Origin of the sequence: Streptomyces sp. NPDC056224, from assembly GCF_042267665.1 — a bacterium.
GTDB lineage: Bacteria > Actinomycetota > Actinomycetes > Streptomycetales > Streptomycetaceae > Streptomyces.
The window spans coordinates 1-47,322 of record NZ_JBHJTK010000052.1; the positions used below are offsets into that span (position 1 = coordinate 1).

The 47,322-nt window shown below is 71.9% G+C and carries 33 protein-coding genes; 18 read left to right on the plus strand and 15 right to left on the minus strand.

Annotated elements, in window-relative coordinates:
* Window positions 1-56: 56 nt before the first annotated feature.
* Entirely contained in the window at window positions 57-1,094 is a 1,038-nt protein-coding gene (locus ACFCZ1_RS34055) for an alkylhydroperoxidase (RefSeq protein WP_376682180.1), read from the minus strand.
* A gap of 2 nt (window positions 1,095-1,096) precedes the next feature.
* On the minus strand, window positions 1,097-2,590 hold the full coding sequence (locus ACFCZ1_RS34060; protein ID WP_376682150.1) for a multicopper oxidase family protein: 1,494 nt from the start codon (window positions 2,588-2,590) through the stop codon (window positions 1,097-1,099).
* Window positions 2,591-2,846: 256 nt separating this feature from the next.
* Here ACFCZ1_RS34060 and ACFCZ1_RS34065 point away from each other — a divergent pair, with 256 nt between their 5' ends.
* The gene (locus tag ACFCZ1_RS34065; protein WP_376682151.1) at window positions 2,847-3,674 is read left to right on the plus strand and encodes an SAM-dependent methyltransferase; all 828 of its coding nucleotides are present in this window, start codon (window positions 2,847-2,849) and stop codon (window positions 3,672-3,674) included.
* Window positions 3,675-3,780: 106 nt separating this feature from the next.
* Here the strand turns inward: ACFCZ1_RS34065 and ACFCZ1_RS34070 are convergent, their stop codons facing one another.
* The gene (locus ACFCZ1_RS34070; protein WP_376682152.1) at window positions 3,781-4,401 is read right to left on the minus strand and encodes a DUF2306 domain-containing protein; all 621 of its coding nucleotides are present in this window, start codon (window positions 4,399-4,401) and stop codon (window positions 3,781-3,783) included.
* A gap of 481 nt (window positions 4,402-4,882) precedes the next feature.
* On the opposite strand from ACFCZ1_RS34070, the gene ACFCZ1_RS34075 reads away from it, so the two are divergent.
* The gene (locus ACFCZ1_RS34075; RefSeq protein ID WP_376682153.1) at window positions 4,883-6,529 is read left to right on the plus strand and encodes an MFS transporter; all 1,647 of its coding nucleotides are present in this window, start codon (window positions 4,883-4,885) and stop codon (window positions 6,527-6,529) included.
* A gap of 94 nt (window positions 6,530-6,623) precedes the next feature.
* Window positions 6,624-8,249, plus strand: coding sequence for an MFS transporter (locus ACFCZ1_RS34080; RefSeq protein ID WP_376682154.1), 1,626 nt, complete (start codon window positions 6,624-6,626; stop codon window positions 8,247-8,249).
* A 74-nt stretch (window positions 8,250-8,323) separates the two neighbouring features.
* On the opposite strand, the gene ACFCZ1_RS34085 is transcribed toward ACFCZ1_RS34080, so the two are convergent.
* A complete protein-coding gene (locus ACFCZ1_RS34085) occupies window positions 8,324-9,448 on the minus strand; it encodes an acyltransferase family protein (protein ID WP_376682155.1) in 1,125 nt (374 codons plus the stop codon).
* Between the two features lie 293 nt (window positions 9,449-9,741).
* Between ACFCZ1_RS34085 and ACFCZ1_RS34090 the strand changes: the two genes are divergently transcribed.
* Window positions 9,742-10,812: a DUF2855 family protein gene (locus tag ACFCZ1_RS34090; RefSeq protein WP_376682156.1), complete on the plus strand. Its 1,071-nt coding sequence runs from the start codon at window positions 9,742-9,744 to the stop codon at window positions 10,810-10,812.
* 88 nt (window positions 10,813-10,900) lie between these two features.
* Here the strand turns inward: ACFCZ1_RS34090 and ACFCZ1_RS34095 are convergent, their stop codons facing one another.
* The 6 genes from ACFCZ1_RS34095 to ACFCZ1_RS34120 all read right to left on the minus strand — a co-directional run bounded on the left by ACFCZ1_RS34095 (window position 10,901) and on the right by ACFCZ1_RS34120 (window position 17,122).
* Window positions 10,901-12,286, minus strand: coding sequence for an FAD-binding oxidoreductase (locus tag ACFCZ1_RS34095; RefSeq protein WP_376682157.1), 1,386 nt, complete (start codon window positions 12,284-12,286; stop codon window positions 10,901-10,903).
* A gap of 185 nt (window positions 12,287-12,471) precedes the next feature.
* Window positions 12,472-14,028 carry a class I SAM-dependent methyltransferase gene (locus ACFCZ1_RS34100; RefSeq protein ID WP_376682158.1) on the minus strand — a complete coding sequence of 519 codons (1,557 nt, stop codon included), beginning with the start codon at window positions 14,026-14,028 and terminating at the stop codon, window positions 12,472-12,474.
* Between the two features lie 12 nt (window positions 14,029-14,040).
* Window positions 14,041-14,811 carry a thioesterase II family protein gene (locus ACFCZ1_RS34105; RefSeq protein ID WP_376682159.1) on the minus strand — a complete coding sequence of 257 codons (771 nt, stop codon included), beginning with the start codon at window positions 14,809-14,811 and terminating at the stop codon, window positions 14,041-14,043.
* Window positions 14,808-16,031, minus strand: a complete 1,224-nt coding sequence (locus tag ACFCZ1_RS34110; RefSeq protein WP_376682160.1) for an acyltransferase family protein — start codon at window positions 16,029-16,031, stop codon at window positions 14,808-14,810. Before ACFCZ1_RS34110 ends, ACFCZ1_RS34105 begins: the two co-directional genes overlap by 4 nt.
* Before the next feature lie 227 nt (window positions 16,032-16,258).
* Complete coding sequence (locus tag ACFCZ1_RS34115) at window positions 16,259-16,735, minus strand: SRPBCC domain-containing protein (RefSeq protein WP_376682161.1); 477 nt, start codon at window positions 16,733-16,735, stop codon at window positions 16,259-16,261.
* A 45-nt stretch (window positions 16,736-16,780) separates the two neighbouring features.
* Window positions 16,781-17,122 carry a YciI family protein gene (locus ACFCZ1_RS34120; RefSeq protein ID WP_376682162.1) on the minus strand — a complete coding sequence of 114 codons (342 nt, stop codon included), beginning with the start codon at window positions 17,120-17,122 and terminating at the stop codon, window positions 16,781-16,783.
* A gap of 213 nt (window positions 17,123-17,335) precedes the next feature.
* Between ACFCZ1_RS34120 and ACFCZ1_RS34125 the strand changes: the two genes are divergently transcribed.
* Complete coding sequence (locus ACFCZ1_RS34125) at window positions 17,336-18,088, plus strand: SDR family NAD(P)-dependent oxidoreductase (protein WP_376682163.1); 753 nt, start codon at window positions 17,336-17,338, stop codon at window positions 18,086-18,088.
* A gap of 94 nt (window positions 18,089-18,182) precedes the next feature.
* Window positions 18,183-19,346, plus strand: a complete 1,164-nt coding sequence (locus tag ACFCZ1_RS34130) for an acyl-CoA dehydrogenase family protein (protein ID WP_376682164.1) — start codon at window positions 18,183-18,185, stop codon at window positions 19,344-19,346.
* Between the two features lie 97 nt (window positions 19,347-19,443).
* Here ACFCZ1_RS34130 and ACFCZ1_RS34135 read toward each other — a convergent pair whose 3' ends face one another.
* On the minus strand, window positions 19,444-21,123 hold the full coding sequence (locus ACFCZ1_RS34135; RefSeq protein WP_376682165.1) for an AMP-binding protein: 1,680 nt from the start codon (window positions 21,121-21,123) through the stop codon (window positions 19,444-19,446).
* Window positions 21,124-21,340: 217 nt separating this feature from the next.
* Here ACFCZ1_RS34135 and ACFCZ1_RS34140 point away from each other — a divergent pair, with 217 nt between their 5' ends.
* Window positions 21,341-22,213, plus strand: coding sequence for an LLM class F420-dependent oxidoreductase (locus ACFCZ1_RS34140; RefSeq protein ID WP_376682166.1), 873 nt, complete (start codon window positions 21,341-21,343; stop codon window positions 22,211-22,213).
* An 84-nt stretch (window positions 22,214-22,297) separates the two neighbouring features.
* Here the strand turns inward: ACFCZ1_RS34140 and ACFCZ1_RS34145 are convergent, their stop codons facing one another.
* Window positions 22,298-23,818: an FAD-binding protein gene (locus ACFCZ1_RS34145; protein ID WP_376682167.1), complete on the minus strand. Its 1,521-nt coding sequence runs from the start codon at window positions 23,816-23,818 to the stop codon at window positions 22,298-22,300.
* 316 nt (window positions 23,819-24,134) lie between these two features.
* Between ACFCZ1_RS34145 and asnB the strand changes: the two genes are divergently transcribed.
* The 4 genes from asnB to ACFCZ1_RS34165 are packed head-to-tail and all read left to right on the plus strand — an operon-like array spanning window position 24,135 to window position 30,737.
* Window positions 24,135-25,994 (plus strand): asparagine synthase (glutamine-hydrolyzing), encoded by a 1,860-nt coding sequence (gene asnB, locus ACFCZ1_RS34150; RefSeq protein WP_376682168.1) that lies wholly within the window; start codon window positions 24,135-24,137, stop codon window positions 25,992-25,994.
* A 14-nt stretch (window positions 25,995-26,008) separates the two neighbouring features.
* Window positions 26,009-27,850 carry an amino acid adenylation domain-containing protein gene (locus ACFCZ1_RS34155; RefSeq protein ID WP_376682169.1) on the plus strand — a complete coding sequence of 614 codons (1,842 nt, stop codon included), beginning with the start codon at window positions 26,009-26,011 and terminating at the stop codon, window positions 27,848-27,850.
* Between the two features lie 8 nt (window positions 27,851-27,858).
* Window positions 27,859-30,000 carry a condensation domain-containing protein gene (locus tag ACFCZ1_RS34160; RefSeq protein WP_376682170.1) on the plus strand — a complete coding sequence of 714 codons (2,142 nt, stop codon included), beginning with the start codon at window positions 27,859-27,861 and terminating at the stop codon, window positions 29,998-30,000.
* On the plus strand, window positions 29,997-30,737 hold the full coding sequence (locus tag ACFCZ1_RS34165; protein WP_376682171.1) for an aspartate/glutamate racemase family protein: 741 nt from the start codon (window positions 29,997-29,999) through the stop codon (window positions 30,735-30,737). The genes ACFCZ1_RS34160 and ACFCZ1_RS34165 overlap by 4 nt, the downstream gene beginning before the upstream one ends.
* A gap of 106 nt (window positions 30,738-30,843) precedes the next feature.
* Here ACFCZ1_RS34165 and ACFCZ1_RS34170 read toward each other — a convergent pair whose 3' ends face one another.
* Window positions 30,844-32,187: an extracellular solute-binding protein gene (locus tag ACFCZ1_RS34170; RefSeq protein ID WP_376682172.1), complete on the minus strand. Its 1,344-nt coding sequence runs from the start codon at window positions 32,185-32,187 to the stop codon at window positions 30,844-30,846.
* Between the two features lie 271 nt (window positions 32,188-32,458).
* Complete coding sequence (locus ACFCZ1_RS34175; protein ID WP_376682173.1) at window positions 32,459-34,690, minus strand: molybdopterin-dependent oxidoreductase; 2,232 nt, start codon at window positions 34,688-34,690, stop codon at window positions 32,459-32,461.
* 293 nt (window positions 34,691-34,983) lie between these two features.
* On the opposite strand from ACFCZ1_RS34175, the gene ACFCZ1_RS34180 reads away from it, so the two are divergent.
* The 5 genes from ACFCZ1_RS34180 (at window position 34,984) to ACFCZ1_RS34200 (ending at window position 43,681) form a co-directional block, all read left to right on the plus strand.
* A complete protein-coding gene (locus ACFCZ1_RS34180) occupies window positions 34,984-36,231 on the plus strand; it encodes an acyl-CoA dehydrogenase family protein (protein WP_376682174.1) in 1,248 nt (415 codons plus the stop codon).
* A gap of 161 nt (window positions 36,232-36,392) precedes the next feature.
* Window positions 36,393-37,841 carry an FAD-dependent oxidoreductase gene (locus ACFCZ1_RS34185; RefSeq protein ID WP_376682175.1) on the plus strand — a complete coding sequence of 483 codons (1,449 nt, stop codon included), beginning with the start codon at window positions 36,393-36,395 and terminating at the stop codon, window positions 37,839-37,841.
* A 38-nt stretch (window positions 37,842-37,879) separates the two neighbouring features.
* Window positions 37,880-40,543, plus strand: a complete 2,664-nt coding sequence (locus tag ACFCZ1_RS34190) for an AMP-binding protein (protein ID WP_376682176.1) — start codon at window positions 37,880-37,882, stop codon at window positions 40,541-40,543.
* An 82-nt stretch (window positions 40,544-40,625) separates the two neighbouring features.
* Window positions 40,626-42,245 carry a tyrosine 2,3-aminomutase gene (gene cmdF, locus ACFCZ1_RS34195; RefSeq protein ID WP_376682181.1) on the plus strand — a complete coding sequence of 540 codons (1,620 nt, stop codon included), beginning with the start codon at window positions 40,626-40,628 and terminating at the stop codon, window positions 42,243-42,245.
* A 98-nt stretch (window positions 42,246-42,343) separates the two neighbouring features.
* Entirely contained in the window at window positions 42,344-43,681 is a 1,338-nt protein-coding gene (locus ACFCZ1_RS34200; RefSeq protein ID WP_376682177.1) for a condensation domain-containing protein, read from the plus strand.
* Window positions 43,682-43,774: 93 nt separating this feature from the next.
* On the opposite strand, the gene ACFCZ1_RS34205 is transcribed toward ACFCZ1_RS34200, so the two are convergent.
* On the minus strand, window positions 43,775-45,361 hold the full coding sequence (locus ACFCZ1_RS34205; protein ID WP_376682178.1) for a 4-hydroxyphenylacetate 3-hydroxylase family protein: 1,587 nt from the start codon (window positions 45,359-45,361) through the stop codon (window positions 43,775-43,777).
* A 270-nt stretch (window positions 45,362-45,631) separates the two neighbouring features.
* On the opposite strand from ACFCZ1_RS34205, the gene ACFCZ1_RS34210 reads away from it, so the two are divergent.
* Together ACFCZ1_RS34210 and ACFCZ1_RS34215 are read left to right on the plus strand one after the other, a co-directional pair.
* Window positions 45,632-46,816, plus strand: a complete 1,185-nt coding sequence (locus ACFCZ1_RS34210) for an acyl-CoA dehydrogenase family protein (protein ID WP_376682182.1) — start codon at window positions 45,632-45,634, stop codon at window positions 46,814-46,816.
* A gap of 25 nt (window positions 46,817-46,841) precedes the next feature.
* The gene (locus ACFCZ1_RS34215) at window positions 46,842-47,270 is read left to right on the plus strand and encodes an SgcJ/EcaC family oxidoreductase (protein WP_376682179.1); all 429 of its coding nucleotides are present in this window, start codon (window positions 46,842-46,844) and stop codon (window positions 47,268-47,270) included.
* Window positions 47,271-47,322: the final 52 nt, after the last annotated feature.

A 47,322-nucleotide genomic window follows, 5' to 3' on the forward strand; every position in this document is an offset into this window, starting at 1 on the left:
TTTGTGTATAAGCGACCGGCCGGGGCCGGCCCCCGCGGGGGCCGGCCCGGACGTTCTCAGGGGTGCAGCCGAGCGGTGGGGCGGGCGCCCAGCCGGGTGCCGAGACGGACCGCGGTCGTCATGGCCGCCCACGAGGTGAGCTCGACGATCTCCTGGTCGCGGGCGTACCGTTCGCGCACGGCGGCGATGTCCCCGTCCGTGACGCGGTGGGCGGCGAAGGCGGTCAGGAGCGCGAGGCGGCCGGCCGGCCGGTCCCGCGGGGGGAGGCCGGCGAGGGCTTCGGTGAGCCAGGCGGAGCCGATGCCCGGCGCGGCGCCGTCCCAGGCGTCGAGCCGCGCCGCCAAGAGGTCGCGTACGGGGTCCGGCACCCAGCGTGCCGCGTGCTCCACCGCGGCGGCCGAACGGCCCAGGGCCCCGGCCACGGCCGGGGCCGGACGGGCCCATTCCAGGCCCGCGGGCAGCGGCGCGTCGGGCAGCAGGTCCAGTCCCGCTCCGGCGGACAGCGGGCCGTCCACCGGTCGCATGGTCCGGGCGACGGTGCGCAGGATCGTGCCGCGGGCGCCGGCCGGTGTCCGGGCGGGCAGCGGCGAGTCCTCCAGGAAGATCCCGACCATGCGGTTGAGGTAGTGGAAGGTGAGGGCGACGCCGAGGATCTCGGGCGCCTCGGCCTCGGTGAAGGGTGCCTGCCCGGCGGTCCGCCCGTCGGCTCCCTGCCTGAACCACCGCGCGACGGCGGCGGTGTCCTCGGGGTCGGCAGCCGGCTCCGCGGGCAGGGATTCCACGGTCGCCTGGTGGACGTCGACGCAGTACGGGCACGAGTTGGCCTTGGACACCTCGGTGGCGACGGTCTCCTTCACGGCCCGGTCCACCCGGCCTTCGACCAGGAGCGTCTCACGCAGCATCAGCCAGCTCGCGGCCAGCGGCGCCGGGGCGGCGGAGTGCAGGGCGAGCGGCGGCGCGAGGACGCCGAAGTCGCGCTGGGCCTGCTCGTAGACGCGCGCCACCTGGCCCCGGGCACGGCCCGGGGGGACGGCTTCGACGTGGCGGATGTCGCGCAGCGAGCCGCGCAGTACCGCTCGCACGATCGTCCTCATCGTCACGGCACGATCTCCAGCTGGGCCATCATTCCGGCCACGTTGTGCTCCTGCATGTGGCAGTGGTAGACGTACTTGCCCGGCCAGCCCTTGAAGGTGGCCTGGACCCGCATCGTCTCGCCGGGCCGCACCAGCACCGTGTCCTTGAACCCGGCCTCGCCGGGCAGCGGCGGCTTGCCGTCGCGGTCGAGCACCCTGAACTGCACCATGTGCAGGTGGAAGGTGTGGTCGATGCCGCCGAACTCCGAGTCGACGGTGTCCCCGTTGTATATCTCCCAGACCTCGGTCGTGCCGTTCTGGATGACCGAGTCGATCCGCTCCGGGTCCCAGCTCAGGTCGTTGATGGCGTAGGCCATCTTCGAGGGCGCGACGGCGAGCTTCATCCGCCGGGTGCGGGCGGGGGCGGGCAGCGGCGGCATCGAGCGCAGGCGCGCCGGCACGCGGCTGTCGTCGGGGGCCGTGCGCGTGACGTCGAAGCGCATCACGGGACCGCCGGCGTCGGAGAGCACCAGCTTGCTGCCGACGGCGTGGCGGGAGAAGTCGACGACGACCTCCACCCGCTCGGCGGGGGCGAGCGTCAGCTTGGTCCGGGTCACCGGCTCCGGCAGCAGACCGCCGTCGGAGGCTATCTGGGTCATCTCCACGCCGCCGAGGTCCAGCTCGAAGATCTTGTGTATGGAGGAGTTGAGCAGGCGGAAGCGGTACTTGCGGGCGGCGACCGGGAAGTAGGGCAGCGGACGGCCGTTGGCGAGCAGGGTGGAGCGCGCCTCGGGGTGCTCCACGTCCAGGATCAGGCTGCCCGCCGCGTCGAAGTGGGCGTCGCGGAGCATGATCGGCACGTCGTACTGGCCGCTGGGCAGCCGCAGCTGCCGCTCCGAGTCGCACTCGATGAGGTAGAAGCCGTGCATGCCGCGGTAGACGTGTTCGGCTTCCATGTGGTGGGTGTGGTCGTGGTACCAGAGGGTCGCGGCGCCCTGCCCGTTGGGATAGTCGAACGTACGCGACTGGCCCGCGGCGAACAGGTCCATCGGGTAGCCGTCGCTCTCCGGCGGCACGTGCCCGCCGTGCAGGTGCACGTTGACGGGCAGTCCGAGGTTGTTGACGTACTTGACGCGCACCTTGCGGCCGGACTTGGCCTTGATGGTGGGGCCGATGAAGCTTCCGCCGTAGGTCAGCACCGGGGTGGTCAGGCCCGGGAGGATCTCGGCCTGGGCGGGCTGGAGGGCGAGTTCGTAGACGTCTGTGTCGCCCCAGGTGCTCACCGGTCTGGCCACGCGGGGTACGGGCATCTCCACCGTGAACGGCTCGGCGGCCTGTACCGGGGAGGACTTCGCGACCATCCCGATGCGCATGATGTGCTGCTCGGCCTCGGAGCGACCGAGCTGCGCCGTGGCGGAGCTCCCCCGTCCGGACATCCATGTCATGGGCAGGGCGAGCGATGCTCCGGTCGCCACCACCCCGCCGGCGGCCAGCATGACGCCACGTCTGTTGAGCATGTGATCCCCTCATCGATCCACAGGGCGCCCCCGCGACGCCTTCGGCCCCGGACCGCCCGGGGTCCCGGAACGTCGCAACAGCCCTTAGATCCTGGCACCGCCGGTCCCGGCGACTCTTATTCGATCTTGCTGACTTCGCGGCGGCCCCCGGCGGGGCAGGGCAGCAACGGCGGAGATGCGCCCTTGCCGTGCGCCGCCCAGGATCAGCGGCGGAGCTGCTCGAATGCGGCGTGGAGTGCGACGGGAGAAGCGGTTCATGACAGAGGTACAGAACGGCCTTGCCGAGATCGGAAGGCACTACGACGAGCGCACCCCCATCGGTGAGGAGTTCCGCGACGGGCAGTTGCACATGTGGTACTGGTACGACCGCGAGGACGGGGCGACCCTTCCGGAGGCCGTGCACCGCATCACCCGCAAGGTCACCGACACCCTCGGACTGCGTCGGGGCGAGCACGTGCTGGACGCGGGCTGCGGTCCGGGCGAGGCGGCGCTGTTCCTGGCCCGCCGCCACGGGGTCAAGGTCACCGGCGTGACGGTGAGCGGCTTCGAGCTGGAGCGCGCCCGCGGGCGGGCGGAGGACTCCGGCCTGTCGGACCAGGTGGACTTCCGCTACGGCGACTTCATGGAGCTGCCTTTCCCGGACGGCTCCTTCGACGCCGTACTCGCGCTGGAGTCCCTGCAGAACGCCCCCGACCTCGGACAGGTGCTGCGGGAGCTGTACCGGGTGCTCCGTCCCGGCGGGCGCATCGCCTTCTCCGACTTCAGCCTCGGGGAGCCGGGCGAGCCGGAGCGGGTCGAGCAGTTCATGACGACGCTCAAGCTCCCGGTTCTGCCCACACTGGACGAGTGGCTGGGACACGCGCGCGCCGCCGGCTTCACGGTCGAGGAGTTCACCCAGTGCGGTCCCAGGGTGTTCGGGATGAAGGGGAAGTACCTGCAGGCCGCGATGGGTCAGCGGGACCAGGTGGCCGAGAAGTTCGGCGAGGAGCGGCTCGCCGAGTTCTCGCGCCTGCACCGGGGGTTCTTCGTGCCGCGCAAGGACCAGATCGGCTACGCGATCGTCTGCGCGCGCAAGCCGCGCTGAGCGCCGGCGGGGGCGTGACGGGCCGGAGGGGGCGTGACGGGCCGGAGGGGGCGTGACGGGCCGGAGGGGCGATGCGGGCCGTGCGGTCCCGCACCGCCCCGTACGATCAGCGCACCGGCCGGCCGGTCGTGCGGTTGAGCCACCACTGCACCATCAGCAGGTTCGTCACCCAGCCGACCCAGCGTGCGGCTTCCAGGAAGACGTTGGGATCGACCTGTATCGCCAGCATGCCGATGACCAGCATGATCGTCGTACCCCAGAGGTTGTTCATCACCATGGCGAAGGCGTAGAGCATCAGCCGGCGGTGTTCCGCGTAGCGCCGCTGGCGGATCCTGACGAAGCCCATGACGGAGAACGCGACCCACAGGATCGTCGCGATCGCGACGCCGAGCCTGCCCACGGGCGGGGCGAAGGGGACGATCACCAGGCCGAGCGCGCCGGCGACGAGGGTGGTGAGCACGTACAGACGCCCGCCCCACCGGTGGACGGCCGGGTGCCGGCGGCGCAGCCAGGGCCAGATCTGCAGGATCGAGGTCAGCAGGGCGACCGTGGCGAACACGATGTGCGCGATCAGCGCCGGGTAGTACAGCGCGAAGCCGTCGTGCGGCATCAGCGGGGCTGTCTCCCGGTCGAGGTACGGCAGCGCGGTGAAGGCGATGTAACCGGTGGAGACCACGAACAGCGGTGCGATCCAGGGGCGATGCCACCACCGGCGCGATCGGGCCACGGCGGCCGCGTCCGGGTCGGGGTGCGCCCTGTCTGTTCTGACAGGCGTGTCGTCGGTTCTTACGAGGCTCTGGGCCACGGTCGTTCCTTCGTGTCAGGCGGGCCGTCGGGTCTCGCCTGCGCGGATCCCGCAACCGGTTCCGGCGGGTCCACCGGGGGCCGTGGGCACACATCGGTGCCCGGGGGCAGCGTCACAGCATCAGAATTCGGCCAGCAACTTCCAGATTGCCGTCTCGGGGCGGTACGTCCCTGTGCTGCGGCGAAGCGCGATTTCCGCGCCAAGTGAGCAATACGGAAGGGGACACGGCCCCTTGTGCGATGGAAGGATCTTTCACGCGGCACAAGGGCGGAATGAATAGTTCCGGTTGGCCGGGAGCATCGGGCTGCCGTCCCGTCCGTCATGGAACGTCCTTCCAGGTATCGCCACACGGGTTCTCCCCCCGACCCCCGAGCGGCAGCCCCGTGAACGAAAGGACCACACGGTGACGACAGACGCCGCACCCAAAGCAGGACGCAGGCAATGGCTGGGCCTCGCCGTCCTCGCCCTCCCCGCGACCCTCGTGTCGTTCGACATGTTCGTCCTGCTGCTGGCGCTGCCGCAGCTGAGCGCGGATCTGGGAGCGAGCAGCACCCAGCAGCTGTGGATCATGGACATGTACGGCTTCATGGTGGGCGGCTTCCTGGTCACCATGGGCACCCTCGGCGACCGCATCGGACGCCGCAAACTCCTGCTCATCGGAGCCGCCGTCTTCGGCGCCGCCTCCCTCATGGCCGCCTTCTCCACCAGCCCCGAGATGCTCATCGCCGCCCGCGCCCTGCTCGGCATCTCCGGCGCCACCCTGGCCCCCTCCACCCTCGCCCTCATCAGCAACATGTTCCGCGACCCCAAGCAGATGAGCATGGCCATCGGCATCTGGGCCGGCTGCTTCTCCATCGGCGCCATCGTCGGCCCGATCGCCGGCGGCGCGATGCTCAGCACCTTCTGGTGGGGCTCCGTCTTCCTCCTCGGCGTACCGGTGATGCTGGTCCTGCTGCTGGTGGGCGGCAGGGTGCTGCCCGAGTACAAGGCGCCCCAGGCCGGACGCCTGGACCTGCCCAGCGTCGCCCTCTCCCTCGCGGCGGTCCTCCCCTTCATCTACGGCCTCAAGGAGATCGCCCGGCAGGGGTTCTCCGCGCTGCCGGTCGCGGCCCTCGTCGCCGGGCTGGTCATCGGCGGGCTGTTCGTACGGCGCCAGCGCTCCCTGAAGGACCCGCTGCTCGACCTCTCCCTCTTCAAGAACAAGAGCCTGAGCGGCGCCCTCGTCAGCCTGCTGGTCTTCAGCATGCTCGGCGGCGCGAGCCTGCTGTTCCTCGGTCAGTTCTTCCAGCTGATCACCGATCTGACGCCGCTTCAGGCGGGCCTGGCCCTCGTACCCGGTCTGGTCGTCTCGATCGCGGGCATGTCCTTCGCCCCGGTGCTCGCCCGCAAGCTCCGCCCGGCCCACCTCATCGCCGGCGGCCTGCTGGTCTCGCTCAGCGGCTACCTGCTCTTCTTCCTGGTCGGTGCGGACTCCGGTCCCGCCGTCCTGATGACGGGCTTCGCCCTCGCGAGCCTGGGCGGCGGCCCGCTCGTGGCCCTCGGCACCGGCCTGGTGGTCGGTTCGGCCGCACCGGAGAAGGCGGGCGCCGCGGCCTCCCTCTCGCAGACCAGCAACGAGTTCGGAGCAGGCCTGGGCATCGCGGTCGTCGGCACCATCGGCGCCGCCGTGTACCGCGACGAGATCTCCGAGAACCTTCCCGCGGGCCTCGCCCCCGGGTCCGCCGACACCGTCCGGGAGGGGCTGGCGAGCGCGCTCACCGAGGCGGCCGGCCTTCCGGGAGCCGTGGGCGACTCGCTGGCGTCCGCCGCCCGCGAGGCGTTCGTCGGCGGTGTCAACGCCGTCGGCGCCACCGCGATGGTCCTGATGGCCCTCGTCACCGTCACCGTTCTGGTGCTCCTGCGCCACGTCCCCGCCTTCGGCGCCGCCCAGCAGGGTGGCGAGGGTGCGGGACAGGCCCCCGAAGAAGGGCAGGACCCGGGCCTGCCGGGGGCGGCGACGCAGGAGCCGGCGCAGGAGACGGGCAGCCCGGTCACGACCGCGGCCGGCTGAGCCGGCACCGGCACGACGACGCGTGGAGGCCGTGGCGAACGAACGTCACGGCCTCCGCGGCTTCCCCACCGACCACCACCGGAAGGACCGAAGAGTGAGCACCACCGGAGCCCCACCGCGCGCAGGGAGGAAGCAGTGGCTGGGCCTCGCGGTCCTCGCCCTGCCCACCCTGCTCGTATCGTTCGACGTGTTCGCCATGCTGCTGGCGCTGCCGCAGCTGAGCGCGGATCTGGGAGCGAGCAGCACCCAGCAGTTGTGGATCATGGACATGTACGGCTTCATGGTGGGCGGCTTCCTGGTCACCATGGGCACCCTCGGCGACCGCATCGGACGCCGCAAACTCCTGCTCATCGGAGCCGCCGTCTTCGGCGCCGCCTCCCTCATGGCCGCCTTCTCCACCAGCCCCGAGATGCTCATCGCCGCCCGCGCCCTGCTCGGCATCTCCGGCGCCACCCTGGCCCCCTCCACCCTCGCCCTCATCAGCAACATGTTCCGCGACCCCAAGCAGATGAGCATGGCCATCGGCATCTGGGCCGGCTGCTTCTCCATCGGCGCCATCGTCGGCCCGATCGCCGGCGGCGCGATGCTCAGCACCTTCTGGTGGGGCTCCGTCTTCCTCCTCGGCGTACCCGCCATGGCCCTGCTGCTCCTGCTGGGCCCCGTAGTGCTGCCCGAGTACAAGGCGCCCCAGGCCGGACGCCTGGACCTGCCCAGCGTCGCCCTCTCCCTCGCGGCGGTCCTCCCCTTCATCTACGGCCTCAAGACGGTGGCCAAGGAGGGCTGGGAGCCGCTGCCGACCGGCGCCGCGGTCCTGGGCCTGCTCCTCGGAGCCGTCTTCGTCCGCCGTCAGCGCCGGCTCGCGTCCCCGCTGCTCGACCTGCGCCTCTTCGGCAACGCCCCCCTGAGCGCGGCCCTGGTGAGCATGCTCTTCTACAGCGCGCTCACCGGAACCACGATGCTGTTCATCACGCAGTACTTCCAGTCCGTCGACAGCATGTCGCCCCTGGCCGCGGGCCTCGGGCTGCTGCCCGGCATGGCCGCGTCCATCCTCAGCATCACCGTCTCCCCGATGCTGGCCCGCAGGATCCGGCCGGCCTTCCTCATCGCGGGCGGACTGGCCCTGGTGGTCGCCGGCTTCGTGGTGCTGCTCCGGGCGGAGGCTGACTCGGGCACCGCGTACCTGGTCGTGGGCTGGGCGCTGAACGGCCTGGGCGGGGGCCCGCTCATGGCCCTGGGCACCAACCTCGTCGTCGGCTCCGCCCCGCCGGAGCGGGCCGGCTCGGCGGCCTCCCTGTCCCAGACCAGCAACGAGTTCGGCTACGGGCTGGGCATCGCGGTCGTCGGCACCGTCGGCACCGCCATCTACCGCGACCGGGTCTCCGGCGCCCTGCCCGCGGATCTGCCGGCCGCGGCGGCCGAGGCCGCACGGGAGAGCGTGGCGGGGGCGGTGTCGGCGAGCAGCGGCCTGACCGGGCCGCTCGCCACGGACCTGCTCGCCGCCGCCCGGGAGGCCTTCACCGCCGGGATGCTGACCGTGGTGGGCATCAGCGTGGTGCTGCTCGCCGCGGTGGCCCTGCTGGTCGCGGTCGTCCTGCGCCACGTACCCGTGCTCGGGGCACCGGCCGCGGGCGGTCCCGACGCGGACGCCGGGCAGGACGGGAACGGCCCGCAGGCCCCGGCGGAGTCCGGACGCGCCGTCGCCGCGGCCCCGGCGGGCTGACCCCGGCACGCCCGCCACGCGAAAGCGCCCGGCCCCCCGTCTCGGGGGGCCGGGCGCGCTGCGTTCGGCTCGGATCACAGGAGCGCCGGGTACCGCTCCTCGGCCGGCACCCGGGAGGGAGCCTGGGAGGGGACGGCGGCGATGTGGCCGCGGCGGCGCGAGCGGGAGAAGCGCCTCATGACGGGGCGCTCGACGAGCGAGTACGCCAGCCACGACAGGACCACGGTGATCACCAGCAGCAGCCCGACGACGCCGATCGCGGGCACGGTGTCCCAGCTCTTGCCGAATCCGAGGAAGCGGTGGCCGTAGCTCTGCACGAGCTGGTGGAGCATGTAGAAGGCGAAGGAGATCTCGCCGAGCCATACCATCGGACGCGTGGCGAACCAGCTGTTGCGGCCGGCGCTGTCGTGCGCGGCGCCGGCGGCCACGAGCAGGCCGAGCGGGACCAGCATGACGCCGACCAGGTTGAACGGAACCGGGGCGTAGGGCGCGGCGACGTACGCGACGGCGACCAGGGCCAGCGAGCCGCCGAAGCCCAGCGGGAGCTTGCGGCCGCTCATGACCACCTTGGCCAGGATGATGCCGAAGACGAAGTCGAGCAGGCGGGTCCCCGGGAACATGTAGACGAACCACATGTCCGAGGCGGTGAAGTTCACCATGGGGATCGGCGTCTGGTCGGGCAGCAGGTCGGCCGCGAACGGTACGGCCAGGACGAGGGCGACCACGACACCGGCCGACAGCCACAGGCGCTCGGGGCGGATGCGGTTGACGATGCGGATCAGGACCGGGAACAGGGCGTAGAAGAGCACTTCGCAGGACAGCGACCACGCCACCCCGTTGAAGCCGCTGCGGACCATGATGTCCGGGGACCACGACTGCAGCAGGAAGAGCTGTCCGACGGCCTGCCAGCCGTCGATCGGCGCGCCCGCGACCCAGACCATCAGGGCGGTGGCGGCGATCAGGGTGAGCAGGTGGAGCGGATAGACCTTGAAGAAGCGACGCCGGTAGAAGGCGGAGGTGGTGTCACGGGCACGCGTCGACCAGGTCAGGATGAAGCCGCTGAGGATGAAGAAGAAACCGACCCCGGTCCAGCCGCCCTGGATGAAGGACTTTTCGGCGATGCCCTGGGTACCGCCCGAGGCGAAGTGCTCGAACGTGGCGTGGAAGAAGAAGACCATGGCCGCTGCGACGAAGCGCATACCGGTCAGGGAAGGAAGCCGGGACTGCACGGCCGCGGTTGCGGTCGCGGATCTCGTCGGTCGCTGTGTCATCTGGGTTCGCTTTCCCGTTCATTGGCTGGCCTGATCCGGACACCGCGACTGTGGCAAGTCGGCCACCGCGCAGGCATCTTCGAGATTGCGGCCCTGCCGGTCCGTTCGGCCGGGGGAGCGCCACCGCAACCCAGGAGATGCGGCCCCGCGGGCCGGGCGATGACCATGGCCCCGGCGGGCCGCACCGGGCCCGTTGAACCGCACGACGAAGGGGAGAAGACGTGCCCGATCCGGACAGGTGGGACCTGCTGGTCAGGCGGGACGACCTCACCGACAGCGAGATCCGGCAGGCGTCCCTGGAACCGCTGCGGCCGGGTGAAGTGCGCCTGGCGGTGGAGAAGTTCGCGCTGACGGCGATCACCGCCACCTACGCGCGCCTGGGCGAGTCCGAGCTGCCCTTCTTCGACGCCTTCCCCGGGCCGCAGGGCCACGGCCGGGTTCCGACCTGGGGCTACGCCCGGGTCGAGGAGTCGCTGCACCCCGAGATCGCGGTCGGCAGCCGCTACTTCGGCTTCCTGCCGCTCTCCTCGCACGTCACGCTCGCGGCGAGCCCGACCGCGCGCGGCTTCGCCGACACCGCTCCCGGGCGGGACTACCTGCACCCGTGGTACCGCGAGTACCTGCCGGCCGGGGAGCCGGACGCGATGGACGACCACCGGCTGCTGCTGCGGCCGCTGTACCCGGCCTCCTTCAACCTCGCCGAGTTCCTGGACCGCCAGGTCGGGTCGGGCACCGTCCTGATCACCAGCGCCTCCAGCAAGACGGCCCTGGGCCTGGCCGCCCTGCTGGCCGGCCGCGAGGGCCTGCGCACCGTGGGCGTGACCGCCGCGGGCAACCTGGACTTCACCCGGGGGCTCGGCCACTACGACGAGGTCATCACCTACGAGGACCTGCCCTCGGCCGAGGTGCCCGAGTCGGTCGTGCTCGTCGACTTCACCGGCCAGGCGGACCGGCTCTTCCAGGTCTACGAGCGGTTCGGCGCCTCCCTGAAGGACGCGCTGCTCGTCGGCTACACCCACCCCGGTGCCGAGATCGAGCCGCCGCCGGGACTGACCGACCCCGAGCCGTGGATCTTCTTCACCCCCTCCGAGGAACAGCGCCTCATCGAGAAGGAGGGCGAGCAGGAGTACCGGGCCCGCTACGCCCGGTCCGAGGAGAAGTTCGTCGAGGCCGCGCTGTCGTGGCTCACCGTCAGCCGGGTGGCCGGTCCCCAGGCGCTGGCCGCCGCCTACCGTTCCCTGATCGACGGGGCCCTTCCCCCGCACACGGGCACCGTGGCCACGGCCCGCTGACCCCCCGGTCCGCAGCGGCGAAGGCGCCGCCACCGTGTCCCCCGGTGGCGGCGCCTCCCGCTGTCCCGGCCGTCGCCGCCGCTTTGCGTCAGACCAGCAGGGAGCTTCCCGGGGCGATGTCGCCGCGGAACACGCCCTCGGGGTCGACCCGCAGCCGGACCCGGTCCGCGGCGAGGACGCCCTCGGCGTCGAGGTGGCCCTGGGGCTGCTCCAGGGAGGCGACGAAGGTGGGCGCGGTACGGCCGGTGTCCCAGGGGGCGAGCGTCTCGCGGACCAGCGCGCAGTGCTCGCGGATCTCCTGCTCGGTGGCGCCGCCGCCGGGCACTCCGGCGCCGGAGTAGGCGTACCGGGCGTCCAGGTGGCCGAGCGCGCCGCAGCCGGGGGCCGGGGTGGCGAGCGCGCCGCCGAGCTGGCGCAGTTCGGCGACGACCAGGGCCGAGTCGGGGCGGTCCACGGTCACGCGCAGGAAGGCGGCGATGCCCTCGTCGCCGAGGTCGCCGAGCAGCATGTGGTCGCCGAGGACGGGCACCGGCTCCGGCGGGTCCATGTGGGTCTCGGGCACCGCGGTGGGACCGGCCTCGTGCCAGGTGTCCATCAGGGGCTCCGCCAGGGCGCGCAGCGGTGCGAGGAGGTCCTGCGCCTGCTGCCTCATGGTGGCGAGCCCGTCCTCGTCCGTCGCGAGCACCAGTCCGTCCAGGCACAGGACGGGCCCGGCCGTGAGGACGGCCGGGATCTCCGGCAGCTTCGGCAGGTTCATCACGCGGATCGAGGTGGTCGCCGCGCCGGGGGCCGTCTCGGCCCACCGGCGCCACACGGGCAGCAGCCGGGCCGCCTCGGAGGCGGGCCAGAACGCGGCGCCGGTGATGACGCGGGCGGCGGGGAAGAGGGCGATCTCGACGGCGGTGACGACGCCGAAGCCGCCGCCACCGCCGCGCAGGGCGTCGAACAGTTCGGGGTCCTCGGCGGCGTCCACGCGGCGCAGTTCTCCGTCGGCGGTGACGAGTTCGACGGCGCGCAGGCTGTTGACGGCGAGGCCGGTGTGGCGCGCGTACATGCTCAGGCCGCCGCCCAGCAGGTAGCCGACGACCCCGACCGTGGGCGAGGAGCCGTGTGGCGCGGCGAGCCCGTACCGGGCGGCCGCCTCGACGACGGCACCCCACCGGGCGCCCGCGGGAACCCGGGCCACGCGGCGCTGCGCGTCGATCTCGACGCCGGCGCCCAGTCCCGTGCGGATCAGCAGGTCGTCCCCCATGGGGCGGGCGGTGGCGGAGGCGTGCCCGGTGGCGTGCACCCGCACCCCCAGGCCCAGCCGGCGTGCGTGGCGGACCGCCGAGCGGACCTCGTCGACGCTGTGCGCCGTCACGGCGGCGGCGGGGGCCACCGGCGCGAAGAGGTTGAACACCTGGATGGCCGCCTCGTAGGCCGGGTCCCCGCGCCGCGCGGTGTCCGCGGGGTACTCGTTGACCGTGGTCATGGGTGGGGTTCCTCCAACACGCTGATCGGTACGGGACCGCCCGGGCGCCCAGGCGCCCGACCAGCGTCGTACGCGGCCCGGTGCGGTGGCATCTCCTGGTGTGCGCAGCCGGTGTTCCCGGGCAGCCCGGATCCCGCGCCGGGAACGCGGCCGGCGCGGGATCCGGGCTTGGCCGGGGCGCTCCGTCAGGCGGTGCGCTCCGCGGTGATGAAGACGAAGGAGCCGCTGCCGGACTCCTCCACGACGCTGAGGCCCGCGTCGCCGAGCCACTTCCTGATCTCGTCCAGCTCGAACAGGAGCATGCCCGCCGGCCGGCTGGGGAAGTAGTGCGAGGCCTGGAAGTAGCGGTCGACCGGGTCGTCGGCCCAGCGGAAGGTCAGCAGCGTGAAGGTGCCGCCGGGCTTCAGGCAGCGGCCGATCTCGGCGATGGCGATGTCGGCCTGCTCCGGGAATGCCTGCAGGGCGTTCCAGCAGTTGACGGCGCCCAGGGTGGCGTCGCCGTAGGGAAGCGTCAGGGCGCTGGCGATGACGGCCGGCACCTCGGGCAGGGCCCGGCGCAGCGCGTTGAGCATGGGCAGGCCCAGGTCCTGCGCGATGAGCCGCTCGGTGCCGACGGCCTGGTCCACCACGGCCGTCCAGCGGCCCGCGCCGGCGCACAGGTCGAGCACCGGCCCGTCGACCGGGCGGGTGTGCGAGGTGAGGTAGGCGTCCTCGTCCTCGGGGGTGACGGCGTCGTCCCAGTTCAGGCCGGCGACGCGGAGGAACGCCGGACGCAGCACGGACTCGTAGTAGACGCCCATGCTGGGCATGGCGGCGAGCTTCTGGAGCAGGTCGGCGGTCTCGTCCTCCTCGGTCGCCTGGGAGCCGTTCGCCCCGCCGGACAGGTCGAGGAGTCCCTGGGCCAGGGGGAAGGACGCCTGGCAGTCGGCGCAGCGCGCGCCGCCGTCGGTGAAGTCGAGGCGGCCGGCGCAGGCCGGGCAGCGCAGGGCGTCGGCGTGCCGGGCGAAGGCTGCGCCGCCCAGGGCGGGCGCCTGGGCGGCGCCGTCGGCGGAGGCGATGGGGTAGGCGGTCTCCAGGGCTATGCCGTGGCGCACGGCCCAGTAGGCCTTCATGCCCGAGTAGGCGAGCACCGTGCGGGTGTCGTTGTCCCAGTTGGAGGTGGCCTGCTCGGGGGTGAGGGCGCGGATCCACTCCTTGTCGAACCCGCGCTCGTCGTCGTTGAGCTGCCAGGCCGCCGGGGAGGGCCAGCAGCGGCCGAGGTCCGGGTCGTCGAGGTCGAGTTCCCGCAGGGTCCGCTCCAGGCGGGTGAGGTCGTTGGCGTCGAGCGCCAGTTCCTCCGTCGCCGCCGCGGCCAGGATCGCCTCGCGGTGCCGGGGGAAGTGCGAGAGCAGGTACAGCAGCGCGGTCGTCAGGGGGGTGCCCGCGCCGCTGGTGGCGAGGAGTTCCAGGTAGCGGCCGGTGCCCGCGGCCACGGCGGTGAGCACCGGGCCGTCGGTGACCGGGTGCTCGGCCTCGGCGAGCAGTCCCAGCAGGACCGCCACGTACCCCTTGCGCTGGTCGTCCACCGTGTCGAGCAGCGACACCAGCGCCGGCACCGCGGTGACGGCGGCGGACGCGGAGTCCTCCTGGCCCCAGACCTCGCCGGCCAGGCGCAGGAACTGCGCCTCCAGCTGGTCGGCCGGCGCGTTCGCGAAGGCGTCGATGTGCTCGCTGACGGCCGGGACGGTCGTCTGGTCGGTCATGTGCGCGTCCTTTCAGGAGGGATGGGCGGACACCGGGTGCCGGGGCTGCCGCGCGGCGCCCGTCAGCCGTCGCGAGAGTTCGTGTGCGATCTCCGCCGTGTTCCCGGGATCAGTCAGATAGAAATGGCCGCCCGGAAGCAGCCGCAGGGCGGCCGGGCCGGTGGTGTGGTCCGCCCAGGCGCGGGCCTCCTCGGCCGTCACCAGCGGGTCGCCGTCCCCGAGGAAGGCGGTGACGGGGCAGGAGAGGCGGTGCCCCGGATCGGTGTAGGTCTCGAACGCCCGGTAGTCACTGCGGATGGCGGGCAGGAGCAGGCGGAGGAACATCTCCTCCGCCGCGGAGAGCGTGGGAGTGCCGCCCAGTCTGGCGAGCTCGGCGAGGATCTGGTCGTCGCTCCGCAGGTGGACGCCGTCGTGGTGGTGGCGCGACGGGGCGAGCATGGCGGACACGAAGAGATGGGCGGGGACGGATCCGACCGCCTCCAGACGCGCGGCCACCTCGTAACCGAGGAGGCCGCCCAGGCTGTGGCCGAAGAGTGCCAGCGGCGCGTGCTGCAGGGGGCGGAGCGCTGCCGCGATGTGGCCCGCCATCATCTTGAGGTCGCCGATCAGGGGATCGGCCATCCGGTCGTACCGGCCCGGGTACTGAACGGCCAGTACCTCGACCCCGGGCGCGATCTCCTCGGCCAGCTGGAGGTAGGAGTGGGCCGCGCCCCCCGCGTGGGGGAGCAGCACCAGGCGGGCGGCTCCGGGGGGAGCGGTCCTCAGTGTGCGCAGCCAGCTCACGAATGGATCGTCTCGACGCTCGGGCCCGCCGAGGCCTTGCCGAGCCGCTCGCGCAGCTTCATGGCGGGGCTCTCGACGAGGTAGAAGCTGGCCGTCGCCAGGACGATGGAGCCGCCGAGGGTGATGCCGTACAGCTCCCAGAAGCCGCCGGCCTCGAAGAGGTTGCCGTGCCAGAAGTAGATGACCGCGATGTGCCACAGGTACAGGCCGTAGGAGATGCGGCCCAGGAAGCGCATCACCGGGTTGCTCATCGCGGCGACGACGACGCGGGAACGGTCACGCGGAACGGTCACCGGAGCGACGAGGAACAGGCCGAACAGCATGTAGAGGACCTGCTCGGTCAGGCCGCCGGCCATCGAGGGGTAGTCCGCGTGGCCGGGCTGGCCGATGGGGCGGACGCAGGCGATGACGTAGACGGCGGCCGCGCAGGCCCAGCACCACAGCGGGTTCTTCATCACCCAGCGGTAGAAGGCCGGGACGCTGGCCGGGGAGATGTCCGCGGCGGCGGACAGGGCCGCCAGGGCCATGCCCACGGCGATGAACCCGATCCACTTCGGCGGCCACTCGTTCTGGATGGGGTACTGGCCCAGGGACGGCAGGTGGGTGTACGCGGCGAACGCGAAGCCGATGACCACGAGCGAGCCCAGGCCGGCGAGGATGCGGCGCAGGCGCACGCCCATGTCGGCCGACCTGCCGGCGATCTTGTGCAGGGCCCAGGCCATGAGCGGCAGGAGGGCGTAGAAGGCGACCTCGGTGGAGAGCGTCCAGGTCTGCTCCAGGCCCTGGCCCACGAGGCGGGCGTCGAGCTGGTAGACCTGGAGGAGCAGCACCGGGCGGACGACCTGCCACAGGCTGTGCACGTTGTCGCGGTTGAGGACGGACAGCGCGACGGCGACCAGCACCCAGTAGGCGGGGAGGGTGCGCAGGGCGCGGCGCCACAGGTACGGCTTGATGGCGGGCTTGCGGGTGCCGGCGAGGGTCGCGAGGACGAACGGCCGGTAGAGCAGCATGCCGGAGAGGACGAAGAAGATCGGCAGGCTCACGTGGAGCTGCTGGAGCATGACGCCTAGGAACCCGTTGGCTTCCTTGTCCATGAATCCGACCATGCCGGAGCTGAACGCGACGTGAGTGGTGAGCACCCCCATGGCTGCGAGTCCGCGCATGCCCTCGAGCTCCGGGAAGAACCGGCGCTCGGTGGTACGGGGGCGGCTTGCGTCCACGGAGGGTCTGGTTGTGGTGGTGGCCACAGTCCAACCCCCTGGTTGTTGAAGAGACTCGGACCAGCTTCGGGGTGGTGGTTCACCGCGGCATCTCTCGGATTGCGGTGTTGGCCCGGGGTGGCCGGGAACCGATGCCGGGTCCGCGGCCGGGCCGGAGGGGAACATGCCGACGGGGGCGGTAAGGGCTCTCCCCAGGCCCTTTCCGCCCCCGTCGTACCGGCTTGCGCTCAGGCGTTCGCCAGGTACGCGCCGAGCGAGTCGAAGAAGCTGTTCCAGCCGCCCTTGACCTCCTCGGCCTTCGCGTCGTCGAACTGGCCCGCCTGGTGGAACGTCAGCTGCGTGCCGCCGTCCTGGTCGGCGAAGGTGACGGTGGTCAGCTCCTCCGCCTCACCGCGCGCCGCCCGCTCGGCGATGTTCTCGTCGTTCGGGTCGACCAGCGTGAACACCAGCCGCTCGTTCTCCTCCACCTCGCGGTAGACGCCGGTGAACGGGAACTCGCCGATGCCCTCGGCGGCCATGGTGGCCTGCCAGGAGCCGCCGACCCGGACGTCCAGGGCCACGGTCGACGGATCGGTGGTGAACCCGACCGGACCCCACCACTGGGCGAAGCGCTCGGGGTCGGTCCACGCCTGGTAGACCGAGGTGCGCGGCGCGTCGAGGGTGCGGGTGACGGTGAGCTCGTTCAGCTGCGTCGTATCAGTCAAGGTGCTGATGCCTTTCGGGCGGTGCGTGGAGAAGGGGGTGGGGGATCAGCCGGCGGGCGCGTCGAACAGCGGGCGGACCTCGACGCCGCCGTCGTGCACCGGAACGACCTTCGCGACCTCGAGGGCGTGCTCGATGTCACGGGCCTCGAGCACGAAGGTGCCCCCGAGGGACTGCTTGGCCTCGGCGAACGGGCCGTCGAAGACCTCTCCGCCGCGGATCGCCTTGGCGGTGCCGGCCGGCTGCAGGGCGAGACCGTTGAGGATCTTGCCGCCGAGCTCCTCGACCTTGCCGGGGAAGGCTTCGTGGGCGGCGAGCAGCTCCTTGGGAGCGTTCTCCCAGCCGCCGGGGATCTCGGCCTCGTAGATGAAGACCGCGAACTGAGCCATGGTGGTTCTCCTCTGGTGTCCTGTCCGCCGCTGTGGTGTGCGGCGACCGTGTTCGTCCGACACCAGAATTTCTCTTCGGACCCCTGAACCACATCTTCCAGATTGCTGCTTCGGAGGAGATTTCGGCCATCTCACCGCACAGGTGGCCGATCACGCGGAGCACATCGCAATCCGGGAGATGCGCGGGCCGGTGGCACCCACGACCCTGACCGCATGACTGACTTCGAGAACAAGACCGTCCTGGTCACCGGTGGCGGCAGCGGCATCGGGCTGGCCACCGCCAGGCGCCTCCTGGAAGAGGGCGCCAACGTCGTCCTCGTGGGCCGCGACGCCGACCGCCTCGCCACCGCGGCGAAGGACCTCGACGCCGGCGAGCGCGTCCTGACCGTGGCCGCCGACGTGGCGCGCCCCGACGACCTCGACACCGTCATCGACCAGGTGCGCGAGCGCTTCGGCAGCCTGCACGGCGTCTTCGCCAACGCCGGCATCGGCCTCAACGCCCGCACCGCGGACGTCACCGAGGCGGACTTCGACCAGGTGGTCGGCACCAACTTCAAGGGTTCGTTCTTCACCGTGCAGAAGGCCCTGCCGCTGCTGGAGGAGGGCTCCTCGATCGTCCTGAACGCCTCGTGGCTGGTCCACCGCGGCATGGGCGCGGGCTCCGTGTACGCGGCGAGCAAGGCCGCCGTGCTCAACCTGCCGCGCACCCTGGCGCCGGACCTCGCCGAGTTCGGCATCCGGGTCAACGCCGTGACGCCGGGTCACATCCGCACCGAGATGTTCGACATGGTCGCTCCGGTCGAGCCGGTGCGCGAGTTCTTCCGCGGCCAGGTGGCCCTCGGCACGCTCGGCACCCCGAACGACATCGCCGAGACCGTCCTGTTCCTGCTGTCCCCCAAGGCCGCGTACATCACCGGCCAGGAGTTCGTCGTCGACGGCGGCCTCACCGGTTCCGTCCCCGCCTGACCGGTCGGCGTACCGACCGCCCCAAAAACCGCCCCAAAGACCGCCCCAAAGACCGACGCACCGACCGACGCAAAGACCGTTCCAAGGAGAACAAGTGATCGACTTCCGGCTCGGCGAAGAACACGAGGTCCTGCGCAAGAGCGTCGAGGAATTCGCACGCACCGAGGTCGCGCCGGTCATCGGCGAGCTCTACAAGCGGGATGAGTTCCCGTACGAGCTCGTCGCCGGGATGGGCCGGATGGGCCTGTTCGGCCTGCCCTTCGACACGGAGTTCGGCGGCACGGGGGGCGACTTCCTGGGACTGTGCCTGGCGCTGGAGGAACTCGGCCGGGTCGACACGTCGGTCGCGATCACCCTGTCCGCGGGCGTGTCGCTGGGGGCCATGCCGATCCACCGCTTCGGAACGCGGGAGCAGAAGGAACGCTGGATGCCCCGGCTGTGCGCCGGTGAGGCACTCAGCGCGTTCGGACTGACCGAGCCCGGCGGCGGTACCGACGTCTCGGGGCTCACCACCACGGCGGTGCTCGACGGCGACGAGTGGGTGATCAACGGCGCCAAGTCGTTCATCACCAACTCCGGTACGGACATCACGCGACTGGTCACCGTGACCGCGGTGACGGGGGTGCGCCCGGACGGCCGCCAGGAGGCCTCGACCATCGTGGTGCCCTCGGGGACACCGGGTTTCGAGGTCGCACCGAAGTACTCCAAGGCGGGCTGGAACGCCTCGGACACCCGCGGGCTCACCTTCACCGACTGCCGGGTGCCGGCCGGGAACCTGCTCGGGGAGCGGGGCCGCGGCATCGCCCAGTTCCTGTCCGTCCTGGACGAGAGCCGGATCGCCATCTCGGCGGTGGGTACGGGTGTGGCCCAGGGCTGTGTGGACGAGAGCGTGCGCTACGCCCGCGAGCGCACGGCCTTCGGCCGGACCATCGGCGCGAACCAGGCGATCCAGTTCAAGATCGCCGACATGGAGGTGCGGGCCCGGTCGGCCCGTCTCGCCTACTACCAGGCGGCGTCGAAGATGCTCCGGGGGGAGCCCTTCGCCCAGGAGGCCTCGGTCGCCAAGCTCGTCTCCTCCGCCGCCGCGATGGACAACGCCCGCGACGCCACGCAGATCTTCGGAGGCTACGGCGCGCTGAACGACTACCCGGTGGCCCGCTTCTACCGCGACGCCAAGGTGCTGGAGATCGGGGAGGGCACGAGCGAGGTCCAGCGGATGCTGATCGCGCGCGGCCTGGGGGTCCAGGCGGCCGCCTGAGTCCCGGGGATGTGGGTGCGGCCCGTACGCCTGGCGTACGGGCCGCGCCCACATCCCCGCGCCCACATGACCGCCCGGGCCGGGGCCCGGCGGCGGATCAGCGTGCCAGGGCGGGCTCCAGGCTGCCGCGCTCCAGCAGGGCCACGGCCCGCTCGCGCAGTTCGACCTTGCGGACCTTGCCGCTCGCGGTCATCGGGAACGCGTCGACGGCGCACACGTAGCGCGGGATCTTGTAGTGCGCCAGCTTGCCGGTGCAGAAGGCGCGCAGGGACCGGGCGGTGAGCTCCTCGGCTCCCTCCCTCATCCTCACCCAGGCCATCAGCTCCTCGCCGTAGTACTCGTCCGGGACCCCGATGACCTGGGCGTCCAGGATGTCCGGGTGGGTGTACAGGAACTCCTCGATCTCGCGCGGGTAGAGGTTCTCCCCGCCCCGGATGACCATGTCCTTGATCCGGCCGGTGATGCTCACGTAGCCCTCGTCGTCCATGACCGCGAGGTCCCCCGTGTGCATCCACCCCGCCCGGTCGATGGCCTCCGCGGTCTTCTCGGGCTGGTTCCAGTACCCGCTCATCACGGAGTAGCCGCGGGTGCAGAACTCGCCCTGCCGGCCGCGCGGCACGGTCAGTCCGGTGTCCGGGTCCACGATCTTGATCTCCAGGTGGGGGCCCACCCTGCCGACGGTGGACACCCGGCGCTCCAGCGAGTCGTCACGGCGGGTCTGGCAGGCGACCGGGGACGTCTCGGTCATCCCGTAGCAGATGGTCACCTGCGCCATGTTCATCTGCTCGACGACCTGGGTCATCACCTCGACGGGACAGGGCGAGCCGGACATGATGCCGGTGCGCAGCGAGGACAGGTCGAACGAGGCGAAGTCCGGGTGGTTCAGCTCGGCGATGAACATCGTCGGCACGCCGTACAGCGACGTGCAGCGCTCCGCCTCGACGGCTTCCAGGGCGGCCCGGGCGTCGAAGACGGGGGAGGGGATCACCACGCACGCACCGTGGCTGGTCGCCGCGATGGTGCCCATCGCCATCCCGAAGCAGTGGTAGAAGGGCACGGGCAGACAGACGCGGTCGGCCTCGGTGTAGTCGAGCAGCTCGCCGGTGAAGAAGCCGTTGTTGAGGATGTTGTGGTGCGAGAGCACCGCGCCCTTGGGGAACCCGGTCGTGCCGGAGGTGTACTGGATGTTGATCGGGTCGTCCGGTCCGAGTACGGCCGCGGCCTCGGCGAGGCGCCGGGCGCCGTCGGCGTCCTTGGGGGCCCGCAGGGCCAGCCAGCTCTCGCCGCCGATCAGGACCGTGTGCTCCAGGGCGGGGCAGCGGGGCGCGACCTCGGCGATCATGCTCTCGTAGTCGGAGCTGCGGAACCGGCTCGCGGCCACCAGGACGCGGACCCCGGCCTGGCCCAGGACGTACTCCAGCTCGTGCGTGCGGTAGGCGGGGTTGATGTTGACGAGGATCGCCCCGATCTTGGCCGCGGCGTACTGGGTCAGCACCCATTCGGCGCAGTTGGGGGACCACAGGCCGACCCGGTCGCCCTTGGTGATGCCGAGGTCCAGCAGCCCGACGGCCAGGGCGTCGACCTCGGCTCCGAGTTCCGCGTACGTCCAGCGGCGGCCCGTGGGCCGGTCGACGAGCGCGTCCCGGTCCGGATGCGAGGCGACGGAGCGGTCGAAGTTCGCGCCGATCGTCTCTCCGAGCAGCGGGACGGGGTGGGCGCCCGACGCGTAGCTGGGCCTCGTGCGCGCCGGGGGTCCGCCGGGTCCGCGTGTCACCATTGCCGGTCCTCCACTCGTGATGGTCGATCCGAACAGCTTTCGGTGCGGAATTCGGGGACGCATCTCATGGATTGCCGTTTCCGCACCCGTTTCGGGCGCTCCGGGTCCGAAACGGGCACGATCGAAGAATGGGTGGCGCCGGGTCTGGCCTATTCTTCGAATGCGCTTCGGGTGCACCTCAATACCGTGTCAGAGAGCAGCTGTTGGGAGACCTGCCATGAAAATCGGCCTGGCCGTAGCGGATTTCGCCTGGGAAGGCGGAGCACCGCGCATGGCGGACACTCTCGCGTCCCTGTCCCGCTCCGCCGACGACGCCGGTTTCGACGTCATCGGTGTCGCCGACCACGTCTGGCAGGGCCCGCACATGGGCGGCCCCGAGCAGCCCATGCTGGAGTGCTTCACGACGCTGGCCACCATCGCCGCCCACACCCGGCGCATCCGGGTGATGCCGATGGTCGCCGGCGTCCACTTCCGCTCCCCCGGCCTGCTGGCCAAGTCGGTGACCACCCTCAACGTGCTCTCCGGCGGGCGCGCCGACCTCGGTATCGGCGCGGGCTGGTACGAGGAGGAGGCGCTCGGTCTCGGCATCCCGTTCCCGCCGCTGGCGGAGCGCTTCGAGCGGCTGGAGGAGACGGTGCGGATCTGCCGCAGCATGTGGGAGGGGGAGCGCGGCGACGAGAAGCCCTTCGACGGCGTCCACCACCGCCTGGAGCGCGCACTGAACGTGCCGCAGAACCTCACCACGCCGAAGATCATGATCGGTGGCGGCGGCGAGAAGAAGACCCTGCGTCTGGTCGCCCGCCACGCGGATGCCTGCAACCTCTACCCGGGCCCGGACCTCACCGCCAAGCTCGACGTCCTGCGCCGTCACTGCGAGAGCGAGGGCACGGACTACGAGGCCATCGAGAAGACCTGCATCATGCCGTTCGCGGCGGGCGACGAGGCCTCGGCCGACGAGCTGGCCGGGGTCCTGCGCGGGATCGGCGGGCTCGGCGTCCAGCGGGTCATCGGCATCCTGGAGGGCGCCGACCAGCAGCGCCAGGTCGAGGTGATCGGCGAGCGGGTGCTGTCCGCCGTGGCGGACGCGTAGCGTCCGGGCCCCGGCCGCCGGAACGAAAGGTGCCCGGCCCCCGCCGTGAGCGGGGGCCGGGCACCTTTTCGGCGTGCGGGGCGCTCAGCCGGGCAGCCGGACCGACAGCTTGTGGCGGAACACGTCACCGGGGTCGTAGGCCTTCTTGACCCGCTGCAGACGCGGGTAGTTGTCCTTGTAGTAGAGCGTGTGCCAGGGCACGCCCGAGGTGTTCCACTCGGGATCGGCCAGGTCGCTGTCCGCGTAGTTGATGTACGAGCCGTCGTTGGCCTCGTTCGGCACGGGCACGCCGCCGGTGGCCGCGTAGACGTCGCGGTACATCTCCCGCAGCTGCCGGATGTTGGCCTCGTCGGCTCCCTCGTCGCCCCACACCGACATGAAGGCGGCCTTGAGGACCGAGTCGCGCTGGGCCGCCGCGGTGGCGTCCGGGGCGGCGGTGTTCACCCGGCCGCCGTACCCGATGAGGATCAGCTGTGCCGGGCTGGCGTCGCCGGTGGTCAGGTGCCGGTACAGGGTCGCCGTCTGCTCCGGGGAGTAGCCCTTGCGCAGATAGGCCGCCTTGATCTTGATCCGGCGTGTGAAGGGGTCGCCCGGGTCGCCCCAGTTCGGGTACGACGAGAAGTAGAGCCAGGGGTTGACCTGCTGCTGCTGGAACAGTGGCGGAACCTCGACACCGGCCGACACCTCCTCGAAGAACGTGGTCATCAGCTTCTCGGCGTCGGGCACGTCGTCGTCGATGTGCGCGCCCACCGTCAGGCCGAAGCCGGAGCGGTGCGTCCCGTGGAAGTAGCCGGCCAGCGGCGCGTACGGCGAGTCGGCGCCGCTGTTGCGCTCGAACCAGGACCCGAAGTTGCTCTGGAGCCTGGTGAACGCCTCCTGCGTCATGCTCTCCCAGGACCAGACGACCATGCCGCTGCGCCAGCGGGAGGGGGCCTTGGGCAGCAGGGCGGCCGGGTCGGCCTCGTCCGGGGCGGCGTCGGGCGAGCGCATCCAGTAGCGCGTCACCACGCCGAAGGTGCCCCCGCCGCCGCCGGTGTGCGCCCACCACAGGTCGTGGTGGGGGTCGCCGGGCTCGCGGGTGGCCATGACGGCGCGCGCGGCGCCGTCCTCGCCGACGACCACGACCTCCACGGCGTACAGGTAGTCCACGACGGCGCCGAGGCTGCGCGAGAGGGGGCCGTAGCCGCCGCCCACGATGTGTCCGCCGACACCCACCTCGGGGCACTCGCCGCCGGGAATGGTGACGCCCCAGCCCTTGAACAGGGTCCGGTAGACGTGGCCGAGCGTGGCGCCCGCCTCGATGGAGAAGGCCCTGCGCTCGCCGTCGTAGCGCACGGCGGTCATCTCGGACATGTCGAGCAGGACCTCGACGCCGTGGGCGGTGAAGTCCTCGAAGCCGTGCCCGCCGCTGCGTACGGAGATCCGCTTGCCGGCCGCCACGGCGTCCGTCACCGCCGCCACCACCTGGTCCGTCGTGGTCACGACGCGCACGTAGTCGGGGCTGGCCGGGAACCGGTGGTTGGTGCCGCGCAGCATGCTGGGGTAGCGCGGGTCGTCGGCGGTGATCGTGGCAGGTCCAAATGCCGGGGTGCCCGTATCCGTCACGTCGTTCCTCCATCGGGGCAGGCGGGGCCGGCCCCGCGGGCATGCCCGGCCCGCGTAGGTACTGGGGGGCCGTGACCAGCCTGTAGGAGCGCGGGCGCCGTTGTCTTCTCCGGCCGTGCTGTTCACGTGCCCGGAGGTTTTTCTCCCAGATTGCTGAGGCTGTTCCGGGAGCCCGGATTCTCTTGTGAGTGCGCCGATTCCTCCGGTAGTTGTTGTAAGGACCCCCTGTTTCGCCGGACAGACCCGGCCGGGTTTCAGTCCGCTCTCCCGTCCCCGTCCGAGTCGTTCGGCGTATCTGTTGGAGGAGGATCCGGCAATGTGCGGGATCGCTGGGTCCATGGCCCTCCGAAATGGCGTTACCGTCGATCAGTCGGTCCTCACGCGAATGACCGCGACCCTGCACCACCGCGGTCCGGATTCCGACGGTGCTTTCCTCACGGACGGTCTCGGGCTGGGCTTTCGCCGTCTGAGCATCAACGACCTCGGCGGTGGCAGCCAGCCGATGTCGAACGAGGACGACAGCGTCGTCATGGTGTGCAACGGCGAGATCTTCAACCACCGTGAGCTGCGCGCCGAGCTCATCGCCAAGGGACACCGTTTCCGCACCGAGTGCGACGTCGAGGTCCTGGTCCACCTCTACGAGGAGGAGGGCACCGGCCTGCTCCGGCGCCTCAACGGCCAGTTCGCCTTCGCGATCTACGACAAGACCTTGCGGCGGCTGTTCCTCGCCCGCGACCACGTCGGCATCCTGCCGCTGCACTACGCGCGCACCGCGGACCACTTCGTCTTCGGGTCGGAGGCCAAGGCGGTGCTGGAGCACCCGGGGGTCGGCCGCGAGGTGGACCTGACCGGGCTCGACCAGGTGCTCACGTTCCCCGGGCTGGTGAGCCCCCGGACCATGTTCCGGGGCGTCAGCGCCCTGCGCGGGGGCCACTACCTGCTCGTCCAGGACGGCTCCGTGCAGGAGTTCCCGTACTGGGACCTCACCTACCCGCGCGCCGGCGAGCTGGCCGTCGAGCCCGACGGGTACTACGCCGAAGCCCTGCGCGAGCTGCTCACCGAGGCGGTGAGGCGCCGCCTGCGAGCCGACGTGCCCGTGGGCTTCTACCTCAGCGGCGGCCTGGACTCCTCGCTGATCGCGGCGATCGTGGCCGAACTCGCGCCGCCCACCGACTCGTTCTCGATCACCTTCCCGGAAGCGGCCATCGACGAGTCCGGCTATCAGCGCCTCATGGCGCAGAAGGTGTCCTCCCGCCACCACGAGCGGGAGTTCTCCACCACGGACATCACCGAGGGCCTGCGGCGGATGGTGCTGCACGCCGAGACCCCGGTGAAGGAGACGTACAACACCTGCTCCATGGTGCTGGCGCAGCTGGCCCGGGAGAGCGGGACGAGCGTGATCCTCACGGGCGAGGGCGCGGACGAGCTGTTCGGCGGCTACGTCGGCTACCGCTTCGACCGGCTGGGCCGGGGCGGCGGCCGGGGCGGCGGCCTCGGCGAGGCCCTGGAGGACGACGTCCGCAGGCAGCTGTGGGGCGACTCCGGGATCTTCTACGAACGGCGCTACCACGCGTGGCGCGAGGCCAAGCTCGGCCTGTACTCCGCCGGTGTGCGCGAGGCCTTCCACGAGAGCGACTGCCTGCGCTTCCCGCCGGTCGACCCGGCGAGCCTGGCCGGCCGGGATCCGCTGGACCAGCGTTCCTACCTCGACTTCCGCATGCGGCTCTCGGACCACCTGCTGTCCGACCACGGCGACCGGATGGCCATGGCCCATTCCGTGGAGGCCCGCTACCCGTTCCTGGACCGGGAGGTCGTGGAGTTCGCGACCCGGGTCCCCGCGCACCTGAAGGTGAACCCCCTCGGCGAGAAGTACGTGGTGCGCCAAGCGGCGCAGGGCCTGGTTCCCCCGGAGATCATCGACCGGGAGAAGTTCGGCTTCCGGGCGCCGGGCAGCCCCGCGCTGCTGCGCGCCGACATCGAGTGGATCAACGACATGCTCTCGCCCGCGCGGATCCGGCGCCAGGGGTACTTCGATCCCGGCGCCGTGGAGCGGCTGAGGACCCGGTACATGGCGGACGGGTTCGAGATCCACCCGCACTACGGCGACGACCTGCTGCTCGTCGTCCTGACGTTCGGCATCCTCCTGGACACCTTCTCGCTGGCCAACCACGGATGAGACAAGGAAGCAAGATGACCTTCGAACCGATCCACGAGCTGGTGGGAAGGGCGATCGAGCGGTTCCCGGACCGGGTGGCCGTCGAGTCGCCACAGGGCCGCCTCACCTACCGCGAGCTGGACGAGCGGGCCGCGCGCATCGCCGACGCGCTCCGCTCCGCGGGTGCGGGCGCCGGGGCCTTCGTACCCGTGCTGGCCCGGGACTGCCGCGAGCTGATCGCCTCCGTGCTCGGGATCCTGCGCATCGGCGGCGTCGTCGTGCCCCTGGACCTGTCGGCGCCGCCCGCCCGGCTGCGGCTCATCGTCGCCGACGTGGCCCCCGGGTGGGCCGTGCTCGGCTCCTCACCCGACGCGGTGGCCGCGCAGGTGCTCGCGGACGCCGCTCCGGACGCGCGCACCGTCACCGCCGACACCCGGGCGTCCGGACCCGTGCCCCGCGTGAGTCCGCACCGGGCCGGCGCCGACGACCCCTGCTACGTCTTCTACACCTCCGGCACCACGGGCCGTCCCAAGGGCATCGTGGGCCGGCTGGGCTCGGTGACGCACTACATCGAGTGGGAGACCGAGCTGCTCGGCGTCACCCCGGACTGGCGGGTCGGCAATCTCGTCTCCCCCGCCTTCGACGCCGTGATGCGGGACCTGTTCGTGCCGCTGAGCACCGGCGGCACCTTCGTCGTACCGCCGGCGGACACCCTGCTCGACCCGGCGGCACTGGCCCGCTGGATCGACGAGGCGCGCATCGACCTGGTGCACTGCGTCCCGTCCCTGTTCCGCGGGCTGGCGGACGCGGCGCTCGCGGCCGACCTCACCCTGTCCCGCCTGCGGTGCGTCGCGCTGTCCGGCGAGCGGCTCGCGCCCGCCGACGCCGGGCGCTGGTTCGGCAGGTACGGCGACCGGATCCGGCTGCTCAACCTGTACGGGCCGTCGGAGACGACGATGACCAAGACCTTCCACTTCGTCACCCGGCGGGACGCCGAACGCGTCTCCGTGCCCGTCGGACGGCCGATGCCGGACACCGAGCTGCTGCTCCTGGACGAGCGGGGACGGCCCGTCGAGCCCGGCACCGTCGGTGAGGTCTACCTGCGGACTCCCCACCGCTCGCTGGGCTACCTGGGCCTGCCCGAGGAGACCGCCCGGGTCTTCGTACCGAACCCGCTCACCGGTGACGCGGACGACATCGTCTACCGCACCGGGGACTTCGGGCGGCTGCTGGAGGACGGCGCGCTGGAGTTCCTCGGCCGCAAGGACCACCAGGTCAAGATCGGCGGCGTCCGGATCGAGCTCACCGCCGTCGAGAGCCTCCTGCGCACCCACCCGGCGGTCGCCGAGGCGGCCGTCAGCGTGGTGGACGAGGACGGTGCCACGTACCTGGGCGCGCATCTCGAACTCGCCGCGGACGCCGCGGACACCGACCCCGACGTGCTGTACACCGCCCTGCGCGACCACCTCCGGCAGCAGTTGCCCGACAGCGCGGTGCCGGCGGTCTTCGTTCCGGTGGCCGCGCTGCCCCGCACCATCAGCGGGAAGATCGACCGCGGCTCGCTGCCCGTGCCGGTGCGGCGCGCCGTCACCGACGTCCGCGGCGGCGAGCCGCGGACCCCGACCGAGCGGACGCTGGCCGAGCTGTGGCTGGGCATCCTGCCGGTGGGCCGGGTGGGCCTGGAGGACGGCTTCTTCGACTCGGGCGGCACCTCGCTCCTCGTGGTCGAGCTGCTGTCCCGGGTCAACCGCACCTTCGGTGTCACGGTCGCGCTGCGCGACTTCCTTCAGTCGCCCACGATCACGACGCTCGCCGAAGCCGTCGAACGCGAATTCCTGGCCGCCGACGCACCGCTCGACGACCTCCTCGCCATCTAGGGACCCCGATGACCACGCAACTCGCCCCGCAGCCTGCCGCCGTTTCCGCCGTGGCGCAGTCGCGGTCCTGTGACCGCTGCGGGATCAGCAGCCGCTACCCCGGCATCACCTTCGACGCGTCGGGGGTCTGTGACCTGTGCGCGATGTACGAGGCGAAGGGGCAGGACATCCTGTCGTACTTCGCTGACGTGGACGCCTTCGTACGGCTGGTGCGCGCCCGCGCCGAGGAGCGCGGGTCGCGCTACGACTGCCTGCTGCTCTACAGCGGTGGCAAGGACAGCTCGTACGTGCTGTACCGGCTGATCGAACTCGGCCTGCGCGTGCGTACGTTCACCTTCGACAACGGGTTCATCTCCAAGACGGCCCTGCGCAACGTCGAGGCGATCACCTCCGAGCTCGGCATCGAGCACGTCACCGCCACCCACGCCGATCAGAACAAGGTCTTCCTGCAGAGCCTCCAGCAGCACAAGAGCGTGTGCAACGGCTGCTTCCGCTCGCTGCTGGACCTCAGTACCCAGCACGCCCACGACCTGGGGATCCCCACCATCGTCACCGGTCTCTCGCGCGGCCAGATCATGGACGAGCGGCTGAGCTGGTTCCACAACCAGGGCATCTTCGACCCGGCGGAGATCGAGCCCAGGCTCAAGGCCGGCCGCAGCGCGTACCACCAGTCCGGCGGCGCCATCGGCGCCGAGGCGGTCGACTCCGTCGAGGTCGTCGACTACTACCGGTACTCCGACGTCACCAAGGACGGCATCCGCGCCCTGCTGAAGTCCCGTTCGGACTTGTGGTCCCAGCCCGGGGACACCGGCTTCTGCAGCTCGAACTGCATGATCAACGACGCGGGCGTGCTCGTGCACACCCGTGAGCGCGGCTTCCACAACTACGAGGCGCCCACCCGCTGGGAGGTCCGCCTGGGACACCTGGCGCGGACCGAGGCGGACGAGGAGCTGCGCGAGCCCGCCGCGACCCCGCGGGTGAAGAAGATGCTGCTCCAGATCGGCTACCCGCTGCCCGAGGCGGGCGTCCCGGTCACCCCGGCCGAGACGGCCGGGGCGGAGCGCACCTCGGTGGCCCCGCTCGCCCCGGCGGTGCGGGAGGCCGCGCTGACGCCCGCCCAGCACGAGGTGCTCGCAGGCGCGGGCACGTCCGGGCCGGCCCTGCAGGGCCGGGCGCTGCTGCTGGAGGCCGCGAACGGCGCCGACTCCGGCAGGGTCCGGCGGGCGGCCCTCCAGCTGCTGCTGCACCACGAGGCGCTGCGGCTGCGGTTCACGCACGAGGGGGGCGCGTGGCGCCAGTACGACGCGGGCGTCGCGGGCGCTCTGCCCGTGCTGCGCCTGGACCTCTCGGCCGGGGATCCCGCGCGGGAGCCGGAGGCGCTGCGCACCGCCGTGGAACGGCTGCGCTCGCGGCTGGACCTCACCGAGGGACCGCTCCTGCAGATCGCCCTGGTCGACCGCGGGTCCCGGCCCGCCCGGCTGCTGCTGGTGGTCCACGACCTGCTGGCCGACACCGCCTCCTGGCGGGTGCTGCTGCGCGACCTGTGCACGCTGTGGGCCGCGCCGGACGGCCGGGCGCAGCTCCCGGCCGCCGGCGCGTTCCTGGAGCGTGCCGCTGCCGCCACCGGTGGGCCGGCGCCCGCCGTGCCCGGCCCCGCGGCCGCGGGGCATCCCGCCGGCACGGCGCAGGAGGCTCCGGTGCGGATCCGGGTGAGGTGCGGCGCTGCGGCCTCCGCGGCCGACGTGGCCCGGGCGCTGTCGCAGACGCTCGTCTCCCTCGGTGACGAACCGGCGGTCGACGTGGTCGACCACACCGCCGGCAACGGGCACGACGGCATCGGCCGCTGGTCCCGGGCCCGGACCGCGGCGTCCGCCGCGAAGGCCCTGATCCGCTACGAACACTTCGGTGACCTCTCCGGGCTGCTGCCCGCGGGCGCCCCCCTGGCCGTCGTCGAGGCGGACGAGGTCGACTTCACCGTGCTGCCCGCGACCGGCCGGGACACCGTGACCGTCAACGGTGTCGTGCGGGAGGGCACCCTGTATCTGGACTGGTGGTGCAGCCCCTCGCGGCGCGGCCGGCTGCTGGCCGCCGCGCTGCCGGAACGCGTGGCCCGCCGGCTGGCGGGACCCGCGGAGCCCGGGACGCGATGACCGCCCCGGCAGGAACCCTTGGCGTGCTGGGCGGCATGGGCCCCGCGGCGACGGCGGAGTTCCTGCGTCTGCTTGCCGCGCGCGTCCCCGGGACGACCGATCAGGAGCATCCGCGGATCATGATGCTCTCCGAGCCGTCGATCCCCGACCGCAGCACCGCCCTGCTCGACGGCAGCGACGCACCCCTCCCCGGCATCCTGGAGGGTCTCACGACACTGGCGGGCTGGGGAGCGGACCTGCTGGCCGTGCCGTGCAACACCGCGCACGTCTACATCGACCGCATCAGGGACCGGCTGCCGGTGCCGCTCGTCCACATCGTGGATGCGACCCTGCAGGCGGCCATGCTGCTGAGCCCGCAGGGCGGCTGGCTGACGGCGACCTCCGGGACCGTGGCCAGCGGCCTGTACCAGGGGCGGGCGGCGGAGCTGGGCTACCGGCTGATCGTTCCGGCGCCCGGGATGCAGGAGCTGATCCAGGAGACCGCCGTCCTGGTGAAGGCCGGACACACGGAGCAGGCCGGCCGGGTGTTCGCGTCGGTGGTGCGCAGTCTGTGGCGGCGCGAGCGGCTGCCGGTCATCACGGCCTGCACCGAGCTGCCGCTGGCCTACGAGAGCGCGGGCCTGCCGGAGGGGATGAACGTCTCCAGCCTCGGCGCGCTGGCCTCGGCCTGCGCGCACGAGCTCTACGTGACACCGCTCCTGCGTGCCGGGGCGGATCCGGTACTCGCGTCCGTCTGACCCGCGGCGCACGACCGGCGTGCGACCGGCGTGCGACGGCCCGGCCGGGACCCCCTGCGTCTGCGACCGGGCCGTCTGCTCGTGGCGCACGCGCCCGTGCTCCGCGTCAGATGCGCACCGTGAGGCAGTCGGGCGTCAGCGGGCCGGTGCCCTGCGCGTAGGCGTTGTAGTCGTCGAGCAGCGTCTGGGCCCGCTCCTGCGCGCGCGCGAACCGCGCGCGCGGCTCGGCGCCGGCCAGGACGTCCTGCACGGCTTCCATCATCACGATCTGGATGGCGTGGAAGCCGCCCAGCACCGCTCCGTGCGCCTCCGGCGGTCCGCTGCGCAGTTCGAGCTGCTCGCCGGTCGCCCGGTGGTGGGGGTGCTGGTCGAACCAGCCCTCCTCCTCCAGCAGCGCGATCACGCCGTACGTCGCGGGGGCCGAGCCGCTCGCCTTGTGCCATGCGGCGGCGGCGCGGGGGCTGTTCAGGTACTGCATGAACGCGAGCGCACCGTCGCGGACCGCCTCGTCGAGGCCGTCGGTGAGCCAGAGGGAGTCGCCGCCGATCCAGTTGCCCGCGCAGGGCATGGCTCCGTTGCGGGGCAGGACGCCCACCTCGAGGTCGAAGCCGGCCGCCTCGGCGGCCCGCACCATGTAGTTGGCGTCGAAGGACGAGCTGAAGCGCAGCGCGACCTTCTGGTCCACCAGCGCCTTGAAGGTGCCCGCCCAGTCCTCCGGTACGCCGGTGTCCAGGTAGTGCCCCTCGTCGTGCAGGCTCCGCCACCAGTCCACGTAGTCGGCGAGTGCGGCGGACTGCAGGTCGAGCTTCGCGGCCCGGCCGTAGCGGCCGTTGCCCGCGTCGGCGAGGAGGGCTCCCTGCTGGGCGAGGGCGTGCTGGATGAACTTGCCGTCCACCGGCCAGGCGATGCCGTGGCCGGGACCGTCCTCCAGACGGGCCACGGCCTCGCAGGCGGCCGTGGTCTCCTGCCATGTCCGGGGCAGGGCGTCGACTCCGGCCCGTCGCAGGACGGTGGTGTTGGCGTAGAGCAGCATCGTCGAGAGGGTCAGCGGCACCGTCGCGAAGTCGCCGTCGACCGTGTAGTACTCGCGCACGCCCGGCAGGAAGTCGTCGAGGACCACGCGCTCGCCGAGGATCTCGGAGCGGCCGGCGACGGCCTTCTCCACGGAGACGAACAGCGGCGATCCGTCCTGGGCGCGGGCGTCCCGGGCCAGCTGCGAGGCGCCGGCGTAGTACGTGGCGATGGCCGGGGCCGCGCCCCTGGCCGCCGCTTCGGCGACGGCCTCGGGGAGCCGCTCGTAGGAGTGGCCGCGGATGTCGATCCGGTATCCGGGGTGGGCCTTCTCGAACTCCCTCGCGCGTTCCCGGATCGGCTCCAGGAAGTCGGGGAACGGGAACTCGGAGAGCCAGGCCTCGATGACGACGACTTCGTCCGGGGCGCCGGGGTTCATGGATCCTCCAGTAGGGGCGGGTGGTGGTGCGGGCGGAGCTGCTCTCGCAGCTGCCGCCAGGGCGTGTCGTGAAGGTCCCGCCCGGCCGGCGGCGCTGCCCCGGCTACCGCCGGGAGGGGCGGGGGCACTGCGCGTCGCCGCGTGGTCGGACCGCGCCGGTGCGTCCCGTACGGGCCGCGGCCCCAGCCGTGCGGTGCACCGCACCCGGGGGCCCCTCCCCGCGGTGGCCGGGGGGAACGCCGCGACCCGGCAAACCCTTCCGGCCACAGCGCTAGGCGGCGAACACCGGCAGCAGGACGGGCTCGTGCCGGGGCGGCTCCTCGCCGTCGGGCGCGGGCGCCGGGGCCACGGTGACGGGGGCGCCGTTGAAGACGGCGTTGCCCGACAGGGCGTCGATCGTCGAGTCGTCGGTCAGGGCGTTGGCGTTGACGCCGGGGTGGGCGGCGGCGGTGCGCTGCGCGGACCCGGCGTGTCCCCAGCCGTGGGGAAGGCTGACCACGCCCGGCATGATCGCCTCGTTGGGCTCGATCGGGACGACGAGGTCGCCGGTGGCCGAGGTGACGCGGGCGTGGGTGTCCAGGCCGAGCCGGGCCACGTCCTCGGGGTGGATGTGCAGGGTGCAGCGGTTGCTGCCGCCGACCAGCGACGGGACGTTGTGCAGCCAGCTGTTGTTGGAGCGCAGCTGGCGGCGGCCGATGAGGAGCATCTGCGGGGTGGGCGTGGCCAGCCGCGCGCCGAGGCGTTCGATCTCCGGGTCGAGCTCGACGGGGGCGAGGCGTACCGCACCGGACTCGGTGTCGATCACTTCGGCCAGCCGGGGCTCCAGCGCGCCGAGGTCCAGGCCGTTGGGGTGGCGGCGCAGCTCCTCCAGGGAGAGCCCGTAGGGTCCCAGGCGCAGCATCGCGTCGAGCATCAGCTCGGGGCCGCTGTCGCCGGTCAGGAGCGCACGGGCCTCGGTGGCCTCCATGCCGTGGAAGGGCGAGCCGGGTATCTGGGTGCCGATGCCGAGCAGCTGGCCGATGACCGCCTCGTCCAGCTGGGCGGGGTCCGCGTGGGCGCCGGCGCCTGCGGCGATGAGGCTGAGGCGGGCCATGATCTCGGCCTCGGAGAGCTGTCCGGGTTCCAGGGGCAGCACGGGCGGCGAGAAGCGGGTGTAGTTGCGGACCGTGACGGTCAGGAGCAGCAGGTCGTAGTGCGGCATCTGCATCATGCGCGGGGGCGGCAGGATGACGTCGGCGTACTTGGTGGTCTCGTTCAGGTAGGGGTCGACGCAGACCATGAACTCCAGGTCGCCGAGGGCGCGGGCGAGCCGGGGGCCGTTGGGTGCGGACAGGGCGAGGTTTCCGGCGATGGAGACCAGCGCCCGCACCTGTCCCTCCCCCGGGGTCTCGATCTCGTCGGCGAGGGTGGCGACGGGGAGTTCGCCCATCGCCTCGGGGTGGTTCTTCACGCGGCTGTGCCAGCGGCCCGAGGTGAAGGGGCGGGGGCCCCAGGGCATTTCGAGGGTGGCGGGTTTGGGGAACATGACGCCGCCGGGCCGGTCGAGGTTGCCGGTGAGGGTGTTGATGACGTCGACGAGCCACTGGGTGAGGGTGCCGAAGTCGGCGGTGCTGGTTCCCATGCGGGTGTAGACGGCCGCGGCGGGAGCGGCCGCCAGTTCGCGGGCGAGGCGGACGATGTCGCCCGCGGGCACCCCGCAGACGGGTGCGACGGCCTCGGGGGTGAACGGACCCGCGTGGGAGCGCAGTTCGTCCAGGCCTTCGGTCTCGACGCGCAGGGTGACGAGGTTCTCGGCGAGCAGGGTGTGCACGATGGCGAACAGCAGCAGGGAGTCGGTGCCCGGGCGCACGAAGTGGTGCTCGTCGGCGAGGTCCGCGGTGCGGGTACGGCGCGGGTCGACCACGACGATCTTGCCGCCCCGGGCGCGCAGGGCCTTGAGCCGGCCGGGGAAGTCGGGGGCGGCGCAGAGCGAGCCGTGGGACTCCGCCGGGTTCGCTCCGAGGATGAGCAGGTACTCGGTGCGGTCCAGGTCCGGCACGGAGATGGCGGTGCCGCTGCCGAACATCAGGCCGACGGCCACGTGCTTGGGCAGCTGGTCGATGGTGCCGGCGCTGTAGAGGTTGGTGGTGCCCAGGGACTGCGACAGCGGTCCGCGGTAGAAGATGCCGCCCATGGTGTGGAAGGTGGGATTGCCGAAGTAGGCGGCGACGGACTGGCGGCCGTGGCGGTCGATGACGCCCATGAGGCCCTGCTCGACCGCTTCGAAGGCCTCGTCCCAGCTCGCCTCGCGCCACTGGTCGCCGGTACGGATCATCGGCACGCGCAGGCGGTCCGGGTCCTCGTCGATACGGCCCAGGCTGGCGCCCTTGGGGCAGACGTAGCCCTTGGACAGCGGGTCGTCGGCGTCCCCTCGGACGCTGAGCACCTTCCCGTCGTCGTCGAGTTCGATCCGCAAGCCGCAGACGGCGTCACAGATGGGGCAGGTGCGGTGCGCGGTTCTCAACGGAACTCCAGGATCGTCGGTTGGCAGGATCCGTACGGCCGGCGGACCGGACCGGGCGGTCCGACGATCCCATCCGGCGCCGCGGACCGGCATCTTCCCGCGTGCTGTTCCGGCTTCCCGCCGTCCCGGCCCGGCGACGGCCCTGCCGGGTGCCGCAAACCAGGAGATGCGCCCGCTCCGGGGCGGTGCGACTCTGCCACCGTCGGCCGTGGGCCACTTGTCGCGCGCCGGCGCCGCGGGGTGGTGTGGCCCCGTGCAGCGGCATCATCCGAGGCAAAGGAATCCGCGCAGCAATGACAGTCACCGCGAGTGCTCCCGAACGGACCGCCGTCCTCCCGCCCGAGCCCGGCCTGACCCCGGACGAGGTCGTGGCCAGGGCCGAGTCCCTGGCCCGGGGTCTGATCGGCCGCCAGGCCGAGACGGAGCAGCGCGGCTTCTACGCCGAGGACACCCACGAGGCCTTCCGGCGGGCCGGCTTCTACCGGATCCTGGTGCCGCGGCGCTACGGCGGTTACGAGTTCGGCGTCGACACCTTCATGCGCGTGGTGGTCGCCCTGACCCGCGGCTGCCCCTCGACGGGCTGGATGTTCTGCCTGGGCGCGGCGCACTCCCACGCGGTGGCGACGCTGTTCGACGAGCGGGCCCAGGCGGAGGTCTTCGCCGGCGGCGACTTCATCGCCCCGGCGACGGTCGCGCCGAGCGGCACCGCGGAACGCGACGGTGAGGGACAGTGGGTGCTCAACGGCACCTGGAGGTACTGCTCCGGCTCGCCGTACGCCACGCACTTCATCGGCCACACGCTGGTGGACGGCGGGGACGGGGAGCCGCGGCCGATGCTGTTCGTGGCCCCGCGCAGCGAGTTCACCCGGCTCGACGACTGGAAGGGGACGCTGGGCCTGCGCGGCAGCGGTTCGCACAGCATCCGCATCGAGAACGGCCGTGTCCCCGCCCACCTGACGCTGGACACCCACATGAGCCAGGTGGACGTCAGCGGCGGTACACCGGGCCGCGCCCTGCACGGCAATCCGACGTACGGCGGCGGGCCTCTGAGCTTCATGATCCTCGAGGACGCGGCGCTCGCCGTGGGCATGGCCAAGAACGCCCTCGACGCGTACGAGGAGCTGATGCGCGAACGCCACACCATGTTCCCGCCCATCGTGCCGCGCACCGAGGACCCCGACTTCCAGTACTGGTACGGCCAGGCCGCCGGGCTCGTCCACTCCGCCGAGGCGGGCCTGCTGGGCGCGGTCCGGCAGTGGGACGAGGCCGCCGCCCTCGGGGCCGAGCACGTCACCCCGGAACTCGAACTGCGCATCGCCACCATCTGCCGGGAGGCGGTACGGATGAGCTGGCGCGCCGTCGAGGCCCACCTGTTCCCCACCGCCGGTTCCAGCGCCGTGCGCCAGGGCCAGCGCATGGAACGGGTCTGGCGCGACATGTCCATGCAGCAGAGCCATGCGGGCATCGCCCTGTTCCTCTTCACGGCGGCCGCGCGCGAGCTCTCGCGTGCGCATTTCGCCACCGGCCCCGCCGACCGCTGACCGCTGCGGCCCGGTAGAGCACAACCGCTCCACCGGGCAGCACGCCAGGAGATGCGCCGCGGCTCGGCTGGGCGCGACGATCGGCAGCATCTAATCCGATCATCCGAATTCCATCCATTCCCTGATTCTCATCCCATAAAGGGAAGTTCGAGGAGGTCCCCGTGTCGGGCGACAAGACCGGTACTCGCGCGGTGGTACTCGGCGGAAGCATCGCCGGCCTGTTCGCGGCCAGAGTGCTCGCCGATGCCTATGACGAAGTACTCATCGTTGACCGTGACGTGCTGACCGGGGTGGACGGCCCGCGCAAGAACTGCCCCCAGAGCCGGCACATCAACGGGCTGCTGGCCCGCGGCCAGCTGGCCATGGAGGAGATGTTCCCGGGCATCACCGAGGAGCTCTTCGCCGACGGCGTCCCGACCGGCGACCTGGCCGGGCACGTGCGCTGGTACTTCAACGGCAAGCGGCTCAAGCCCGAGGTCGCCGGGCTGACCTGTGTGGCCGCGAGCCGCCCGATGCTGGAGAAGCACATCCGCCAGCGCACCGCGGCCCTGTCGAACGTGGCCTTCTTCGAGGAGCACGACATCCTCGGTCTCGTCACGACTGCCGACCGCACCAAGGTCACCGGTGTCCGCGTCCAGAGCCTGGCGGCGGGGAGCACCGAGGAGACCATCGGGGCCGACCTCGTGGTCGACGCGACGGGCCGCGGTTCACGCACCCCGGTGTGGCTGGAGGAGCTCGGCTACCCGCGCGTCGTCGAGGAGCGCAAGAAGATCGGCCTCGGCTACGTCACCCAGCACTACAAGCTGCTCGAGGATCCCTACCACGGCGACCTGTCGATCAACCCGGTCGCCTCCCCGGAGCTTCCCCGCGGCGCCATCTTCACCAAGACCGACGGCGACCGCGTCGAGCTGACCACCTACGGTCTCCTGGGCGACCACCCGCCCATCGACCAGGAGGGCCTGTACGCCTGGGTGAAGTCCCTCGCGGTGCCGGACATCTACGACGCCCTCCAGCACGCCGAGCCGCTGGACGAGCCGGTCGCGTTCCGCTTCCCGACCACCCTGCGCCGCCGCTACGAGGACATGCCGCGCTTCCCGGAGGGCCTGCTGGTCACCGGTGACGCCGTCACCACCTTCAACCCGGTCTACGCCCAGGGCATGACGGCCGCCGCGCTCGGCGCGCTGACCATCCGCGACCACCTGCACACCGGCGCGGCCCCGATCCCCGCCGACTTCTTCCGCGACCTGGCCCGCGACGTCATCGACCCGCCGTGGGAGATGACCAACACCGTCGACCTCACCTTCCCCGGGGTGCAGGGCGAGCGCACGCCGCAGGTCAAGGCCGCGCAGACGTTCCTCAAGCTGGTCCAGACGGCGGCGACCCGCGACGGCAAGATCACCGCCGCCTACATGCGCGGCGCCGGTCTCGTCGACAAGCCCGACGCGATGATGCGCCCCGCGTTCATCGCCCGGGTGCTGTGGAACGTCGCCCGCGACGCGGTCGAGAAGTTCACGGGCCCCGCCGCCGGCGCCGCCCGGACCCCCCAGGCGGCACCTGCCGCACAGCCCGCGGCCCCGTCCCGGTCGGCCGACGAACTCGTCAGTCACTGAGCCGACCGGCCACATCACACGAAGGGAAGGGATGGGGCGTGACCGAGACGGCCCACGTTGTCCGGGCGTATGCCGTGACCGGCGGCCTCGACACACAGGCGCTGCGCGCCGCCTGGCGGGGCGCCACCGCCGGGCAGGACATGCCGGACGCCACCACCAGGACGGGCGGTGACGCCCACTGGTTCACGGACCTCGGCACGGTGGCGGACGCCGGTCCGTGGGAGGCGGCCGAACGGCTGTGGGGCGACCCGCTCGCGCTCTCCTTCCCCGCGGACCGCGGCCCGGCCGCCCGCCTGACCGTCGGGCGGTTCGCGGACGACTCCCACCTGGTTCTGATCGCGGTCAACCGGGCGTTCGCGGCCGGCCGCTCACTGGCCGGCCTGGCGGACGACCTCTCCACCGCCTACGCGTCCGAGACCGCCGGCCGGACCGGTGACTTCGGCAGCGCGGACTTCGACTGGGGCCCGGAGTTCGCCTCCTCGCTCGGCGAGGTGAGTGCCCGGGAGGGCGTCACTCCCTACGACATCCTCCTGACCGCCTACCACTGGCTGCTCGGCCGGCACCGCGCCGAGGGCGCCGTGACGGTCGCCGTCACGGGGGGCGGGCGCATCCGCGGCGACTTCTCGGGGCGTCCCGCCTTCCGCGAACTGCTGCTGCGGACGGCCGCACTGCGGCGGTCCGCCGCCGCCGACCAGCGCCTCCCGCTCCAGCGGACCACCGGGGCCGCCGCCGACGAGGTCCCGTACGACGCGGTCTTCGCCTCCGCCGACCCGTTCGGGCCGGTGCTCCGGCTGGCGGGCGCGCACGTGCGCAGGCTCCGCTCGGACGAGGGCTGGTTCCGCGGTGACTCGCCGGAGGCCGACATCGCCCTGACGGTGCACCAGACCACTCCTTCCGTCACCGGTCACCTGACGTACCGCACCACTCCGTACGACCCCGAAGCCGCGGCCGGCTTCCTCGGCCAGCTGCGCACCGTGCTGGAGGCGGCCCTGGCCGATCCCGCGGCGCCGGCTCACGCGCTCGCGCTGGAGAGCCCCGAGGAGATCCTGCGCTCGGTCGTCGACGCCGACGCGGCGGCGGCCGGAGTGTGGAGCAGCCCCGCGGTCCACGACCGCTTCCGTGCGGTGGCCGAGCGGGCCCCCGGCGCGACGGCGCTGTCCGAGGCCACCGGCGAGGTCACGTACGGCGAACTCCTCGCGCGGGCCGCACGCGTCACGGGCGCCCTGCGCGACCTCGGCGCGGGCGAGGGCTCGGCGGTGGCGCTGATGCTTCCCCCCGGATCCCCGCAGGCCGCGGCCCTGCTCGGCGTGTTCGGGGCGGGCGCCCACGCCGTCTGCCTGGGCACCGGCGACACCGGGGAGCGCGGCAGGGCCGTCTTCGACAGCCTGCGGCCGCACTGTCTGATCCTGGCCGGCGACCGCGGCGACCGCCGCCTCGTCGACTGGTACCGGAGCGAACTGGACGGGCACGTCCTGGACCTGGACGTCCTCACGGACGTCCTCACCTACCCGGCAACCCCCGACCGGGCGGTCCCCGGCGCGGACGGCACCACGGTGGCCTCCGCGCCGGGGCGACCGGACGAGGTTGCCTCGTCCCACCGGTGGGCGTACGTGACCTACACCTCCGGTACGACCGGCACCGCGAAGGGCATACCGCAGACCCACCGCACCTTCGCCCAGTTCATCGACTGGTTCACCGGGGAGTTCGGCATCGGACCGGGCTCGCGCGTGGCCCAGTGGGCCGCTCCCGGCTACGACGCCGGCCTGGTGGAGGTGTTCGCCGCTCTGGCGGTCGGGGCCACCCTGTGCCCCGTGCCCGAGCGGATCCGGGCTCATCCCGAGAAGCTCGTGGCCTGGCTCGACGCGCAGGGCATCACCCACTTGCAGACGGTTCCGAGCTTCGCGCGGGAGCTGATCGGCGCCGTCGGCGCCGCCCCGGGACGCCTCGGCTCCCTCGGGCACCTGCTCCTGGCCGGCGAGGCACTGTCCGGGGAACTCGCGGAGGCGGTGCGGACCGCGCTGCCCGCCGCCCGGCTGGTGAACCTCTACGGCTCCACCGAGACGATCCTGGCCACCTGGGCCGAGGTCGCCGCACCGGTGCGCGGCGCCGTACCGATCGGCCGGTCCATCCCCGGCCGTCAGGTGCTGGTCCTGGACGAGAACGACCGGCCCTGCCCCGCGGGTGTCACGGGCGACATCGTCGTGCTGGGCCCGCAGGTGACACCCGGTTACATCGGCGAGGGCCCCGGCTGCGAGGCCTTCCGGCCCCTGGCCGACGACAGCCTCGACGCGCTCGTGGGCAGCGGCATCCACCGCACGGGCGATCTGGGCCGCCGGCGCTGGGACGGCTCGCTGGAGTACTCCGGTCGCGGCGACTCCCGCATCAAGATCTCCGGTACCCGGCTGGAGCTCATCGGTATCGAGGCGGCACTGGCCGCCCACGCGTCGGTGTCCTCCTGCGCCGTGGTCGCGCGCACCGGCCCCGACGGACTCGTGACGCGGCTGGAGGCGTACGTGGTGCCCCGTCGCACACCGGACGGCGATCCGGTGGCCACCCCGGCCGACTGGCGGGCCGCCCTGGTGCGGTGGTTCGGCAAGACCCTGCCGGCGTTGTCGTTCGTGACGCTGGAGCGCCTGCCCCGCAACACCGGCGGCAAGGTCGACCGGCGCGCTCTGGCCGGGGCCGCTCCGGCCGCCCGCTGAGCGCCGGCACCGAGCACGGCCGTCAGGGCCTCTTTCCACTGAACTTGCGTATTCCATACCACTTGGGGTGAATGTCGTGACACTGCTTGAGACGGACTTCTCGGTCGACGCGGACGGATCGAGCGTCAGCTTCGACGGCGAGACTCTGAACATCGCTGCGGTCCGCCGCGTGGCCGAGGAGCAGACGCCGGCCGTCGTGAGCCCGGAGACCCTGGCCAAGGCGGCCAGGAGCCGTGTCCAGTTCGAGAAGATCGTCGAGGAAGGTGCCCCCGTCTACGGCGTCACCACCGGATACGGCGAGATGATCTACATGCAGGTCGACAAGTCGAAGGAGATCGAGCTCCAGACCAACCTGGTCCGCAGCCACAGCTCCGGCGTCGGCCCGCTGTTCGCCGAGGACGAGGCCCGCGCGATCATGGCGGCCCGTCTCAACGCCCTCTCCAAGGGCTACTCCGCCGTGCGCCCCGAGCTGCTGGAGCGCCTGGCCCTCTACCTCAACGAGAACATCACGCCGGCCATCCCGGAGATCGGCTCGCTCGGTGCCAGCGGCGACCTGGCTCCGCTCTCGCACATCGCGGGCACGCTCATCGGCGAGGGCTACGTCCTGCGGGACGGCAAGCGCGTCCCGACCGCCGAGGTGCTGCGCGAGAAGGGCATCGAGCCGCTCCAGCTCCGCTTCAAGGAGGGCCTCGCGCTGATCAACGGCACGTCCGCCATGACGGGTCTGGGCTCCCTGGTCGTGGCCCGCGCCCTGGACCAGGTGCGTCAGGCCGAGATCGGCACCGCGCTCGTCCTGGAGGCGCTCCAGGGCTCGACCAGCCCGTTCCAGGCCGAGGGCCACGACATCGCCCGTCCGCACCAGGGCCAGATCGACACCGCGGCCAACATGCGCGCGCTGCTCAGCGGCAGCGGCCTGATGGTCGAGCACGCGGAGCTGCGCCGCCAGGCGCAGGAGCAGCGCACCGGCGACGGTGTCTCGCGTACCGAGGTCTACCTGCAGAAGGCCTACACGCTGCGGGCCATCCCGCAGGTCGTCGGAGCGGTCCGGGACACCCTGTACCACGCCGTGGAAAAGCTCGAGACCGAGCTGAACTCCTCCAACGACAACCCGCTGTTCTTCGACGGCAAGGAAATCTTCCACGGCGCGAACTTCCACGGCCAGCCGATCGCCTTCGCCATGGACTTCGTCATGCTGGCCCTCACCCAGCTGGGCGTGTTCTCGGAGCGCCGTACCAACCGCCTGCTCAACCGTCACCTCAGCGACGGCCTGCCGGAGTTCCTGGTCGCCAGCGACCCGGGCCTCAACAGCGGCTTCGCCGGCGCACAGTACCCCGCCACCGCCCTGGTCGCGGAGAACCGGACCATCGGCCCCGCGAGCACCCAGAGCGTCCCGTCCAACGGCGACAACCAGGACGTCGTGAGCATGGGCCTGATCGCCACCCGCAACGCCCGCCGGGTGCTGTCGAACAACACCCGCATCCTCGCGGTCGAGTTCCTCGCCGCGGCCCAGGCCGTCGACCTGTCGGGCCGCTACGAGCGGCTCAGCCCGACCGGCAAGGCGACGTACGACCAGATCCGCTCGCTGGTCCCCACCCTGGACAAGGACCGCTACATGTCCGACGACATCGAGCTGGTCGCCGCCGCCCTCTCCCGCGGCGAGTTCCTCGCCGCCGCCGCCTCCACCGGCACCGAGCTGCGCTGAAGCCCGGCACCCGGTTCGCGCCTCAGCCCCGGCCGGGCCGTCCGCAACGCGGCCCGGCCGGGGCCCGCCGCTTCCTCCACGACACTTGGGACGACCCGATGAGCATTCCCCTGTCCTTCAACCAAGAGTTCCTGTGCATGTTCGACCAGGGCGACGAGAAGGGCCCCTTCGGCCCGCTCTACAACATCGTCGGCGGCTGGCGGCTGGCCGGGAAGACCGACCTCGACGCACTCCAGGGCGCGCTCGACGACGTCGTCGAGCGCCACGAGGCGCTGCGTACGACGATCGTGCGGACCCCCGGCGGCCAGCGCCAGGAGATCCTGCCGGCCTCGCCCGTCTCCCTGACCGTGCGCGAGATCCCCGAACCGGACGTGGCGGCACGCGACCGCCGCGCCGAGGAGCTCCTCATCGAGCTGGAGGGCGGCCACTACGGCGTCGGGGACCTGCCGCTGCTGCGCGCGGTCCTGGGCCGGTTCGACGAGGACGACGCGGTCCTCGTCCTGATCGCCCACCACACGGCGGCCGACGAGGTGTCCATCCAGCTGATCATCCGGGATCTCGGCGCGTACTACGCCGAGCGGCGCGGCTACCCGGCCGCCGCCCTCCCGGAGGTCACCCAGTTCCAGGACTTCGCCCGGTGGGAGCGCGAGCGCTTCGCTCCGGACGCGGACGTGAAGGCGCGCGGCTACTGGCGCGAGCAGCTGGCGGGGGCGAAGATCACCGGTGTCCCGACGGACCACCTGAAGTCGGCGGGCGTGGAGAAGACCACCTCCGTCCACCGCTTCCAGATCGACGCGGAGCTGACCTCGGCGGCCCTGGCGGTCGCGAAGGAGACCCGCAGCTCGGCCTTCATGGTCCTGCTCGCCGCCTACAAGGTGTTCCTCAACGAGAGGCTCGGCGCGACCGACGTCGTCGTCCCGACGATGGCCTCGGGCCGCGGGCCGGCCAGGTTCCAGGACACGGTCGGGGCGTTCTTCAACTTCGTCCCGCTGCGGACCTCCGTCAGCGGCGCGGCCACCTTCCGGGAGGTCGTGCAGCGGACCCGCGCGACCTGCCTGAAGGCGTACGGCAACGCCCTGCCGTTCGGCCAGGTCGTCGCCGAGGCCCCGGAGCTCGCCGCCTCCTTCGGCGCGGACGACCTCGGTGTCATCGCCTTCCAGGTCTTCCAGTTCCCCGCGCTGGAGGGCGAGGAGGCGGGCGACCTGCGGATCTCCGAGATCCGCCGCCGCCTGCTGTCGCAGCCCGTGAGCACGGACATCCCCGACGGCGTGATGTTCCAGCTGGACATCGACCCGCTGTCCGGTCAGATGCTCGGCCACGTGGGCTACAACACGAACCTCTACCACGAGAGCACCATGGCCGATTTCGCCGCCGGTTACCGCCAGGTGCTGAAGCGGACGGTCGTCACGCCCGACGCGCCGCTGTCCCTGGTCTGATCCGTCCCGCACCGCCACCGCGCCCGCGGCCCCGCAGAGGGGGCGCGGGCGCGGTGCGTCAGGCGTCGTGCAGGGGGCCGCGGGCGCGGTATGTCAGGCGTCGCGCAGGGAGCCGCGGGCCGAGGCGCGCAGGTCGTCGAAGGAGGAGAGGTCGGGCACGGTCCAGCCGTCCAGGTCGTACTCGGACAGGCACGCCTCCGCGAAGGCCTTGTACCCGTCGACCTGGCCGGACGTCATCTGGGAGAAGAGCAGCTCCACACGGGTGTTCTCGTGGTTGCCGGCGTAGTTGCGCTCGTACAGCTCGTGGCGCCCGCCGAACTCGGTGCCCACCGCGTCCCACAGGAGCTTCATCACCTTGACGCGGTCGACCGCTTCCACGCCGTCCGAGCCGCGCAGGTACTTGTCGAGGTAGGGCCGCACGTCCGGGTTCTTGAAGTCCTCGGCGCTGGAGTTGACGTAGACCAGGCCGCTCGCGACGTCCTGCTGGATGATCTCCTTGATCCGCGGGTAGCCGATCTGCATGAACCAGCGGTACGCCATGCCGTACTGCGGATTGGGCAGGAGCGCCCCGTTCTTCCACTCGACCGGGTTGCGCGCGGCGGCGTCGGAGAGCCCCTGGAAGAGGTTGCGCCAGGCGAGCACCTCACCGATGCGGGTCTGGACCCCGCGGAAGTCCTTGGTCCCGGTGATCTCCAGCGCCTTGACCAGCAGACCGGCGATGAACTCCAGCTTCACGGCCAGCCGGGTGCACCCGTGGAAGGTGAAGCGCTCCACGAATCCCGAGCGGGAGGGGAACATCTGGACCTTGCCCAGGTGACCGTAGACGAAGACGTTCTCCCAGGGGATGAGGACCTTGTCCAGGACCAGGATGGTGTCGTTCTCGTCGAGCCGGGAGGAAAGGGGGTAGTCGAAGGGGCTGCCCATGACGGCGGCGGTGGCGGTGTAGGAGGGGCGGCAGATGAGTTTCATGCCCGGCGCGTCCATCGGGATGGTGGCGATCAGGGCGAACTCGCGCTTCTTGACCGGCAGGCCGAAGTGGGCGATGAAGTTGTAGTGCGACAGCGCGGAGCCCGTGGCCACCACCTTGGCCCCGCTGACCACCAGGCCGGCGTCGGTCTCCTTCTCCACGTGGATGAACACGTCCTCCACCTGGTCGGGCGGCAGGTTGCGGTCGACCGGCGGGTGGACGATGGCGTGGTTCCAGAAGAGCACCTTCTCCTGCGACTCCCGGTACCAGCGCTGTGCGTTGTCCGAGTACGGGGCGTAGTAGTCCCCGTTGGCGCCGAGCGTGCCGAGGAACGACGCCTTGTAGTCGGGGCTGCGCCCCATCCACCCGTAGCTCATGCGCGCCCACTCCGCGATGGCCTTCTGGTCGGCCACCAGGTCGTCGACGCTGCGGGGGGTGGTGAAGAAGCTGTGCGTGTACCCGTCGCTGCCGGTGTCCGTGGGCCTGGTCAGGACACCGCGGTTCGCCGGATCGTGCAGAGCGTCGTACAGACGTGCCGTCATACGGATCGGATTGCGGAATGCGGGATGCTGGGTGACGTCCTTTACGCGATCGCCGTAGATGTATATTTCCCGACCGTCCCGCAGGCTTTCGATGTATTCATCACCCGTCAACGGGCGGGTTTTCCGCCGTTCCACGGCGGGGCCGGCAGGGATATCCTGACGCTCGGTCATCAGTTTTCTTCCCTCTTCCTCTTGCACGAGGCGTGTTCCAAGACTTGGTGGCCTCATGGTCGCAGCCGGGGAGGGGCCGGGCCTTCTCCTAGGATGCGGCGTCGCGCACGGCCCGGACACGGGAAAGCTCCGGCCAGGGCGACCGCCGCCGATCCCGCAATCCTGAAGATGCGTCCGATCGTCGCAGACTGCCAGGGTCGTCCGTAAATATCACGGACGGCCAATTTCCGGCCTCCGGGGATAGGACATCTTTTCCAGGAGGATATGGTGCTGACGACGACCGATGTTCCTACGCGGGAACAGCTTGTTCGTCGAGCGTCCGAACTGGTCCCGGTTCTGAGAGAGAACTCGGATTGGTCGGAGGATAACCGGCGTATTCACGACGATTCGATCGAGGCCCTGGCCGACGCCGGAATCTTCCGCATGCGGGCGCCGGCCCGTTTCGGCGGTTACGAGAGCGATGCCCGGACCCTGGTCGAGGTCGCCGCCGAGCTGGGCCGCGCCGACGGCTCCTCGGGCTGGATCGCCTCGGTGTACTCGATCCCCACCTGGATGGCCGGCCTGTTCCCGGACCACGTCCAGGACGAGGTCTTCTCCACGCCCGACGTCCGGGTCTGCGGCACGCTGAGCCCCAGCGCGATGGCCGCTCCCGTCGACGGCGGCATCGTGGTCAACGGCAAGTGGGGCTTCATCAGCGGCGCCCTCCACGCCCAGTGGCAGGTCATCGTCGCCGTCCAGATCGCGCCGGACAGCGAGCCCATGCCGGTCATGGCGCTGGTCCCGCTCTCGGAACTCCAGATCATCGACGACTGGCACACCTCCGGTCTCAAGGGCACCGGCAGCGTGAGCACCCTCGCGGAGAACGTCTTCGTCCCCGCGGAGCGCGTGCTGCCGCTGGGCGTGATCGTGCAGGGCCAGGGCGGCGCCTCCCAGGCGAACTCCGACGCCCCGATGTACCGCGCTCCGCTGCTCCCGGTCGCCTCCGCCTCCTCCGTGGGCGCGGTGCTCGGCATGGCCCGCGCGGCCAAGGATGCTTTCCTGGCCCGGCTGCCCGAGCGCAAGATCACGTACACGTCCTACGCCTCCCAGGCCGAGGCCCCGCTGACGCACCTCCAGGTCGCCGAGGCCACGCTCAAGATCGACCAGGCCGAGTTCCACGCCTTCCGGCTGGCCGACCTCGTCGATGCGAAGAACGCGACGGGCGAGCAGTGGACGCTGGAGGAGCGGGTCCGTGCCCGCGCCGACATGGGCGCCGTCTGCCGCCTGGCCAAGGAGGCCGTGGACATCTTCGCCACGGCCAGCGGCGGCTCCTCGATCTACAGCAACGTCCCGATGCAGCGCATCTCCCGCGACATCCAGGCCGTCAACCTGCACGCGCTGATGCACCCGGACACCAACGCCGAGCTCTACGGCCGGGTCCTGTGCGGCCTCGAGCCCAACTCCCTCTACATCTGACCCGACTGGAACTGGGGTACCACTGATGACCGCATCACCCGCCGCGACGGCGATCTCCGTGTCCGACGCCGACAAGGCCGCCGTCGCGGCTCTGCCCGGCCGCATCGTCGCGGCCTGGGCCCAGCACGACGCGGCGGCCTTCGCCCAGGTGTTCACGGAGCAGGGCACGATGATCCTGCCCGGCTCCTACCGCGACGGCCGCGCGGAGATCGAGGCCTTCATGTCCGCGGCCTTCCAGGGTCCCTTCAAGGGCACCCAGGTCACCGGCACGCCGCTGGCCCTGAAGTTCATCCGCTCCGACGTGGCCGTCGTGGTCACCCAGGGCGGCGTCCTCGCCCCCGGCGAGACCGAGGTCGCCCCCGAGCGCGCGGTGCGCGCCACGTGGGTGGCCGCCAAGGAGGACGGCGAGTGGCGCCTCGCCGCCTACCAGAACAGCCCGCGCGACAGCGCCTGATCCGCCTGCACGATCGCGGACGAAGAGCGGCGCCCCCCGGCCTCCGGGGGGC

Bases quoted from the DNA above. Each gene is read 5' to 3' on its own strand.
- ACFCZ1_RS34055 (WP_376682180.1), bottom strand. From the start codon at position 1,094: ATGAGGACGATCGTGCGAGCGGTACTGCGCGGCTCGCTGCGCGACATC.
- ACFCZ1_RS34060 (WP_376682150.1), bottom strand. From the start codon at position 2,590: ATGCTCAACAGACGTGGCGTCATGCTGGCCGCCGGCGGGGTGGTGGCG.
- ACFCZ1_RS34065 (WP_376682151.1), top strand. From the start codon at position 2,847: ATGACAGAGGTACAGAACGGCCTTGCCGAGATCGGAAGGCACTACGAC.
- ACFCZ1_RS34085 (WP_376682155.1), bottom strand. From the start codon at position 9,448: ATGCGCTTCGTCGCAGCGGCCATGGTCTTCTTCTTCCACGCCACGTTC.
- ACFCZ1_RS34095 (WP_376682157.1), bottom strand. From the start codon at position 12,286: ATGACCACGGTCAACGAGTACCCCGCGGACACCGCGCGGCGCGGGGAC.
- ACFCZ1_RS34100 (WP_376682158.1), bottom strand. From the start codon at position 14,028: ATGACCGACCAGACGACCGTCCCGGCCGTCAGCGAGCACATCGACGCC.
- ACFCZ1_RS34120 (WP_376682162.1), bottom strand. From the start codon at position 17,122: ATGGCTCAGTTCGCGGTCTTCATCTACGAGGCCGAGATCCCCGGCGGC.
- ACFCZ1_RS34125 (WP_376682163.1), top strand. From the start codon at position 17,336: ATGACTGACTTCGAGAACAAGACCGTCCTGGTCACCGGTGGCGGCAGC.
- ACFCZ1_RS34135 (WP_376682165.1), bottom strand. From the start codon at position 21,123: ATGGTGACACGCGGACCCGGCGGACCCCCGGCGCGCACGAGGCCCAGC.
- ACFCZ1_RS34140 (WP_376682166.1), top strand. From the start codon at position 21,341: ATGAAAATCGGCCTGGCCGTAGCGGATTTCGCCTGGGAAGGCGGAGCA.
- asnB (WP_376682168.1), top strand. From the start codon at position 24,135: ATGTGCGGGATCGCTGGGTCCATGGCCCTCCGAAATGGCGTTACCGTC.
- ACFCZ1_RS34155 (WP_376682169.1), top strand. From the start codon at position 26,009: ATGACCTTCGAACCGATCCACGAGCTGGTGGGAAGGGCGATCGAGCGG.
- ACFCZ1_RS34160 (WP_376682170.1), top strand. From the start codon at position 27,859: ATGACCACGCAACTCGCCCCGCAGCCTGCCGCCGTTTCCGCCGTGGCG.
- ACFCZ1_RS34165 (WP_376682171.1), top strand. From the start codon at position 29,997: ATGACCGCCCCGGCAGGAACCCTTGGCGTGCTGGGCGGCATGGGCCCC.
- ACFCZ1_RS34170 (WP_376682172.1), bottom strand. From the start codon at position 32,187: ATGAACCCCGGCGCCCCGGACGAAGTCGTCGTCATCGAGGCCTGGCTC.
- ACFCZ1_RS34180 (WP_376682174.1), top strand. From the start codon at position 34,984: ATGACAGTCACCGCGAGTGCTCCCGAACGGACCGCCGTCCTCCCGCCC.
- ACFCZ1_RS34200 (WP_376682177.1), top strand. From the start codon at position 42,344: ATGAGCATTCCCCTGTCCTTCAACCAAGAGTTCCTGTGCATGTTCGAC.
- ACFCZ1_RS34205 (WP_376682178.1), bottom strand. From the start codon at position 45,361: ATGACCGAGCGTCAGGATATCCCTGCCGGCCCCGCCGTGGAACGGCGG.
- ACFCZ1_RS34215 (WP_376682179.1), top strand. From the start codon at position 46,842: ATGACCGCATCACCCGCCGCGACGGCGATCTCCGTGTCCGACGCCGAC.